The sequence below is a fragment of the Dietzia timorensis genome, assembly GCF_020742175.1.
GTDB lineage: Bacteria > Actinomycetota > Actinomycetes > Mycobacteriales > Mycobacteriaceae > Dietzia > Dietzia timorensis_A.
Genome location: NZ_DYXM01000228.1, coordinates 1 through 41631, shown reverse-complemented (window position 1 = coordinate 41631; position 41631 = coordinate 1). Strand labels below are relative to the sequence as shown.

The window sequence follows — 41631 nt, the reverse complement described above, 5'->3', positions numbered from 1 at the left end:
TTCTACCTGCAGTACAAGAACGTCAAGGCTGATTACGTCAACGCTGTGTGGGACGTATTCAACTGGGAGGACGTCGCCTCCCGTTACGCTGCGGCCAAGGCATAACCAGCCACAGCCACACAGGCATAACCGCCCCCGGCTAGCTGGCCCCACACGCCAGCTCACAGGCAATAAGCTCGCGGCCTCCGGCACCACAAAAGCCGGAGGGCGCAGCTGTATTAATGAGTACGCGCTACGCGTCCTGAACCAGGGCACGCGCCGCTTCGATGCCCACTACTGCGGGTTCGTCACGAAGATCTTCGCCTCGGGCTCCCACCAGCCCCACCGCTGCCGCGTGGTGGTATCGACCTCGGCGGGCACCGGCTGTCCGGCGTAGGTGCCGTACGGGGTGTACCGCTCTAGTGAGCCCCAGTCGCGATCCCAGCTGTGGTTGAGATACGTCGGGACGGACTCGGCCTCGAGCCCCATCGTCGCCCAGCCCAGCGGTCCGCCGGCCTTGTAGTCCTGCCAGGTGCCCGTCGCGGTCACCGCGAGCGGACGGTCGGGCAGGATGCGGAACTTGGGCACCTCGGCCACGCCGGCCGAATGGCCGAACGGGCGCTGGCACGGGAACTGCAGGCCGACCGCCCAGTCGAGGAGCACAGGGTCCTCGGAGCCGACGTAGTCCTGCAGCGTGTCGAGCTGCGCCATGCGCGGCGGGGTGATCGCGACCCACTGGTCGGGGTTGAGGTCGCCGTCGCGGATGGAGATCCGCACGCTGTCGGCGCCCTCGGGGAACTCCGAGCGCGGGACACGCAGGTTGCGCCACGACGGGTTCGGCCCGATGTCCTTGGGCAGGACGTCCTCGCCGACCGGGGTCACCGAGCCGTCCGGCTGGGTCTGTCCGAACTGGAAGACCAAATCCTGGCCGTAGGCGAAGGAACCGACGACGTCGAGATGTGCGACGCGTCCGGCCGCGGTGACGACGAGTAGCGGCGAATCGTCGTCCTCCGGGATCGAATACCAGCCGGTCTCGAGGTTCGCCTCCTGCTGCGGACCACTGCGGTACGAGCCGAGCACGGGGGTGGCGGCCGGGTCGAGGCCGAAGGGCAGGGCGACGGTCGAGCCGTTGATCCCCTCAGAGCCCTCGCCGCCGCTCGTACCGGCGCCCTGGCCCTTGTGCTCCTCGGGCCCGGAATCGGGGTCCTCGGTGGAACCGGCGGTGCCGACGCTGCCGGTGATCGAGTCCGCCGAGAGATCGGAGGCCACGCCGTCAGGATCGAAGCCGGTCGAGGTGCGGCCCTCCAGGGCCTCGGACGCCGACATGTTCGGGTCGACCGGGGCGAGCATGCCCGCGTTCGCGTCGGGTTCGACGAGGACCTGTTCGGCGAGCATGCACGGCTCGCCGGCAAGCGATTTCGCGTTGCCGAGGCCCACCGAATAGCCCGGGTACTGGGCCTGCGCGCCCTTGGCGAGCGAGGCGACGTTGAACACCACGAGCAGCCCGGCGATGACGGCGACGGGCGCCGCCGCGAAGGAGCGAAGGCGATTGCGGCCCGCGCTGGTCTGCGGGGTGGTCTGCCTGGTGTAGTCCGCGCGCAGGTGCTGGAACGCGGCGAGCGCGAACAGTGCGACCGACATGACCAGCAAAACCGTCGAGGCCTGGATGCCGCGGAATGACGGCGGCCGGTCCCACCACGGGATTCCGAAGCTCGAGACGTACCACCAGCCGTTGGTGCCCGCAGCGGCGACCGCGAGCACGAGCAGCGACACCGCGAGGAACAGCGTCCGGTTGCGGGAAGAGTTGAGCGCGACCCGGTAGATCGCCAACGAGGCGAGCGCGGCGATCGCGGCGCCGATGGACGCGTAAACGCCGAAGTGGTGCGTCCACTTGGTCGGCGAGAACATCATGAAGAACATCGTTCCCACGACGACGATGACCAAACGCGTGGTCGGCCCCTTGGCGGCGCCCGGAATGCGGCCGCGGCTGAGGACGAGACCGATGACCACCGCAAGGCACAGCAGTGTGAGCAGCATCGGCAGGCGTCGCGCCAGCGAACCGTCGACCGTCTGGATGAGCAGATAGTAGTACCGGATGAATTCCTGGTACCAGTGCAGGTTCGGGCCGATCTCGCCGCGCACGCGGATGGCCTCGCGCACGGAAGCGGCGGTCTGGTCGCCGAACACGGCGACGAGCACCATCGTGCCCGCCGCGAGGATCGGCAACACCAGCGGCAGCACGCCCCGGACGATCCCGCCGCCGAGGATGCGTGCGCGCACGACGATCGCGGCGATGACCGGGCGCGTGCCGGCGAGTAGCGCGGCGACCGCCATCAGCCCCGTCGGGCCGGCGGCTAGGGAGAATGCGGCGATGATGCAGGCGATCGCCGCCGGGAGCAGGCGTCTGGTCGCCACCGCCCTCTCGATCGAGCACCAGGTAAGAAGCGCACCGAAGGCGATGATCGGCTCCGGGCGCAGGCCGTTGTTGAAGGCGGTCCAGAAGGCGAGGAACACCGCGGCGGCCGTCCAGTGCACGACGGGCGTCGTGCGCGCGGCCCGTCCGAGGCGCGGGATCACTTCCTTCGACAACAACAGCCAGCACAGGATGCCCGCGATGAGAGCGGGCAGACGCATCCACAGCGAGTTCGTCGACACGTGCGAGATCAACGCGAGCATGTCGTAATAAGGCGAGCCGAATGGGGACTCGGGGACGCCGTACCAGCGGTAATAATTCGCCATGTAATCGGCGTCCGAGGCCACCCGCGCCATCGACAGGATGTAGCCGTCGTCTGAGGTGTTCGCGCCGATGAAGTGCCACACCACGAGGACGCCGGCAACCACGCCGTCAACAAGCCGGAAACGGAACAGCCGGGAGGGCAGGAAGCGACGGCTCGAGCGGCCGTCGAGCTTATCGAGCTGGTGGAGTGCCCACAGGGCGATGAGCGTGGCGAGCACGCCGACCGCCATGACCGTCCACTTGATCACCGACGGATTCGAGGTGAAGCGCGAATCGACGTCGACGTGCACCGACATCCCCTCGGGAGACGTGGACGTGGGCAGGTCGGTGTAGATGCCCACGAGCGTCGGGCGCAGGCCGAACGCGTCGTCGACGGTGCGCGACGCGTTGGGGGCGTCGGTCATTCCGACGAATTCACCGGTGATCGTGTCGGCGCGCACGGCGACCGTGATCTCCGAGCAGTCCCCGGCCTCGACGCGGTTACGCTCGGCGTTCGCGATGATGCGGCCGCGCGAGGTGATCTCGACGTTGTCTTCGGTGGCGCGGACGAACAGCGCGCGCAGCGAGGTGTTCTCGCCTTGACCGGGCGCGGTGGACACGAGGATCCCGCCTTCGTCGGGCAGATCGGAGACCAGCTCGCAGGGCATCGCGATGTCGATGGACTGCGGCGTGTAGCTCATCTGCGGCGCGATCACCGAGTTGACCTCGCCGTCCTGCGGCCAGTTGAGAGCGCTCTCCGTCTGCTGGACCGGGAGGAACGGGGTCACCAAGAAGCACAGGAAGCCGAGCAGGCCGGCCACCGCGGCGATTACGGCATGACGGCGGGCGCGCGTGGTGCGCGCAGCCGTCGCGGGCGCGCCCTGCGGGGTGGACTTCTCGCCCGACCGGTCGTGCTTGTGAGGTGAGGGCTCTGGAGAGGGGTTCTGCACGAGAAGTCATTTTAGGCCACGTACGCACCAAACATACGTTTTGCCGTGTACTTCATCGGGAGCCCGAATCGCTTGTACCCACAAAGTAACCATGATAAACAAAAGTGGAATCCAGATTCGGACTCCGAAGGAACGAGGCTCGGCCATGGCCCGACTCACCTCAGCTAGTGCCCTCGCGGTCGCCGTCGCTCTATTCGCTTCCACCGCCGTCGCCTCGGCGCCGCTCGCCACCGCGCAATCGGAACTGCCCGTCCCGCCGCAGGAATACGAGCAGCCGTGGCTCGGCGACCAGGCGCACATCGTCAAGACCGAGGACCTCGGAGGCAATTTCCACCGGGTGCATGTGTGGTCGCCGGCCAACCGCGAGATCGTGGTCAACGAGGTGATCTCGGCGCCGGGCGGCCAGGCCCGCCCCACCTTCTACCTGCTGCCGGGAATCAAGGGCAGCGCGATCCCCTCGGACTTCTCGTGGTCCAGGCACACCGACGTGCGCTCGTTCTTCGCGGACAAGAACGTCAACGTCGTCATGCCGATCGGCGGCCCGCACTCTGCGTGGACCGACTGGGACTTTCCGGATCCGGCTCTGGGCGTCAACAAATGGAACACCTACATGGAGTCCGAACTCCCGGGGCTTATCGACGGCGCCTTCCACGGCACCGGGCGCGACGCCATCGGCGGACTGTCCTCGACTGGCGGCGCTGCTCTCGACATCGCCGCCCACGCGCCCCAGCGTTTCCGCGCAGCCGCCTCCTATTCGGGCTGCCCGATCCGTTCCGGCGCCGCCGGGATCTTCTCGTCCGCGGCGATCATGGCCTCGGGCGGCGGGAACCCGTTCAATGCGTGGGGTCAGCCGTTCTCCCCGTCCTGGCCCGATCACGATCCGAACGCCGACCCTGGCCGGCTGCGCGACGTCAAGGTGTTCGTCTCCTCGGGATCCGGGGTGCCCGGACCGATCGACGAACCGCAGAACCAGCCGTATGACGGGCTCAACCTGTGGACCGGGCCCGCCGCGGTCGAGGCCGGCGTCAACGGGTGCACCGAGGTGTTCGCGAACAACGCACGCGCGGCGGGAGTGGACGTCAATCGCTACTACATGCCGCAGGGATCGCACTCGTTCCCGCTGTTCGCGCACTCGATGCGCACGAGCTGGGACCAGACGATCGCCGGGGCCATCGGCGCCTGATCTTTTTCGCACCTCCGCCGTCATGGGCGGATGGGGAGGTGGGGTCAGCCGACCATCTCGCCTGGTGACCACAGGCCGGAGCGCAGGCTCTGGCTGCGGTCGATCTGCGCGGGTACCGCCTCTGGATCGAGCGGGTCGAGCCGCTGCAGCGAGCCCCAGTCCCGTCCCCAATCGTGGTTGAGATAGGTCGGGATGGTGACCGGCTTGGTGGTCTGCTCGATCCACAGCAGCGGGCCGCCGGCCTTCGCCGACTGCCACCAGTTCGCCATGGTCGAGGACTCTCGGTCGGCGAGGATGCGGTAGCGCGGGATCTCGGCGATGCCGTCGTTGTGGACGAACGGGCGCTGGCACGGGAAGGCGAGCGCGACGATCCAGTCGGCGAGCACCGGGGTTTCGCTGCCGACGATGTCCTGCAGTGTCCGCAGCGTCGGGTTTCGCGGCGGCGTGACCGCCATCCACCAGTCGGGCGCGAGGTTGTTGTCGCGGGCGACGATGCGCACGACCTCGGCGTCGTCGGGGATCGACTCGAGCGGCACGCGCAGGTTGCGCCACGTCGGGGCCGGGCCGACGTCGATGAGCGGGAGCGACCCCTCGACCTCGAAGTTGGTCGGGCCCTCGGTGCCGACCTTGCCGGCGCGGCCGTACTGCACCTCGAGATCGCCGGCCGAGATCCATCCGGCGGCGGCGACGACGAGCAGCGGGCGAAGCGGCGTGCGCCCGGGGAGCTCGTACCAGCCGGACTGGAGCCTCGCCTGGGACTGCGGCCCGCGCCGGTAGGAGCCGAGGACGGGAGTCTCCGCCGGGTCGAGGTCGAACGGCAGCGACGCGGTGGAGCCGTTGATCGTCTCCTCGCCCTGACCGCCTGTCGTGCCCGCATCGACGCCGGGATCGCCGGTGGCGTCCGCTTCGAACCCGCCGAGCGTGGAGCTGGAATCGGATTCGGTGGTGTCCACGGGGATCTGCTCGGGGATGCCGTTGGGGGCGAAGCCCGTCCGCTCGCCTGCGCCCAGAGAATTGGCCACCGATGTGCCGACCGGCTGAAGTACGCCGTCGTTGGAGTTCTCCTCGACGAGCACGGCGTCGGCGAGGGAGCACGGGTTGCCGACGAGCGCCCGCGCGTTCGAGCGGCCCACGGTGTAGCCGGGTGAGCGGTCGAACACGGCGACAAGCGCGGAGGCGAGGTTCGTGGCGACCAGCAGGAACGCGATCGCCGTGAACGCCGTCGCGGGCATGCCCATCCGTCGCGGGTGCGAGCGCTCGAGCGCCTTCTTCTCTGCGGGCTTGCCTGTGGTGTCGGCGGTCTCGTCCGTTTCCGCGTCCTGCTTTCCGGCGGAGCCCTCCGGCACGACGACGCCGAACCATGCGGCGATCCGGTGCGCGAACCCGGGCAGGCGCACCCACGACGGCCGTCCCGTCGGGCGCATCCATGCGGGCCACGACTCCCTCGGCGGCAAGATCTCGGTGTGGGTGAGCAGCGCCATAAGCAGGCAGATCAGCGTCACGCCGAACGCGAGGTAATTGATCTGCACGCCGCCGATCGCGGGGAAAGACTCGCCGAACGGCATGCCGTAGTTCGAGACGTACCACCACACGTTGTCCGTGGCGGTGGCCAAAGCCGTGACGGCGGAGATCGCGGCACCCACGAGCCACGCGTTGCGCGGCCCGCCGACCACCTTCGGCCGCAGCGATAGCACGGCGGCAACGGCCACCGCCGCGCCGATGCCCGCGAATATGCCGAAGTGGTGTGTCCACTTGGTCGGGGTGAACGCGAGCATGCCGAGCGAGCCGAGGACGATGCCGACGAGGCGTCGCGCGGGCCCGGCGGCGACCTCGGGAATCCGGCGGTGGCGCAGGAGCGCGAGGGCGACGATGCCGACGGACAGCAGCATGAGCAGCATCGGGAAGCGCCGGGACATGCCTCCGTCCTCGCCCACCGAGAACAGCGATACCCAGCGTTCCTTTTCGCCGTACCAGGGAAGTGAGGGGCCGAGCTCGGTGCGGATTCGCGAGGCGGTCGCCACCGACGCGAGGGTTTGGTCGGCGAAGACCGTGAACAGCAGCAGGAACCCGGCGGCGAAGAACGGGCCGAGCACCGGCGCCCAGCCGAACGTCGCGGCGCGCTCGCGCATCGTCTTGAACACGATGCGGGTGCCCGCGAGAAGAATCGCGACACAGATGAGCGCCGTGGGGCCGGTGCCGATGGAGAACGCGGCGACGACCACCGCGAGATAGGCGGGCAGCAGGCGTCTGGTGGCGATCGACCTCTCGATGAGGATGAACGTGACGAGCGCGCCGAGCGCGATGACCGGCTCGGGGCGAAGACCGTTGTTGAACGCCATCCAGAACGCGAGGAACACCGCCGCGCCGGCCCACTCGGGAACCGGCCACGTTCGGGCCAGACGGCCCAAACGAGGGATCACCTCACGCGTGAGGATCCACCACGTCGCCAGGCCGCACAGCAGCGTGGGCAGCCGCATCCACACACTCGCGGTGGACACGTGGGTCATCAACTTGAGGATCTCGTAGTACCAACCGACCGGCGACTCGGGCGAGCCCAGCCAGCGGAAATAGTTGGCCATGTACCCGCTCGGACCGGCGCTTCGCGCCATGGTGAGCAGGTAGCCGTCGTCCGAGGTGTTCGCGCCGACGAGATGCCAGATGCCGAGCACGCCGGCGACGATTCCGTCGAGAGTGGTGATGCCGCGTCGCTGTCGCGGCATGATGCGCACGTGGTGGCGACCGTCTTTGAGGTCCAACTGGCGCAGGTAGTAGAGGGAACCGATCGTCGCGGCGACGCCCACGATCATCGCGAGCAGCTTGATGAAGGTGGGGGAGGACGAGTATCGCGAGTCGACGGTGACGTGCGCCGTCATACCCGATAGACCTTCGGGCGCGGTCGAGGGAGAGAGGTCGGTGAACAGGCCGACGACCTGCGGCCGCATGTCCCCGCCGAAGCTGCCCGTGATCGGCTCGCCCGCGGATTCGCCGGAGGTGAATGTGGCCTCGCCCGCGTCGCCGACGACGCCGTCGGGAGTCGCGGAGATGTGGATGGTGTCGCAGGCCTCCGAGCGCAGCGCATCGACGGGCACGGAGACCAGGGTGAGGTTGCGGACGATGACCTCGAGGCTGGATTCGCCGTCCGCGTTGCGGCCGCGCACGACCATGAGTCCGTCGGCGGACCGTCCCGGGGAGGACTCGGGCAGCGTGGAGAGCAGGACCGTGTCCTCGTCGGCTTCGGCGGCCGCATCGCAGGGGATGTTGATGTCGAGGTCGATCGCGCGGCCCGAGACGAGCGGCGCGGTGACGGAGGTGAAGTCCTCGCCCGGCGCCCAGTTGATCTCCGCGTTGTTCTGGTTCACCGGCAGCAGTCCCGAGATGAGCGCGAGGCCCGCACCGAGGAAACCGAGCACCGCCGCGAGAACGCGCGCGTTATGCCAGCGCCCGCGTGGTGCGGTGCTGGTGGAACGGGTTTCCGAGTCCTCGGAGCTGGCGGTGGAGCTCATTGGCAAAATCTATCTCACTTTGCTGCGCGGCCTGCCGTTTTGGGCAGCTAGTTCACTTCGATCACCGTAAACGGGCCGATATCGGTCGTGGTGAACTGGTCGCCGTCGACAGCATCGGCGTCGATGGTCACCGTAAAGAACTCTACGTTCGGATCGCTCGGGAAGACATCGCGCGAGAGCCGCAGGGTGTAGTTGTCGCCTTTGCGCTCGGCGACGAGCGCGTCCGGGGCGCGCCACTCGGTGTCCGTGATCGCCGCGTGCAGCTCCTCCGGAGTCTCGGCATCCGCCCACGATTCGATGACGGCGGAGCGCTCGCCGAAGTGAGCGAGCGGGTTGGCGTAGTGCGTCGTCACCGCCTGGTAGGCGAGATAATCGGTGACGGCGAAGAAGCCGGGCGCCCCCGTTTCGACGACGATGTCCTCGGGCGCGCGGCCGAGCTCGGTGCGCAGGAATTCGTCGATCTCGGGGTAGTAGCGAGCCTTGTCGGCTTCCTGACGGTCGCCGCGCTCGCCGTTGCCGTCGGTGTCCTCGTACGCGTGGGTGAGTTCGGGTTCGAGCTGGGTGGGAATGTGCTGGGCGTAGGAGACCGCGCCGAGCGCGGACACGGCGGCGAGCGCCGCCACGGCGCGGCTGCCCGCGGTGGAACCGATGCGGAGCTTCGCGAGCGCGCCGGCCAGCTCGAACGCGCCGAAGACGCCCGCCGCCGCGAGGAGCATCGAGATGATCAGGTCCATGCGGAAGCTGAGCAGCGTCGTCCCGACGACCGAGGCGAGCAGCGAGAGTCCGACCCACGCGTAAGCACCGGCGACGCCCAGCCCGAGAGCGGCGGCGCGCCGTGAGGTACCCGCGCGCAGCGCCAGCCACACGACGCCTGCCAGGCACAACAGGCCGACGGGGTCGGTGTCGAACATCGGCAGCGGGAACTGCGCGCCCTCGGGCGGCAGGTAGTGGTTCGCCAGGCCGGAGGCGGCCGTCGATCCGGTGAGCGCGGACCACAGATACGGCGCCCACGCGAGCAGCGCGACGATCATCGAGCCCACGCCGATGATGATCAGGCGCACGATGGGCAGGCCCGCGCCGTAGCCGCGCGAGGTCCGCCCCCACCGGGCGAGCCCGGCGCTGACGAGCGCCATGAGCACCACTGTGAGCGCGGCCCAACCGGTGTAGAGGGTGTAGAAGCATGCGGAGATGCCGAGGAACACGAGGGTTGCGGCAACCGCGAAGCGCCCCGCACCTCCGGCGTCATGGGTGGAGGGTTGTGCGCCGGAGGTGCTGCGCACGCCCCGCGTGGGCGCGACGGCATGCCAGGCGAGCAGGAGCATCGGAGGCGCGAGGAGCGCGACGACGGCGCCGTAGGGCTCGTGCGATCCGTGGGCGAGCATGACCAGCGTGGTCACGGTTGCTGCGGCGGCGCCGATGTCGGTGCGCAGCAACCGGGTCCACAGCACCATCGCGAGCGCCGCGATCGCCGCGAGCGAGACGATCGCCCACGGCTTGTACGCCTCCCAGCCATCCATGCCGAGCACGTTCGCGAAGCGCCCGCCGAGCCAGAACCAGCCCGAGGGGTAGAACGACGGCATGTCCGCGTACGCCATGTCGGGCAGCCCGGCGCTCGTCGCGGAGCGGCCGAGGAACTGCGAGCGGAACTCTTGGTCGACGCTCACGCCCATGAGATACAGGCGCGTCGCGGACAGCGGGATCGCGAGCGTCACCGTCACCAGGAGCGCATTGGCGGCGGGGAGAAGCAGCTTGCCCACTCTTGTTGACGTCGCTGGTCCCATCTTCCCGAGCGCCGCGCCTCTCTCGCCCCTGCGCGCGAGCCACGCGCCGGCCACGATCGTCGCGAGGGCCACGACCTGCGCGACGACGGTGATCGCGAACAGGACGTTGGAGCTCGTGAACGCGGGGAAATCGACGCGGCCGAACACGAAGATCACGGCGAGCGCGATGATCGCGGCGGCGACGACGGAGATCGCTGCGAGTGCGGCGGGAGCGAGGAGCCGACCTCGCGCAGCGGTCGTGCTCGCGGGCGTGGGGGCGGGAGTCTTGCGGGAAGTCACACAGTAGAACCTATCGCTTGGGGTAATGGATGCGCGCGAAGCGACGGCATCACGAGCGATTCGACGGGCCGGAGTTGCGCGTGGAGCGGCCCGCGACGGGATCTACGCCGGCTTGTTCGCAGCGAGGGTGCGCTCGGAGCCAGCTGCTTCGAGAAGGACGGCCGCTGCGTTCCGGGACTGCGCCACCGCCTCGGTGATATCGGAAATCGAGCGGAGGACCGTGGCTCCCTCGAGGAGGCACACCAGTTGAGTCGCTACGGCATCGGGCTGCCGGTGCCCCTCCGCTTCTGCGAGCTCGACGAACAGTCGCAGAAGCCAGCGCTTCTCCGCCCGGATGACCGCGTGCGCCGGATGATCGGGGACCGCGAGGAGCTCCCCGTGGGCATGCACGAATGCGCAGCCCTTGGGACTACGCGCCCGCATCCACGTGTCGAGCGCGTCGAACACCGCGAGGATTCTGTCCGTGCCCGTGTGTTTGTCGATCGCCTCACGCAGCCATGCGTAGTAGTCGAGGTCCCTTTCCGTCAGGTATTCGACGACGAGATTCGCCTTGGATCCGAACTGATCGTAGAGCGTCTTCTTCGTGACACCGGCCCGTTCGGCGATGGCTTCGACGCCCACGGCGTTGATGCCCTTCTCGTAAAACAACCACGCAGCGGCCTCGAGAACGGCCTGCGCGGCCGGAGTTCTGGAAGGGGCTTGATTTTTCCTAACCATACAGGTCAGTATAGAGGTGTAAACCGATCGGTTTACAAACTAGTTCATCAACTTTCCGAATCGGCTTGTCAGGAGCTTGTTCGGCTGGACCGCATCGCCGAAGCAGCGGCGGTGCGCAGGCGGACAGCCGGAGTGTCCCGGTTGTCATCCGGCGGGGCGCGGATTATCCGTCCCTCCGGGGTGCAGAAAGAGAGATCACGATGCTCAAGGCAATGTGGAACGTCATCATGGAAGCTGTCCGGGGAGTCGATATGGCTCACGCGATTTTTCACCGCGCCGAGGCCAGCCCGCGTACTTTCGAGGCGGTGCGCCTGCCCGAAGAAGGCGGTGCACAGCCCAAGGCGATGGTCTAGTTTCGCTTCCGAGGGGCGCGAAGAGATCGCGCCCCTAGGGGTTCGTTAGGTCCGAGTTCGATCCGGGTACGGCATCGACGTCGACCAGTCACTTCCGCGGCGATCGCAATTCACTGTGCCTGGGCGGAAAACCATAGGCATTCGGCAGGATCGGACAAAAGCGCACAGCCCGGAGGCCCGAGAATGGTGCCACATCGACTTTTCGAAATCCGCACCAGAAAGGCCCAGCCGTGATCATCGTTGCCGGCCACATCACCGTCGACCCTGCAGGTCGCGAGTCCTACCTCGCCGGCTGCGAGACAATTGTCGAGCAGGGCCGCGCCGCCGCGGGTTGCCTCGACTTCGCGCTCTCCGCCGACATCGTCGACCCCGCGCGCATCAACGTCTACGAACGTTGGGACAACTGGGACAACCTGCAGGCCTTCCGCGGCAACGGGCCCGAAGACAACCAAAGTCAACACATTCTGACGGCGGACGTCGCCGAATTCGAGACCGCCTAGGAGCGTGTCCGGCGTCGACGACATGCCTTCCGGAAGCCGCCGGAAACCGCGAAACCGATCAGCATGAAGATTGGGATTCCGACAATGCCCACCACGGTTCCGTACATGGCTCCCCAAAGTGCGGCCGAGGGTAGGGCGACAACCAGTTCGAGCAGAGCCTCTTCACCGATCATGTCGTTGGCGAACACGGCGACAAAACCGTAGATGCAGAGGTAGTACCAGATGAGTGGGCCGATGACCAGGGTCCACACGAGGGTCCGCGTTGAACTTGAGTGCTTCGGCCGTGCCGATTCCACCGCAGTCCGCCTCGCGAAACGAGCCCACAATTTCGACAGCACCAGACTCAACAGCGCGGCCGGCGGACCGTAGAAGATGGCGAACAATGTGCCGTTCGATAGCACCGCTTGGGAATCGCTCAAGCGTTCCCAAAACGAGATCGTATCCGGCAGAGATGTGAGGAGCAGAGCGTCTAATAATACGGACACGACCCACCACGCGCCGAGCCAGAAAATCTTGCCGATCCAGGCATACTCAGCGGCTCCGCGACCTCCTGGGGAAGGCGAACTCTGGGATACGACCACAAAGTTCTCAACCGGGCCATTCGTCATGCGCGTCTCCATGCCCCCTCCACGTTTCCCAATGGGCTTGCACCGCTAGGAGACGACAACACCCACCGAAGTTCCCTGCGCGGGAAATACGGTGGGTGCGGTGGGACGCGAGAAGCTTAAATCGGCAGCTTGTCGAAAATCGGGCGGGGGATCGAGCGCAGCGCCATCATCACGAGCTGGAAGGCCGGCGGCGCCCAAATCAGGTCCTTGCCCTTGTCGACGGCCTGCACGACCAGCCGCCCGACGTCTTCCTTGTTCACCGTCAGCGGGGCCTCGTCGACGCCGGCGGACATGCGCGTACGCACCTGCCCCGGACGCACGACGAGCACCTTCGCGCCGTACTCCTTGAGCGCCACACCGAGCTTGAGGTAAAAGCCGTCGAGACCGGCCTTCGTCGAGCCGTAGACGAAGTTCGAGCGCCGCACGCGCTCACCGGCCGCCGAGGACATGGCCACGATCTGGCCGTACCCCTGCGCCTTGAACTTCTGCCCGAGCAGCACGCCGACGGACACTGCCGCCGTGTAGTTGAGCTCGGCCGCCGTCACTGCGAGCTTCTGGTCCTGCCACAGCGTCTCGGCGTCGCCGAGCATGCCGAACGCGACGATCGCGACGTCGATGTCGCCGCCCACGCCCGCGGCAAAGCACTTATCGATGACGTCGGAGTGGCTGTCGAAATCCAGGGCGTCGAAGTCGACGAGCTCGACATCGGTGGCGCCGGCCGCCTTCATCTGGGCGACGGCGTCCTCGCGCAGCGGGTCGTTCGGCAGAGCGGCGAGCACGATCTTCATCGGGCCCTTCTGCAGGAATTCCTCGCAGATGGCGAGGCCGATCTCGGAGGTGCCACCGAGGACGAGGAGGGTTTGCGGGTTTCCGACGGCGTTGATCACGAAGCTTCACGTGCCTTTCGAATGGGGTGCGGGCGTGGGTGCAGGCGGTGCGGGACGGGCCCGCCGGTCAGACGAGCTCGAGTCGGCGGCCCATGTCCGACATGAACACGCCGTTCGGGTCCACGCGTCGACGGACCGAGATCCAGTTGTCGACCTCGGGGTACATCTGGTGGAAGGTGGCGGCGGGGACGCGCGAATCCTTCGCCGTGTACAGGCGTCCGCCCATGTCCATGACGCGGCGGTCGAGGTGGGTGACGAACTCGTTGAGCCGGGAGTTGATGGGGAAGTCGACGCACACGTTCCAGCCCTCCATCGGGAAGGACAGCGGCGCCTTGTTGCCCTTGCCGAAGAGCTTGAACACGTTGAGGAACGAGTAGTGCCCCGAGGACTGGATGTCGCGGATGATGTCCTTGAACCCGTCGACCTCGCCCGGCGGGACGATGAATTGGTACTGCAGGAACCCGTTGGATCCGTAGGCCCTGTTCCACTCCGAGAACAGGTCGAGCATGTGGTAGAACTGCGGCAGCGTTTTGATCTTGTTTCTGCTGGTCCCGCCCATGCGGTAGTAGACCTCGCCAATCGGGCCGAAGGTGTATTTGTTCGCCAGGCCGTTGGGGAAGATATCGGGGAAGGTGATGAGCGGCTTCGCATTCATCGCCAGCGGGTCCTTCGCGAGCTTCGGGGCGAACTCCTCGAGCTGCGCGAGCGTGGCGAGGTTGCCCCGGGAGATCGCGGCGCGACCGAGCTTCGGTGGGGCCGAGATCGCATCGAACCACGCCGAGGAGTAGGTGTAGCGGTCCTCGGAGCCGTCGGTATGCAGCGCGATGGTCTCGTCGAGCGTGTTCGTCTGGTCGTCGTCCGCGAGGAAGAACGCCGTCTCCGTGCGCGTCATCGCGATGGTCGCCTTGAGCACGATGCCGGTGAGGCCGTTGCCGCCGACCGTCGCCCAGAAAATCGAGCCGTCCGGATCGTCCGAGGTGCCCTCCGGCTCGAGGGTGAGCACCTTGCCCGACGCGGTGAGCAGCTCCATGCGCGTGACATGGTTGCCGAAGGAGCCCGCAGAGTGGTGGTTCTTGCCGTGGATATCGTGGCCGATGGCGCCGCCGACCGTCACCTGACGGGTGCCCGGAAGGACCGGAACCCACAGGCCCGAAGGGAGCGCGGCGCGCATCAGCTGGTCGAGGTTCACGCCCGCGTCCACGACGACCTCGGCGCGCTCGGCGTCAATTAGATGGATCTTGTTGAAGCGGCTGAGGTCGAGCACGACGCCGCCGGAATTCTGGGCGCTGTCGCCGTAGGAGCGCCCGAGCCCACGGGCGAGCACGCCGCGCGGGGCGTGGCTCAGCCCCGTCTCGCTTCCCGAGACCGCGTCGGCGACCCTCTCGACGACCGCAGCAATCTCTTCGGTGCTGCGCGGCGTGATTACGTCACTGCGGGCCGGGGATGTGCGCCCCCAGCCGGTGAGCCTGCGGAGTTCGCCGAGCAGAACTCCGTCGGAAGAACCCTGCGGAGCCTGGGCGTTCGAGTGGTGGGGCGTGTTCGTAGTCATCGCTGAGCGATTTTACGCCGAAATGCCCCTCAGGTCGCGGATCCCGCGCTAGTTACAGCTCGCCTCGAGAGGTAGATCACGCATCCGTGCATCGATCCACGCGAAGGCCGGGTCCGCTCCGGTGCCTGCCGAGACCAGGTGCTCTCCGGGCACGGGCTGGTACTGGGTCTGGACCCCGGCCTTGCACCAGTTCGACACCATGCGCTTGACCGCCCAGGTCGGAACCCAGTAATCGCCGATGGCGATGGAGGTGTTCGGCACGATCGGGGCATCGTCGTCGCCCTGCCACACCTGCATCGGCTGGGAGGGGATTTCCTTCGGGCGTTCAGGGTTCGGGCCGAGCGTGTTCTCCACGAGGATGCGGCGCACCTCCGGGTCGGCGAGCACGTGCCTGTCCGTCGTCAGGCTGTCGATCGGCAGCTGCGCTAGCCCCTGCCAGTGCAGCTCTTCCGAGCACGCGTTGCGCGAGGTGTAGGCGAACACGTCGCCCAGGGGGTTGAGGTGCTTGTAGAGGGCCGGGTACTCGCGGGCGACGCCGAGAACGGCGGCGCGGAAGATGCCGGCCGGCCCGTAGTAGCCGTCCATCGTCGTCATGAGTGCGCCGAAGTCTGCCGGTACGCCGCCGATGGACGTGCCGACGAACACGTCCTCGAGCTCCGGCGCGTAGGTCGGCTGGATCTGTGCGGCCCAGCCTGCGGCGATCGCTCCGCCGGAGAAGCCCAGCTGCGCGACCTTCGACTTGGCGAGCGGCGCCTCCTCGCTGCCCGGCGGCACGAAGGAGCGGGCGGCGCGGATCGAGTCGAGCACGACGTGCCCGGCCTGCCGCCCGGCCGCATACGCGGCCTTCGGGCCCTGGTGGTCCGGCACGACGAGGGCGTACCCCTGGTCGAGGAAGCGCTGGTCGAGCATGGCGTTCGGGGCGGTCGGCGCGATCCCCTTCGGCAGCGTCCGGCTCGGCTGGCAGGCCAGGCCGAGCGAATCTGTCGCGTAGCTGCTCGCGACCAGCGGCCGCGGCCCATCGCCGGACCATTCGGCCTTCGGCAACACGATCGTCGCCACCGCGATCTGTGCGTTCTCGTTGGTGTCGTTGCTGCGGATGAGCACCTGCCACGACGATTCGATGCGGTGTAGGCCCATCGACGGCAGCTGGACGGGGCGCGCATCGAGAATGGTTCCGGGGGCTGCGCTCTTGTCGAAGTCCAGGTCGCGGTCGTACCACGGGTCGCCCGACGGATCGGGAAGGTATCGCTCCGCAACGCGATCGGATTCGGCGGCCGGGGTAAACGCCTCGAGCGAGCCTTCTTCGGACGAGCCATGCCCGACGGAACCCTCTTGACCGGGCAGGTTGCTCATCCCGGGCAGGGCGTTGATCAGTGACTGTGCATTCGCAGTCGCCGGAACGGCGAGCGCGCCGACTGCGAGCACCGCTGCGGCGCCGATCGAGAACGCCGGTCGCGCCCACCTCCTGGCGCGGATGGACGCATTGACGAACCGATCAGACATACAAGCCCCTAGAACCCTGGCGAAGAAACGCGAAGAACGACCAGTACAGGCTAACGCACCTGAGCTGAGCCTGAAAAGTACGTATGTGTGAGCTCACGCCTCGCAAAGATCCGTGAGCAGCGCACCGGAGCGGACGCGCCGAGGGGACCCGCGCGGCGACCTGTGGCACTGTATTCAGCGTGAGTAGTACGAACGACACACCCGCCGAAGGCCGCCACTCGGAAATCCGCGAGATCCCGGTGCGCGAAGGCGAGCACATCCGCGCCGAGGACCTTCCCGCGCCGCTCGGCCTCAAGGACCAGCTCATCCGGTTCGTCCTCGTCGGTGGCGTCTCAGCGGTCGTCGACTACGGAATTTTCCAGTTACTCATGCATCTCGCCGGCCTGTCGTACCCAGTGGCCAAGGCGATCTCGTTTGTCTTCGGCACGCTCACCGCGTACGCACTCAATCGCCGGTACACATTCCGGGCAGAACCGTCGTGGCGTAAGTTCGCCGTGACCATGACGGTGTACGGCGTCATGTTCGTCGTTCAATGGGGTCTGGCGACCCTCATTACCAAGGTGCTTCTCGACCAGGAACTCTCGCTGTGGTGGGCGTCCACCATCGGTTTCGTCATCGGTCAGGGCGTCGCGACGGTCACGAACTTTATCGTGCAGCGCGCGTTCATCTTCCGCAGCTAGATCGGGCCTGCGTAGTAGCCTGTTCGTGCACGTAGACCATGAGCTTCGCGTGCCGCGGCGCCACTTCTCGGCCCCCGTGGCGTGGCACGGGCGGGCACGGAACGAGGAGTAGCGACTTAAGGTGCAGGACACAAAGGCACAGAACGAGACCGGCGCGGCGGCAGGTGCCGAGCGCGGCCCGCGGGACGTGCTTATCCAGCGCACGTTCTTCGCCGGAACGCGCTCCTGGGTCAACGACCAGCTCTACACCCGCGAACACGCCGGCCGAGTCCGCCGCACCCGCGACACCCTGCACCTCGGCGCCGGCGCACGCGTCGACACGAACACCTACTTCGGCCGCTTCGAGGCAAGCTACTGGCAGCGCTGGACCGAGCTCGATTCCGTCCGCGTCGAGGTCGCCATCGAGACCGAATCCGGCGGCGAGGTCGACGTTCTCGTGCGCGCCTCCGATATCGGATCCCACGTCCGCACCGTCGACTTCACCCGCCATATCGGCTCCGGCACCGCCTCGCTCACCGTTCCCGTCACCTCGTTTTATGACGGCGGAGGGATGTGGCTCGACCTGCGCGCCTTCGACCACGACGCGCGGATCACCAGCATCCGCTGGTACGCCACCACCACTCGCGAACGCCGCCAGACCGCGATCGCCATCTGCACCTTCAACCGCGCCGACGACTGCGCCGCCACCGTCTCCGCGCTCGCCGAAGATTCCGAGGTCGTCGACCTCGTCGGCACCGTCTACCTCACCGACCAGGGCACCGATCTCGTAGAGACCCGCGAGAACCTCCAGCAGGCAAAAGGCATTTTCGGCGACAAGCTGCGTTATATCCGCCAGGCCAACCTCGGCGGCGCAGGCGGCTTCTCCCGCGGCCTGTTCGAGGCGACGAGCACCGACTCCCTCGCCTCGGGCCCGGTCGACACCCTTCTCATGGACGACGACGTCCGCGTCGAACCAGAATCGGTCCTGCGCCTGTTCGCCTTCGCCCAGCTCACGCGCTCGCCGATCCTCGTCGGCGCGCAGATGCTCTACCTTTTCAACCCCGACTACCTTCTCGTCTCCGGCGAGCGCACGGACATGTCCCAGCTCAAGGCCGGCCTCGATTCGGACGACTGGGCGGTCCGCGACGAGTCGGTCATCGACAACATCCAGGAGCGCCGCATCGACGCGGAGTACAACGCCTGGTGGTCGTGCCTCGTGCCCAGCGAGGTCACAGAAGACATCGGCCTGCCGATGCCGTACTTCTTTCAGTGGGACGACATCGAGTACGGCATCCGCGCGCGCCAGGCCGGCTACCCGACCGCGACCCTGCAGGGCGCCGCGGTGTGGCACGCGGACTTCTACTGGAAGGACGCCGACGACTTCGGCCAGTTTTTCTACCAGCGCAATTCGCTCATCACGGCGACGATCCGCCACGGCATCACCCGCAAGCAGGCCATCGCCCGTCTGCGCCGCACGATCGGCCAGACCATCGCCTCGATGAGCTACGGCCTCGCCATCACGCGAATCCGCGGCATCGAGGCATTCCTCGAAGGGCCAAGCACGCTGGATGACGGCGGACAGCGCGCCCTCCAGTCCATCCGCGCCGAGCGCGAGCGGTACCCGGAAACCAAGAAGTTGCCGGTCGACGCCATGCCCGCCGGGGTCACCGTCGCGCGCCGCGAGGGGACTCCCGACGACAGCGCCGACGACAAGATCCTCGGCAAGCGCGCGGTGCAGGCGCTGCTCGGCCGCAAACGCCCGGGACCGGTGTCGATCCCGTTCGAGGACGCTAAATGGTGGCACGTCTCGCTGTTCGCGGAGGCCTACGTCACCGACGCCTCCCAGACCGGCGTGCGCCACCGCACCTTCGACAGGCAACGGGCGATCGCGATCACCAAGGAACTCGAGGCGGTGCTGCGCCGGCTGAACTCCGAGTTCGACGCGGCCGCGGAGCGTTGGCGCGCCGCGCAGCCCGAGCTCACCGGGCGCGAGAACTGGGAGCGTCTCTACAACAGCTGAGCACTGCGGGAGCGCGGCGCCGCGCCGGCACCCGGGAAGGACGGGCGATGGGCACGAACCGAAGATCCGAGATCGAGATGAGCCCGGGTGAGATCGACGAGTTCATCGCCTCCCGGCGCACCGCCACACTTGCCACGGTCGGCTCCGGCGGGCAGCCGCACCTGGTCGCCATGTGGTTCGGCTACCTCGATGGGCACCTGTGGTTCGAGACGAAGGAAAAATCACAGAAGGCCGTTAACCTGCGTCGGGATTCGCGTGTCAGCGTGCTCATCGAGGACGGCGACACCTACGACAGCCTGCGCGGCGTCGCCCTTGAGGGGCACGCGGAGATCACCACCGACCCCGACGCGCTCCAGCGGCTCGGCATCGATATCTGGGAGCGTTACTACGGCGACTACGACGCCGAGGCCGAACCCATGGTCGCCGCGATGCTCCACAAACGTATAGCCGTGCGGGTTGACGTCGCTCGGACGCGCTCGTGGGACCACCGCAAGCTCGGCCTCCCGCCGATGCCTGCGGGAGGCCGCACCGCGGGAGGCTAGTCGCCGGCTGGACCCTACTTCTTCCGCGGCGTGATCGTGCCGTACGAGATCCCGCCGTGGCAATACGTGGGTACGACCGGCCAGAAACGCTTCCACGGCGCGAGCTCGGTCGAGGGCAGGATCTGAAGCCAGCGCGGGTCGTCCTTGCACGGATCCGCCATGGTCTTTTCCTTGATCATGGAGTCGTACTGGTCGAGGGAATCCTCGAGCGTGTTGGCATTCGGGCAGATCTCGCGGCCGAACTCCTCGTGGTACTTGCGCACGCCCGGGATCTTCGACTGTTCCGGCTGCCAATTGTCGAGCGAGATGCCATTCTCGGAGGACACCCACACCCCGTCCGGAGTGTTGATCACGAGCGAGTGGTTGCCGTCGGTGTGCCCCGGCGTCCACAGGAGCGAGATGCCGGGGCCGAGCTCGATATCGCCCTCGAACAGCGCGAACTTGGACATGTCGACGCCCTCGAGGCCGTCTTCGACGTACCAGGCCCACTGCATGGGGTGCAGCGACTCGAGCGTGGCAAGCTCCTTGCGGTGCACGAGCATCTTCGCGTTCCCGAACAGCGGCTTGCGAGGCTCGGACTCGCCTTCGATCACGCTGGAGGAGCCGAGGATCATCCGCGGATCCTGGACGTGCAGGTGGTCGAAGGTGCAGAAATCGACATCCTCGGGCGTCAGACCGACCTTCGCAAGTGCCTCGTCCGGCTCGTAGTAGTACTTGAGAATAAAGTCGGTGACCCGCTTGCCGAACGGAATCGAGTTCGCCCACTTCTGCAGATTGTCGTAGAACGGCGCCTCTGCGGAGCCCTCGGGCATCGTCGGCTCGAAGACGAGAGTGCGGGCGGTCCCGTTCCAATCCTCGTACTGCACGACAACCATGCGGTTGATCATCGTGATCAGCGGGATGTACGGCGGGCGCACGGCATCGTTGAATGCATAGTTGACCGGGTACGGGGCGCCGGCGACATCCACCGACTTCACCGCGGTGACCTGCCCCTGCTCCTTGAAGCGGCGCTTGTACTTCTCCGCCGCCTCACGCACGGCGTCGAGTCGCTTGCCGCGCGGCCACACGTCGTGTACCCCCTCGAACTCGGGGATCGTGCGGGCGCCGATCGCGGCGAGCGCGTCATCGGTACTCGTTGCGGCGGTGGTCTTCTCGTCGGTCGTGGTGGGTTCGGTTGCCTGGGACACGCGGCGGCTCCTTCATCTGGCAGTTCGTTGCTTACCTCGACATTGCTCCCGGTTGCGGGGAAAAACTTGTTCTGTGACGACAAGTTTATGTGGCGTCCCCCCGGGTGTGGCCTGGTGTATACCCGGGACCGGCGCCAGGACCTCCATCGCGAAGCTCCCGCGGGGAGACTCCGTACCAGCGGCGGACGGCGTGGCTGAGCGCGGACTGTTCGCGGAAGCCGACGAGCGAGGCGATCTGGCCGAGTGGGAGGTCGGTTGTCGTGAGGTAGCGGTATGCGGTGTCCCGGCGAACCGAGTCGAGGATGACAGCGTAGCTCGTGTCCTCCTCGGCGAGCTGGCGCTGCAGGGTCCTCGGATGTTGGGTGAGGAGCTCGGCGATCGTGGACAGTGACGGGGCACCCGCGTGCAGGTGCTCGGCGATGGCCAGGCGCGTGCGGTGCGCGAACGACTGATTCGGGTTCGAATACCGCGCCGAGAGAAAGTCGACCGCGGCACTTCGGACGGTGTCGTCGGCCGAGGCAAAGGAGTTCTCCAGCACCCTGCGATCAACGCGCAGTGCCGCGGTCGGCCGGTTGAACTTCACGTCGGTGCCGAAGAACTCGGTGTAGCGCGATACCGGCGCAATCGGCGAATGCGGGATCTCCACGGAGCGGAACCCCGGGGCGCCTGCGAGCAGCGACGAACCCACGTGGAAGAAGACTCCGAGGCCGAGTTCGATGGCCTGCGGCGAGTACGGCGATTGCAAGATGTCCTTGCGATAGGTGAGCGCGACGACCCCACGCTCGTCCCACGGGTCAGGGGAGATCTCGATCGCGAGCGCCGGGCTGTGGACGAACATGAACTGCGCGGCGTAGCGAAGCGCCTCGGCGCCATTGGAGGATGCTGCGACGGCGACCGCGATGGGACCGAGGATATCGAGATCCTGGTGTTCGGCGAGGCGCAGACCGAGGTCCGGGCACCCGAGTTCCGCCGCGGCCGCGTCGAGCATGAGATCGTGCGCGGTGATGGACACGAGCCCGTCGTCGCGGTCGAGGGCGCGGCGGGGGATGCCGAACCGGGAGAGATACGCGCCGGGGTCCCCGCCGAGAGCCGTGATGAGCGGCGCGAAGCCGCGCAGGCTGGCGGAGCGAATCAGGGGTTCCAAGGCGGCGACCGTTCTTGCAGTGCGTCTGGTAGCTGGTCCCGGTGATTTTACCGTCGAGACGCGGAGAGGAGTGGCCCGCGCCGGAGAAATGTAGCGGCCCCACGGGCGGCGCCTGACGGGCGATGATCAGGGCATGGGTTACGAGTATCCGCGCGGTCCGGTGCTGGGCACGGACCTACGACGTCATATCCCCAGGTCCGCGGTCGACAAAAACTACCGGCAGTTATGGCCGGGCATGCACCTGCGGCGCGACGTGCGGCCGACCTTCGCGGTGCGCACGCGTGCGGTCGCCGTCCAATATCCGGACGCGGTCCTGGTCGGTTGGTCGGCCGCGCTGCTGTGGCATCACCCGTGGATACCGCGCGGTGCCGTGCCACACGTGGCGTCGGCGATGGCGCGGCGTTCGTTGCCCGGCCGCAGACACACGCGGCTGGTGCCCGCCGAAAAGCGAATTCGCGAGGTGGACGGTATGCGCGTCGCCGATCCGGTGGCGACCGCGGCGGAACTATGCCGCACGGCGTCGTTCGTCGAGGCGAGCATCGCTCTCGACGGACTCGAGCGCGTGCAGCCGGGCACGCGCGAAGAACTGGCCGAGTGCGTCGAGGAGTTTCCTCGGGCGCGGTTCATCCGGCGCGTCATCGCGGGTGTCGACGCGGCGAGCCCCACGAGAGAAGTGTCGTGGCTTCGGGCTCAGCTGGTGCAGGCCGGGATCGACGGGTTTCGCCCCGGCGAGCAGATACGTTTGTCGCCGCCAGGTGGGAGTCAGATCGTGTGGTCGCCGCTTCTGCTGCACAGGGCACTGCGCGCGGTGATCGTCGAGGGGCCCGCGCCGCGCGTGCCCGGATGGCGGGTGATCTCGGTGCCTCCGGGCTATGTGCGCTGCGAAGCGGCGGCGATTGTCGCGCGCGTGGACGAGGTGCTCTCCTCGGCATCGAGGCACCCGCGACGCGCCACGGGCGCCGGCGGGGCGATGGTGGGGAAAGACCCGCACCTCGCACCCGCCCTGGGCGGCCGCGCTACAACATTGGAGGCCAGCTTCTGGCTCGGATGAACCGGGCCGGTGCTGCTCTGAGTTGAGTCGGGCCTACGCCTCGGCTTCCTTCGGGTTTTCGCCGTACTTCATCCGGTACGCGACGTGATCCATGTACGTGCGGATCTCCTCTGTCTCCTCGCCCTGGTGGAGCTTGGCGTGGGCCTCCTTCATGAGCGACTCGTGCTTGTGCGCGGCGTCCTCGTCGTCCTCGTCGTGAAGGACTTCCTTGGCGTGCTTGAGCACCGAGTTCTGGCGCGTCTTGCGCTGGCCGACCGGGGTGTAGAGCGAGGTGATCACGACAATGATGATGACGACGACGATCACCGCGAGCGACAGTTCGGTCGGGACCTCCCACACGTTGACCGGTTCGCCGTCGTTGATGAATGGGAGGTTGTTCTCGTGCAGCGCGTGGAGCACGAGCTTGACGCCGATGAACGCGAGGATCGCCGACAGGCCGTAGGACAGGAACACGAGGCGATCGAGGAGACCGTCGAGGAGGAAGTACAGCTGGCGCAGACCCAGGAGCGAGAAGGTGACCGCGGTGAAGACGATGAATACGTCCTGGGTGATACCGAAGATCGCCGGGATCGAGTCGAAGGCGAACATCACGTCGGTGCCGCCGATGGCCACCATGACAAGCAACATCGGCGTCATGACGCGCTTGCCATTTTCGACGGTGAACAGCTTGTCGCCGTCGAAGTGGTCGGTCGAGGGGATGACCTTCTTCGCCACGCGGACCGCGATGTTGTCGGCGTCGTCGTCGCTGTCGTCGGTGATGAGCCGGCCCGCGGTCCAGATGAGGAAGAGGCCGAAGATGTAGAAGAGCACCGCGAAGCGCTCGAGTGCCGCGGCGCCGATGAAGATGAACGCCGTGCGCGCGATCAGGGAGAACACGATGCCGAAGAGCAAGACCTTCTGCTGGTCGGCCCGTGGAACCTTGAAACTGGCGATGACCAGTAGGAATACGAACAGGTTATCGACGCTGAGCGCCTTCTCCGTGAGATAGCCCGCGAAGTATTCGACGCCCATCTGTTGTCCGCCGAAGATCCACACGACCACGCCGAACAAGACGGCGATTCCGACGTAGATCGACGACCACACCGCCGCTTCCTTGATCGTGGGAATGTGCGCCTTGCGGACGTGGAAGAAGTAGTCGAAAAGGAGCAGCGCCACGATCAGCGCGACCGTCAAGATCCAAACTGTGGTCGACATCGAGTCCTCTCATACGAGTGAGGTCACATTTTATCGGAAAAGAGTTTCCTTTGGTGTGACGGCTAGGCCGCACGCCGTCGAGCAGGGCGCGAACGTGCGAATACATCGTCGAGCCGGTGAACTTCGCGGGGACAAAAGTCGTCGTGCCATAATGAATCGAATACGAACGCCCCGGATTTTGCGTTCACATCGATCCACCACGGGGGAGAGGACGTGGAATGAGCGAAGTTCAGCTGAGCGCTGCTCGTTCCCGCGCCGCCTCCACCGGCGGTGGGGACGGCGCAACGGAGACCGAATACGCCGGTTCCGGCTACGCCCATTCGAAGGCGATCCTGCTCGGGGAACATTCCGTCGTTTACGGTGCCCCCGCGATCGCGATCCCGGTCGAGGTCCTCGGTGTGCAGGCCTGGGTCAATCCGCGCGCCGAGGGGCTGTACCTCGAAAGCGACCTATACACCGGCGACCAGTGCCACACGGAGCACCAGACCGGGCCCGTGCGTGCGGCCGTCGCAGCGGCACTCGAGGCTACCGGTCAGCCCGGGGCGGGTGTGAGCGTGCGGCTGCATAGCACCATCCCGTTCGCCCGTGGGCTCGGTTCGAGCGCCGCCGTCGGCGCGGCGATCGGTCGAGCCATCGGCTCAATGGCCGGGCGCGAACTAGACCCGGAGCAGCTCAATACGATCATCCAGGCCGCCGAGACCGTGGCGCATGGCAAGCCGAGCGGGCTCGACGCGCGCACCGTGGTCGCCGATAGTCCGATCCGCTTCCAGCGCGGGGAGGTAACGGCGATCTCCGTCGGCGGCGAGTTCGATTTCGTCATCGCCGATACCGGGGTCACCGGCAGCACCGCGGAGGCCGTGGAGTCGGTCCGCGTGCAGCGCGAGGCCGAGCCCGGGCGGGTCGAGGGCATCCTCGCCGAGCTCGCCGAGCTCGCCGATGCCGCGGTCGGCGATCTCACCTCCGGTGCGAAGACGGTGCTGGGGGAGAAGATGTCCGCCGTGCACAGCCTCCTCGCGTCGATCCGGGTGAGCTCCCCGCTGCTCGATTCCCTCGTCGCCGAGGCGAACGCCGCCGGCGCGCTGGGGGCGAAGCTCACCGGCGGCGGGCTCGGCGGTTGCATCATGGCGCTCGCGCCCTCCGGTGCCCATGCGGAGAAGATCCGCGATGCCCTCTACCGGGCGGGCGCCGTTCACACGTGGCATACGAAGGTGGTTCCGTAGATGAGTAACGGCGTCGGCATCGCTCGCGCATATCCGAACATGGCCCTGGTTAAGTACTGGGGAAAGCGCGATGAGGCGATGATGCTGCCCGCGGCAGGCAGCATTTCGATGACCTTCGACACCTACGCGACCACCACGAGAGTCGAGCTCGACCCGTCCGCGGACTCGGACACGGTCGAGCTCAACGGGAAGCTCGCGAGCGGCGACGCGGCGGCGCGCGTCTCCGCGTTCCTCGACATCGTCCGCGAGATGGCCGGGTCCTCGGCCCGCGCTCATACCGTCACCGTCAACGAGGCACCGACCGCGGCGGGGCTGGCGTCCTCGGCATCCGGGTTCTCCGCGCTGGCCGTCGCTGCCTCGCGCGCCTTCGGCCTCGACCTCGACCAGGCAGCCCTGAGCCGCCTCGCGCGGCGCGGCTCGGGTTCGGCCGCCCGCTCGGTCGTCGACGGCATGGCCATCTGGCACGCCGGCGACACCGACGCCGAGTCCTTCGCCGAACCCATCGACGCCCCCGACATGCGGCTCGTCATCGTCACGGTGAACGCCGCGCAGAAGGCGGTATCGAGCCGCGAGGCGATGCGCCGCACCGCCGCGACCTCCCCGTTCTACGGCGAGTGGGTCACGTGCACCGAGGAGACCCTCGAGCAGATGGTCGCCGCGTGCGCCGCGGGCGAGATCGACGAGATCGGCCGCATCGCCGAGACCCACGCCCTGCGCATGCACGCGGTGATCCAGTCGTGCGATCCGCCGATTCGGTACCTGTCCCCGCGTAGCCACGAGATTTTCGACGCCGTCGCCGCGCTCCGCGACTCTGGCACCACCGCGTGGGCGACCGCCGATGCCGGACCCAATGTCGCCGTGCTCACGACCCCGGCCGAGTCCGACGCGGTCGCCGGCGCGCTTGCCGAGCTCGGCACGGTCCGCGTCGTCGGCCCTGGTCCCGGCGCGCATGGCGTCGACGAGGAGACCGCTCGCGCAGCCTTCGACGCCGCCCGAAGCGGGACATGAGCACCGGGACATGAGCACCTTCGCCGTCTCCGCGCCCGGCAAGCTCTACGTCGCCGGCGAGTACGCCGTCGTCGAGCCCGGCCACCCAGCGATCCTCGTGGCCGTCGACCGCTTCGTCACGGTCTCCGTGTCCCCCGCGGCGAGGCAACCGACACCCGGGCATGACGTCGGAGGTCGCATCTTCTCGGACCGCTACCCCTCCGGCGCGCGGGACTTCCGGCGCGCGTCCGGCCGCATCGTCCCGGCCGACGGCGAATTCGACTACGTGATCAGCGCGCTGGCCACGGTCGACGAACTCCGCGTGGCCGCCGGCCTGGAACCCCGAGCGTTCGATGTCCGCATCTCCAGCACGCTCGACGAGGCCGACGGCCGCAAGTTTGGCCTCGGCTCCTCGGGCGCCGTCGCGGTTGCGACGGTAGACGTTGCGGCGCAGGTGTACGGGCTGGAGCTGGACCGCCGGGACGTCTTCCGGGTCGCGCTGCTCGCGACGATCGCGGTGTCCCCGAATGCCTCGGGCGGCGATATCGCCGCGTCGACGTACGGCGGCTGGGTGCGGTACGTCTCGCCGGATCGGACCGCCCTACGTCAGCAAGCGGCCGAACACGGGGCGGCGTGGACGCTGCGCCATGGCGATTGGGGGAGCTGCGAGGTGCGCCCACTCGGCGCGCCCGCGTGGCTGGACCTGCATGTCGGCTGGACGGGCGCACCCGCGTCGACCAACGAACTCGTGGCCCGCGTGCGCCGCGGCGACGCAGACACAGACGCGGCGGCCGGATACGCACGGTTCCTCGCGGCGAACTCTACGTCTGTCGACAGGCTGACCGCCGCGTGGACCGACGACCCCGACCGCGTGCGCTCGGAGATCGGCGAGGTGCGTCGGCAGTTGGGGCGGCTCGGCGAAGCCGCCGACGTAGAGCTCGAGACCCCGCTGCTCGGGGAGCTGTGCAACGTCGCCGAGGCGCATGGGGCGGCGGCCAAATTCGCGGGCGCTGGCGGCGGCGACTGCGGGATCGCGCTCGCCGGTTCCGGCGTGGACGCGGACGCGATGCGCGCCGCATGGGAACGCGCCGGGGTGCGACCCCTCGACCTCCGGCCGGCAGAACCGACGACGACAGGTGGTGTGTAGGCGATGGCGGATCAACCCTCCGGCAAGCATCAGGTGGACGGGCCCGAGCCGCGGCGCGAGCGCAAGGACGATCACCTGCGCCTCGCCGCCGAGCAGTGGACCGGCCCCGGTTCCGGCGGCGCGCGGCGCAACGAGTTCGATGACCTCGAATTCGTCCATGACGCCCTGGGCGGCGTCTCCACCTCGGATGTGGACCTCGCTGCCCTCGTCGGCGCGTGGACCTGGGCCTCGCCGTTCTATATCAACGGCATGACCGGCGGCACCGACCGTTCGACGACGATCAACACCCAACTCGCGATCGCGGCACGCGAGACCGGGCTCACCATGGCGTGCGGTTCCATGTCGATCGCGCTCGAGGACGAGGAGGCCGCGCGCGGTTTCGAGGTGCTACGCCGCGAAAACCCGGACGGCTTCCTGCTCGCGAACATCGGCGCCGGGCGCAGCGCCGACGATGCCGCGCGCGTCGTCGACCTTATCTCCGCCGACGCGCTGCAGCTGCACGTCAACGCCGTGCAGGAGACCGTCATGCCCGAGGGCTCGCGCGATTTCTCCACGTGGCTGGACGGCGTCGCCGAGATCGTCCGGCGCAGCGAGGTGCCCGTCGTGGTCAAGGAGGTCGGGTTCGGGCTGTCGCGCCGGGCGTTGGCGCGGCTCGCCGAGGTCGGCGTGGAGATTGCTGACGTCGGAGGCCGCGGCGGCACGGACTTCCTCGCCATCGAGAACGCCAGACGATCCGCCCGCGACTACGCCTTCCTCACGGGCTTCGGGCAGTCGGCGGCCGCCTGTCTCCTCGACGCCGGGGTGGCCGGCGCCGCTACGGGCGTAGAGCCCGCTCGGCCGGCGACGGTGCTCGCGTCCGGGGGCGTGCGTAACCCGCTGGACGTCGCGAAGGCGCTGTCGCTGGGAGCGAGCGCCGTCGGCGTTGCCGGGGTCTTCCTCGACGCGATCTTGGAGGGCGGGGAGAATGCGCTCTCCGACGTCATAAAGCGGTGGCAATCCCAGCTGCGGGAGCTGTGCGGGCTGCTGGGTGCCTCCGACATCGCCGGTCTGCGCGAGGTGGACGTGCTCGTGCGCGGGCGCCTTCGGGAACACTGCGAGTTGCGCGGGGTGGATGCGACCGCGCTGGCGAGGCGCAGCGGGTAGCGCGGCGGCCCGGGGCAAAGCGCGGGCACGAACGGCGCGCATGAGGGAAAATGAGTTACCTGAATTTTCATTGGTTAACCGCAGTGGGACTATGGATCAGAGCGACAACCGAGCAGGAGTAGTTAGTGAGCACTGAGCGAGAAGTGTCTGTCACCGGCGTGCCCACCCAATGGGTCGGGCCTATCCGCGTGAGCGGCAACGCCGTGACGGGCGAAATCGAGGTGCCCTTGGCGACCTACGAATCGCCGCTCTGGCCGTCGGTCGGTCGCGGGGCGAAGATCTCTCGCATGGTCGAAGGTGGCATTTGCGCGACCGTGGTCGGCGAGCGCATGTCCCGCTCGGTGCTGTTCGTCGCGCGCGACGGCGCGGCTGCGCACACCGCCTCGCAGCAGATTCTCGCGCGGCTGGACGAGCTGCACGCGGTTGTCGGTTCCGGTAGTCGGCACGCGAAGCTCGTCGATGTGCACCCGGAAATCGTCGGCAACCTCCTGTACCTCCGTTTCGCCCTACAGACCGGCGACGCCTCCGGCCACAACATGGTGACCCATGCGGCCGACCAGCTGATGACCGAGATTCTCGGCTGGAACCTCGGCCTCGAATACGGCTCGATCTCGGGCAACTTCTGCACGGATAAGAAGGCCACCGGGGTCAACGGGATCCTAGGGCGCGGACGCAACGTCGTCGCCGACATCGTCGTCCCGCACGAGATCGTCCGGAACAACCTGCGCACCGACGCCGACGAGTTCGTCGACCTGGTGATGCGGAAGAATTACGTCGGCTCGACGATCGCCGGGGCGCTTCGCTCGGCGAACGCGCACTTTGCGAACATGCTGCTCGCCATCTACCTGGCCACCGGGCAGGACGCGGCCAATATCGTCGAGGGGTCCCAGGGTTTTGCCTACGCGGAGTCCCGGGACGAAGGACTATACTTCTCCTGTACGCTCCCGCATCTGATCGTCGGTACCGTTGGCAATGGCAAGGACCTCCCGGATGTGGAGAACGCGCTCCAGCGGCTCGGCTGCCGAGAGGAGCGCGAGCCCGGAGGCAACGCGCGTCGTTTAGCGTCGTTGGTGGCTGCCACGGTTCTTTGCGGTGAGCTTTCGTTGTTGGCTGCCCAGACGAATCAGGGTGAGCTGATGGCCACACACAGACAATTCGAACGCGCTAAGGGGCAGAACTGATGACGGCGATTGGCATTCACGACATCGAGTTGGCCACGGCTCATCACGTCGTCGACCTCGCGGATCTCGCCGAGGCGCGCGGCGTGGATCCGGCCAAGTTCCAGAAAGGCCTCGGGCAGGACGAATTCAGCTTCCCGGCGCCCGACGAAGATGTGGTGACGATGGGCGCAACCGCCGCGCACCGCCTCCTCGAGCGCACCGGCACCGAGGGCATCCGCACGCTGATGTTCGCCACCGAGACCGGTGTGGACCAGTCGAAGTCGACCGCCGTGTACGTGCACAAGCTCCTCGATCTGCCCGGCGAGGTGCGCTCCTTCGAGCTCAAGCAGGCCTGCTACTCGGGCACCGGCGCGCTGCAGGCGGCCATCGGCATCGTCGCCCGCAACCCCGAGGAGCGTGTTCTCGTTATCTCCGCCGATGTCGCGCGGTACGAGATGAACTCCCCGGGCGAGCCGACGCAGGGCGCGGGCGCGGTGGCGATGCTCATCGCGGCCGACCCGGCGCTCGTCGAGATCGACCCGGCCTCGGGCGTGTACTCCGAGGACGTCGACGATTTCTGGCGCCCGAACGACTCCACCACCGCCGTCGTCGACGGTGGGCTCTCGATCACCGCGTACCTCAAGTCGGTCGAGAAGGCGTGGAAGGATCTCGAGCAGCACGGCGGCCCGTCGATCTCGGACATTAAGGCGTTCGTCTACCACCAGCCGTTCACGAAGATGGCGCGCAAGGCGCAGGCACATCTCGCGCAGGTCACCGGAGCCGAACTCAACGACGGCGCGCTCGACACAGGCTCGGTGTACAACCGGCGCATGGGCAACTCGTACACGGCATCGCTCTACAGCGCGCTCACCTCGCTGCTGCACCACGAGGACGACCTCACCGGCAAGCGCGTCGGTCTCGTCTCTTACGGTTCGGGCAGCGTTGCAGAGATGATCACCGGCATCGTCAAGGCCGACGAGGACTCCCGCCGCCGCGTCCGCGACAAGGTTCTCGGCATGCTCGACGGTCGCGTTCGCCTCTCCGTCCCCGACTACGAGGGCCTGCACGAGAACTCGATGCCCAGCGCCGACGACACCGACACCCCGCGGGTGACCGGGAGCCCGTTCCGCTTCGCCGGCATCCGCGGCCGCGCGCGCCACTACGAGCGGGTCTAGTTCCGTAGCGCCTTTCGCGCGTCGGAGCGTGCGTCAGCTGTCTTTGTCCTCCGCCAAGGGGCCAGGGTCGGCCGACGTGTCGTTGCCGTCGTCGTCGACCTCGTCGTAGTTTTCGTTACCGTTGTCGGCGGAGAACGCCACGGCGAAGGCGATACCGAGCCCGACGCCGATGGCGATGCCCATGAGGATCTCGTCGAGAGCGACGCCTACAGCGATGCCGATGGCCAACCCGACTGCGAGCCCGAGTATCCACTTTTCGCGGCTCGGATAGTTGCGCGGCGACTGAGGAGACGGCGGCGGAGTCATGCCCTCACCTTAACGGCGGAAGTCCTCCGACGCGCCGCGCCGCTGCAGCCGCGCCCACTCGGCGAGGCCCTGCGGATCCTTGCGCGAGATGAGGAAATACCAGCCGAAACGCACGATCTCCTGCGGCAGCAACTTGCGCATCCCCGGCTGGCTGAGCAGGTAGCCGCGATTGCGGTAGGTGAAGAACCGTTTGCCCTCGTCGTCCGGGTACTGCGTGTGCATCCGCCCGCCGAGGATCGGCTTGAACTCGCCCGAGCCATTGGGGTGCAGGTACGCCGCCGTCAGACACGTGCCGAAGCGGACCCCGGAGCGCACGAGGCGCCGGTGGATCTCTACCTCGTCGCCGCGGATGAACAGCCGCAGGTCCGGCACGCCCACGCGGAACAGGCAGTCCGCGGTGAACAGCGCGCCGTTGAACAGCGAGGCGATGCCGGGAAGCAGGTCGGAGGAATCGACGTTGCCCTCGGTGTCCGGCTCGAACAGCTCCGAGCGCAGCCGCCTCCACACCAGCCCGCGGCGCAGCGGGAACGCCAGGCGATCGGGATCGTCGATGTCGGCGACCACCGGGGAGACCTCGTCGAGGCCATGCCGCGAGGCGCAATCGAGCAGCGTTTCCAGGACGGAGGTGTCTTCGGGACGTCCGTCGTCATCGGCACACCAGACGCGGTCGGCGCCGAGCGCGAGGGCCTGCAGCATGCCGAGCGCGAAGCCGCCGGCCCCGCCCAGGTTGTGGCCACTACCCACATAGGATGACGGCGCCGGCAGCGATTCCACGAGCTCGCGAACCTCGGGTTGGTCGGCATTGTCGACGACGATGACGTGGTCCACCGGGCGGGTCTGCGAACACACGAGTTCGAGCGAGCGGCGCAGCGGTTCGAGGCGCTTGTGGGTGACGACTACCGCGACGATCTTCTCGCCGGATGTGCTCGGGGCTCCGGAGGTCATCGGGCCTGGCCTCCTTCGGCGGCGTTCGCGGCTTCTTTTGCCTCGGCCGCGCGATCCTTCGCGAGGCGGTCGAGGGATTCGCGCACGGCCTTGCCGGCGTCCGGGCCCTCGTAGGAGGTGACGACCTCCTCGATCTCACCGGTCTGGCGGATCTCACCGTGATCGATCCACATCGCCGAGTCACAGAGCTGGGCGAGGAAGTCGTTGGAGTGGGACGCGAAGACGAGGATGCCCGAGCGCTCGACGAGTTTTTCGAGGCGGATGCGGGCCTTCTTCATGAACTCGGCGTCGACGGCGCCGATGCCCTCGTCGAGGAGGAGGATCTCGGGGTCGATGGAGGTGACCACGCCCATCGCCAGGCGCACGCGCATGCCGGTGGAGTAGGTGCGCAGCGGCATGGACAGGTAGTCGCCGAGCTCGGTGAAGTCGGCGATCTCGTCCATCTTCTGCTGCATCTGCTTGCGGGTCTGGCCGAGGAAGAGCCCGCGGATGATGATGTTCTCGTAGCCGGAGATCTCCGGGTCCATGCCGACTCCGAGGTCGAAGACCGGGGCGACGCGGCCACGGATCTGCGCGGCCCCGCGCGTGGGTTCGTAGATACCCGAGAGCAGCCGCAGTAGCGTCGATTTGCCGGCGCCGTTGTGGCCGACGAGGCCGATGCGGTCGCCTTCCTTGAGGTTGAGGTTGATGTTCTTGAGCGCCTCGACGACGACCACATTGGAGTCGGTCTTACCGATCGCGCCGCCGGCCGAACCGAGGACTGCCTTCTTCAGCGAACGGGACTTGGCGTCGAAGATCGGAAAGTCGACGCAGGCGTTCTCGCACGTGATCGAGACTTGGGAGCGAGCCATGGTGAGTGCGTTCCTTTCCTATACCCAATACGGGACGCGCGAGCGGTACTGGCGCATGATCAAGAGCGCGAGCAGCAGGCCCGCCGCGGTGCAGCCGAGGACGATCCACCAGTGGTAGGCGTCGATCGGCTCACCGATCATGGGCGCGCGTATGATCTCGAGGTAGTGGTAAAGCGGGTTGATCTGCGCGAGTTTGGCGCGTTCGGCGACGTCGCCGCCCTGCTGTTCTAGGGTGGCGGTCGTCCAGACGATCGGGGTCATGTAGAACGCGAGCTGCACGAGCGAATCCAGTAGCGGCGCAACATCGCGGAAGCGAGTGGCGATGATGCCGAAAAGCAGCGTGACCCACACACCGTTGACCACAAGCAGCGCGAGCGCGGGCAGTGCGAGCAGAAGCTCCCAACCGAGCGGTCGGGGGAACACGATCATCAGGATGACCCAGATGATGATGTTGTGTGCGAGGAAGAGAAGCTGCTTCCATACGAGCCGGTAGATATGTACCGATAGGGCGCTCGGCAGCTGCTTGATGAGGCCCTCGTTGTAGATGAAGACCTCGGAGCCTTCCTTGATACAGCCGGAGATGAAGTTCCAGATGATCAGGCCCACGGCGACGTGGGGGAGGAACTCGGCAAGGTCCATCTGGAACAGGACCGAATACAGCAGGCCCAGGGCCAGTGCCATCACGCCCGTGGCGACAGTGATCCAGATCGGGCCGAGCGTCGACCGGCGGTAGCGCTGCTTGATGTCCTGCCAGCCGAGCTGCAGCCACAGCTGGCGCTGGCCGAAGCCGCGGCTCAGATCTTCGAAGGCGCGCTTGAACGTGCGTGAGTCGCTGACCAGCGGAGCCGAGCGGGTCTGCGGCTCTGGCTGCGCGGTTTCGGTACTTGAATCGTTGCTCACGTGGGCAAACCTTACCCGCTGGGAATGAGAATGCCGTGTCGCGAGGGCGGGGGCGTCCGCAACGAGCTGACGGCCCGCGATTAGGCCGGGCGCGCAGCGCTGTCCACGCACCTGTCGGCGGTGAGGGAGATCGCCGGCGGATAGTCGGAGGCGTCGCCTACGGTGTGGGGCATGGGAAATCGCCACTCGCCGGAGGCGAGTTTGTCTGCCGACGAGGCGAGACGCATCGCGCTGCGCGCCCAGGGGTTTATCGGTGCCCCGGACCGCCGGGCCGGAGTGCGTGGAGTGCTGCGCAGCCTCGGGACGGTGCAGCTCGACACGATTTCCGTGCTCGCCCGTTCGCACGAGCTGGTGCCTTATGCGCGACTCGGCGCGGTGGGTCGCGAGCGAGTGGACCGCGCCTACTGGGCCGACTCGCATTCGTTTGAGTATTGGTCGCACGCCGCGTGCATCCTACCGATTGAGGAGTGGCCGCTGTTCGCGTTCCGTCGCCGCGCGCACCGCGAGCGGACGATGTGGGGCAAAGGAGTTTCCGAGCAGACCTACCGAGACATGCTCGCACAGCTGCGCGATCGCGGACCGCTCACCTCGACCGAGCTAGGCGGCGCGAAGAAGACCGCAGACTGGTGGGACTGGAGCGAGACGAAGATCGCCGTCGAGGCAGCGCTCGCCAAGGGGGACGTGGTGTGCACGACCCGCCGCGGCTGGAAGCGCGTGTACGACCTCGCCGAGCGAGCCGTTCCCGCCGAGCTTCGGGAGCAGGATCTCGCCGACGCCGAGTGCCATCGCCGGCTCGTCCGGCAGGCCGGCATCGCGATGGGCGTGGCCACGCGCTCCGATCTCGCCGACTACCACCGCATCCGCGGCACCGACGTCGACGCCGTCGTCGGAGATACCGGACTGGTTCGGGTTGACGTCGCCGGCTGGAAAGACCCGGCCTGGGCAGATCCCGCGGCGCTGGAACAGTTGCCGCGCGGCCGCCACCGCACCACTCTGCTTTCGCCATTCGATTCGCTGATCTGGCATCGCCCGCGCACCGACCGCATCTTCGACTTCACCCACCGCCTCGAGGCGTACGTGCCCAGGCCGAAGCGGGTTCACGGGTACTTCGCGATGCCTATTCTCGCGGGCGGGAAGCTCATCGGTCGGGTCGATCCTGGCCGCGACGGCGGGGCACTCGTGGCCCGGCAGTTTTCGTTGTTCGATGTCAGGAGTGCGCCGCAGGCAGCCGCTGCGCTGCGCGCGGCCGCGACGTGGGTGGGTGCTGAGGAGGTGCGGATCGACCGCTGCGACGACCCGGCGGTTGCCGATGCGCTGCGTTCGGAACTCTCGGCCGCAGATGCCGGCGCGACGTAGGGTGCGGGTATGACGACCTCGAATTTCGAAGGCGTTCGCGAGCTGTCCGCGACTGGCACGGTGAGGGATGTCGGACGGAGCTACGCGAGGAACGCGCTGCCGTGGTGCGGGCTCGCCGCAGCGATTTCCGCGCTGAGCGCCTTGGTTCCGCTGCTCGCGACGTTGTCGGAGTTCGTGGCCGAAAGTCCATCGGGCGCGGGGAACTCGGGCTCGTTCGTGCTCAGTATCGGTGTTGCGCTCGCGCTTCTGCTGATCGTCGTCTGCCTCCACAAGGTCACCGCGTATGCCCTGCTCTCCGCGGCCGCGTCCCTTTTCGCGTCCGCCTCGGAAGAAAAGGTGTCCGGCGTCGAGACGAAGCAGACGGTGAGGTACTTCGCCGAGGCCTTCATCTGCGCCGCTGTCGCGGTCCTTGCGGCGTTCGCCGCTCTGGTGTTCCTCACTTCAGTCGTACCTTCGGCGTTGGTCTATGCAGTTCTGATCCCGTTGGTTCCTGCGGCCTACTTCGTGGTGCTCGTAGCTACCGACACCAAGCAAGGGGTCATTCGCTCGTCGGCAAAGGCGTGGCAGACCGCTCGAAATGGCGTGGTGTTCGGACTCGAGTGTTTTGTGCCCGCCCTGGCGCTTGCCGCGATTGGCGCCTGGGTGATTATCGCTGTGGACCTGCATGCGGTGTGGACCCAGCCGGAGGTGCACATCGCTCTCCGCCTCGGCACCACCTTTGCCACGCTGTTCGTCGCGACGTTCTTGGCCGTGCAGCCGATCGCGCTGTTGAGCGCATTCGTTTACCGGCGGCTCGACTACGCCGAGCCGCGCCGGGCGTAGTCGCGAGGCGTGAGGAATTCCAACGACGAGCGTGGACATCACAAAAAGCTAGACACGAGAAAACAACACCCAACCATCGCGGCATTCCGTCGACGACGCCGGGCTCACCGGTCATTTCGTGCCGTCCGCCTTCGGGCGCGCGCCGAACTGCTCGAAATCGGGCGCGTGCCCGGGTTCTTCGGCGACTTGGCCGACGATATCGGCGAACCTGGGGCAGCGACTGATGTCGTGATTCCGGCAGCGCAGCGCGTGCTCGGTCATCGCGCGTGACAGCTCGATTTCGTGTGACAACTTATCGAGCTTGTCGAGGTGGGCCTCGAGGATCCGGTGCCGGTCGGCGTTGTCCATGTCGAGCATCGCCTTGATCTCCGGCAACGCCATCCCCGCGCGCTGATTGTGCTGGATCGCGAGGATCCGGATCAGATCGTCGAGCCGGTAGCGGCGGTATCCGGCCGGCGTCCGCTCGGGTCGCAGGAGCCCCTCGTCCTCCCAGTGGCGCAGTACGTGTGTCGCCACGCCGACGCGCGCGGCCATCTCGCCCACGGTCCACCTGTTCTCGTTCATTGAAGTGTCGTTCGCCGTGTTCTCCGTCATAATTTTCTCCCCGACGCTAGCCTTCAGGTTGACTTGAAGGTGAATGCTTCGAGTATGACTGAACAGCAGAAGCAAGAAAAGCCCGCCAACAACGCGCCCCACTATGACGCCGTCGTCATCGGCGGCGGTCCCGCCGGTTTGCAGGCCGCTCTCACCGCAGGCCGCGTGCATCGCACTGTGCTGCAGGTGGACTCCGGCGAATACCGCAACGCCACCGTCACCGAGATGCACAACCTCATCGGTCGGGATGGCACGGCGCCGTCGGATCTCCGCGCCGCGGCGCTTGAGGAGCTCGGGCGTTACGACACGATCACCAGCCGCCGGACATCCGTAGAGTCCATCGCGCGCGCGGCCGAGGTCGACGATCGTCCACGATTCGCCGTGCGCCTCGCAGACGGTGACGAGGTGAGCACCTCCGCCGTCATACTTGCCACCGGTATTCGCGACGAGCTCCCGGCTGTCGACGGGATCGCCGAGTCATGGGGCGGACGCATCGCGAACTGCCCGTTCTGCCACGGGCACGAATTCTCGGGGCAGCGCGTCGGGATTCTCGGGGTCATGCTGGCGACGCACCAGGCGCTCATGCTCGGGCCGATCGCGTCCGAGCTCGTGGTGTTCACGCAAGGGGAGGACGTGCCCGATTCGCTGCGCCGCGAGGGAATCGAGCTGGTGGATGGAGACGTCGAACGGGTTGCCGAGAATGGCGGCGGGCTCACGATCAGTTGCGCGGGTGGCCGAGACGTCGAGGTGTCCGGGCTCTTCGTCATGCCGCAAATGCACCAACGCGCCGCGTTCGTCGCCGACCTCGAACGCGACCTGGGGTTGGAGATTTCCGAGGGCGGGTTCGTGCGCGTCGACGAGCGTGGGCGTACCTCTGTGCCCGGTATCTACGCCGCCGGCGATATGGCCGTGGGGCCGAACCTGCCGATGCCGATGTTCAGCGTCGGCAACGCGATCGGCGGTGGCTTGGCGGCCGGCGCGACGAGCGTCGCGGACGCGATCATGCCGCGGTAAAGCCTCGGCGCACAAGTCATTTCGATCTGGCAACGAGCCGTGTAAGTCATGCAGAAATGTGGAAACATCGCGGGCGATGACCTCCGATGCTCGCCTGATCGACAGCTACCGCGTGGGGCTCTACGCCTTGCCCTTGCCCGCGTTCGCGTTGCTGGCAGTTGTGGTCTTCTGGTTAGTGGGGTTCCTCGCGGCCACGGCACTCACGGAGTGGGATCCGGGCATCGACTTCTCGTTGCGGGGGAGTTTCGTATATGCGGTAATTGTCGGCGCCGTCTTGGCGGGTGGAAGCATTGTGGGTGAGCACTCTCGTCGAAAGAAATTCGTTGACGCCCAGGACAGGGCGGAGTACCACCGCGCTGTGGACCACGAAGTCCTGCCTGACGACGGTGCGCCCATGCACTGGCGCGAGCGGATGCTCACCGAAATTGCCGAGCGTTCGCGGGCTTACTTAAGCGCTGTCATCCTCGTGGTTGCCATGGGATTGGTGACCGCCTCGATGATGGCTAGAGGCGGGGAGTGGCCGTTGCTGCTAGCAGCGGTCGGGCTGTGTGCAGCCCTGGGAGTCGGACTCTTCTTGCAGGTGCAGCGTTCGAAGAAGGCCAAAAGGCTGTATGCGGCGAGCAACCCGCGGATGACGGAGAGTGCAAGGTGAAGGCGTTGAACGCTTTGGAGCTGAGACTACGAAGCATCGTCTACCGAATGCCTGTGCCCGCGTACAGTGCGCTCGTCGCGCTGGCGGTCATCCTCTTCATGGCGGTTTACTTCGGGGTCGTCTCGGCGGCTGAAGACGAGCCAGGTTCGACGGGGCTTCCGGTCGTTCCGCTGGTCACCGCTGGCGCGATGACCGCGATTTTCGTGTGGTGGGGTGAGCGGAAGAATCGCGCGCAAATTCCCGATGTCGATGAACGACTCGGATTCGATGGTGTCGTGCTCGACCCTACTTCTGTAGGAGAGGGCGAATCCTTGCCTCCCGAATGGCGAAAGGGACTCCGCGATCTCGCCGACAGCAAGCTCATGGGCTTTATGCCCTTCATTCTTCTCGCTCCGTTCGCGCTGATCACCATCGCTGTGCCCGCGACCACCGGGGAAGCTATCTGGCCTTCGATTGTCTTTGTTGCAATGTTGTTCGCGTTTGTTGCGATTGCCGGAGCTGTCACCGCGCACCGCGGACGAAACGCCGAGCTCGCACTTGGCCGCACGCGCTAGACTTCGAGCAGCAGCTTCCCGCTCGACTCGCCCGACTGCAGACGCTGTAGCGCCTTCGCGGCATCCGCCAGTGCGAAGCGCTCGGATACCTGGGTCTTGATCCGGCCGGATTCGATGAGCGGCCACACGTGCTCGACGACCTGTCGGCAAATCTCGCCCTTGCCCGCGGGTCCTTCGACGGGGCGCTTTCGTAGGTTCGTCGCGATCACATGGCCACGTTTGCCGAGCAGCTCGGCGATGTTGAGTTCGCCTTTGACGCCGCCCTGCATGCCGAGGATCACCAGTCGACCGTCCTCGGCGAGCGCCGCCACGTTGCGCTCAAGGTACTTGGCGCCGATGACGTCAAGGATCACGTCTGCTCCGAAGTCGCCGGACTCGGCGGTGCGTTCGCGCAGCACGTCGACGAAATCTGATTCGCGGTAGTTGATCGCCAAATCGGCGCCGAGGTCGCGGCACGCGGCGACCTTTTCGGCCGAACCCGCCGTGGTCGCCACATCGATATCGAAGGCGGCGGCCAACTGGATCGCGAACGACCCGATACCGCCGCTGCCGCCATGGACGAGGAGGCGGGGGCGCCGCCCTGGGCGGTAAAGGTTCCCCAGGTCCGCCGTCATAAAGAGGTTTGACCACACGGTGCAGGCGACCTCCGGCAGGGACGCGGCCTCGGCCAGCGAGACGCCCGCAGGAATCGGCATGACCTGCGCGGCCGGCACCGCGACGCGCGTGGCGTAGCCGCCGCCGGCGAGCAGTGCGCACACCTCGGCGCCCGGGCGCAGGTGCTCGGCGGCCCACTCGGGACCGCCCTCCACATCGGAGCCGAGCTCGACGATCCGCCCGGAGCACTCCAGGCCGATCGTCTCCGACGCGCCGGGCGGCGGCGGATACAGTCCCTGCGACTGCATCAGATCGGCACGGTTGACGGCGGACGCCGCCACCTCGATGACGACCTCGTCCGGGCCGGGCACCGGATCCGGAGCCTCGGCGAGCGTGAGCGAGGAGGGGCCAACAGATTCGTCGTGCGTGATTGCCTGCATGGCCCCAACCTACGCCGCGCGCACCGGGTTAGCGGTCCTTCGCCGCGGAGGTGGCCGAGGCGCCGATCTTGGCGCCGCCCCCACCGGTGATCCGGCGGTAGAAGTCCCACTGAGCGGCACCTCCGCGGTCGGCGCAACGGCGGTAGCGCCGCGCGCCGGACAGCGCATATGCGCTGCGCGCGAGATTGATCGGCAGGCGCATCGCCGGATACCACGGCAACACGAGCGTGGGCAGCCCGAGCGCGCGCATCGTGCGCGGACCGAGAAACGTGGCGGCCACCGAAAGATGCTGCTGCCGCGCGAGGCGTCGGCGCAACGGCTCGAAAGCGCCAAACCGCCAGCGCAGCGGATCGCTCGCCATAGGCGCGGCAAGCAGCGCGCTCGTCTCGTCCGGTTCCGACTGCGCGGACACCAGGTGGCACAGCAGGCGGATGGCATCGCGGAAATCGAGTGGCAGAAACTCATCGCGCACGCCCATGAGCCAGCCGACGTAGCGGGTCAGATGTGCGATCGCATCGAGCTCGCGCGGGGTGCACACCACGCCCATCGTCAGCGCTCCGGCTCCGGGCGCGATGAGCGCACCGGCCAGCGTCGCGCCCATATCCGTCTGATTGATGGGCACGCCCCAGCGCGATTCGTCCCAATCGTCCATGGCGCGCACATGCCGCCGCACGAGCGAATGGATGAGCCGCACGTGCACCGTCGACGCGAAGCCTGCCGCCCACGGCTCGAGCCCACCGTCGCCCGTGACATCGAGCGCCCAGCGCATCGTCTCGGCGAAACGCTGGTTCGCGCCCTTCTCCAACGCGCCCGTCCGCACGAGCGTCTTGTTGAGGTCGGAGAACTGGTAGCCGCCCATGAGCGCGACATCCCGAGCGAAGTACATCCCGTCGCACCCGCCGCGACGCAACGCCCGCGCACCGTCGGCGAGAAGCCCGCGATCGACCCAGCGCGGGGTGTTCTCGACGGTCTCTACCGCGCGCTGCACCGCCTCGTGGCGTATGACGTCGGAGGTGTCCCCGCTCGCGAAGGCGCCGTGGATCTCGCCTCGCTCCGGACCGGTGGCCTCCGTCGCCATCCACTCGGCCAGGGCATCGAACTCGGGGTCGCCCGAATTCATGGAGGTTCCGATGAGGTCCCATTCCTCCGGCGTCGGTTCGTCCACCCGCCACACCATCGACATGGCCTTGAAGGAGCCCTTCGATCTGCCTGGTTGCGGCCGGAATCTGCTCGGCGGGGGAGCCGATCGTTCGTCGGGCATTGCTCACACGTCCCTTGGCGGCAGCGGCACTGCGACTAGTTGATGATGACCTATCTCACATATCGTGTCACATATATGATTGGGCGGCAATGGTGTGGCTCTGCGGGCTTGGCGGGATTTCGTGCGTCGTCGCGCGTTCCCGTTAGGATGGCAATGCGCACGTGGTTTTCACGTGCGGGGGAAGTGTGGCAGAGCGGCCGAATGC

At 67.3% G+C, this 41631-nt stretch carries 37 protein-coding genes; 19 read left to right on the top strand and 18 right to left on the bottom strand.

Features of this window, described 5'->3' with window-relative positions; all coding sequences use genetic code 11:
• Nucleotides 1-105: Fe-Mn family superoxide dismutase (locus K8V11_RS12030; RefSeq protein WP_303914568.1), on the top strand; the 105-nt coding region annotated here is incomplete at its 5' end.
• A 168-nt stretch (nt 106-273) separates the two neighbouring features.
• Here the strand turns inward: K8V11_RS12030 and K8V11_RS12025 are convergent.
• Nucleotides 274-3645, bottom strand: a complete 3372-nt coding sequence (locus tag K8V11_RS12025; RefSeq protein ID WP_303914558.1) for an arabinosyltransferase domain-containing protein — start codon at nt 3643-3645, stop codon at nt 274-276.
• 145 nt (nt 3646-3790) lie between these two features.
• On the opposite strand from K8V11_RS12025, the gene K8V11_RS12020 reads away from it, so the two are divergent.
• On the top strand, nt 3791-4828 hold the full coding sequence (locus tag K8V11_RS12020; RefSeq protein WP_303914555.1) for an alpha/beta hydrolase family protein: 1038 nt from the start codon (nt 3791-3793) through the stop codon (nt 4826-4828).
• Between the two features lie 44 nt (nt 4829-4872).
• On the opposite strand, the gene K8V11_RS12015 is transcribed toward K8V11_RS12020, so the two are convergent.
• The 3 genes from K8V11_RS12015 to K8V11_RS12005 form a co-directional block, all read right to left on the bottom strand.
• Nucleotides 4873-8331: an arabinosyltransferase domain-containing protein gene (locus K8V11_RS12015; RefSeq protein WP_303914552.1), complete on the bottom strand. Its 3459-nt coding sequence runs from the start codon at nt 8329-8331 to the stop codon at nt 4873-4875.
• Between the two features lie 47 nt (nt 8332-8378).
• On the bottom strand, nt 8379-10391 hold the full coding sequence (locus K8V11_RS12010; RefSeq protein ID WP_303914550.1) for an arabinofuranosyltransferase: 2013 nt from the start codon (nt 10389-10391) through the stop codon (nt 8379-8381).
• A 102-nt stretch (nt 10392-10493) separates the two neighbouring features.
• On the bottom strand, nt 10494-11108 hold the full coding sequence (locus K8V11_RS12005; RefSeq protein ID WP_303914546.1) for a TetR/AcrR family transcriptional regulator: 615 nt from the start codon (nt 11106-11108) through the stop codon (nt 10494-10496).
• Between the two features lie 200 nt (nt 11109-11308).
• Between K8V11_RS12005 and K8V11_RS12000 the strand changes: the two genes are divergently transcribed.
• The gene (locus tag K8V11_RS12000) at nt 11309-11461 is read left to right on the top strand and encodes a hypothetical protein (RefSeq protein ID WP_303914543.1); all 153 of its coding nucleotides are present in this window, start codon (nt 11309-11311) and stop codon (nt 11459-11461) included.
• 230 nt (nt 11462-11691) lie between these two features.
• Nucleotides 11692-11961: a putative quinol monooxygenase gene (locus tag K8V11_RS11995; protein WP_303914540.1), complete on the top strand. Its 270-nt coding sequence runs from the start codon at nt 11692-11694 to the stop codon at nt 11959-11961.
• Here K8V11_RS11995 and K8V11_RS11990 read toward each other — a convergent pair.
• The 4 genes from K8V11_RS11990 to K8V11_RS11975 all read right to left on the bottom strand — a co-directional run bounded on the left by K8V11_RS11990 (nt 11958) and on the right by K8V11_RS11975 (nt 16508).
• Nucleotides 11958-12569, bottom strand: a complete 612-nt coding sequence (locus K8V11_RS11990) for a hypothetical protein (protein WP_303914537.1) — start codon at nt 12567-12569, stop codon at nt 11958-11960. The two genes, K8V11_RS11995 and K8V11_RS11990, sit on opposite strands and share 4 nt — an antisense overlap.
• A 116-nt stretch (nt 12570-12685) precedes the next feature.
• Nucleotides 12686-13456 (bottom strand): decaprenylphospho-beta-D-erythro-pentofuranosid-2-ulose 2-reductase, encoded by a 771-nt coding sequence (locus tag K8V11_RS11985; protein WP_067471535.1) that lies wholly within the window; start codon nt 13454-13456, stop codon nt 12686-12688.
• A gap of 67 nt (nt 13457-13523) precedes the next feature.
• Nucleotides 13524-15005 (bottom strand): FAD-binding oxidoreductase, encoded by a 1482-nt coding sequence (locus tag K8V11_RS11980; RefSeq protein ID WP_303914532.1) that lies wholly within the window; start codon nt 15003-15005, stop codon nt 13524-13526.
• A gap of 48 nt (nt 15006-15053) precedes the next feature.
• On the bottom strand, nt 15054-16508 hold the full coding sequence (locus tag K8V11_RS11975) for a lipase family protein (RefSeq protein ID WP_303914529.1): 1455 nt from the start codon (nt 16506-16508) through the stop codon (nt 15054-15056).
• Between the two features lie 179 nt (nt 16509-16687).
• Here K8V11_RS11975 and K8V11_RS11970 point away from each other — a divergent pair, with 179 nt between their 5' ends.
• The 3 genes from K8V11_RS11970 (at nt 16688) to K8V11_RS11960 (ending at nt 19729) form a co-directional block, all read left to right on the top strand.
• On the top strand, nt 16688-17188 hold the full coding sequence (locus tag K8V11_RS11970; RefSeq protein ID WP_303914527.1) for a GtrA family protein: 501 nt from the start codon (nt 16688-16690) through the stop codon (nt 17186-17188).
• A gap of 121 nt (nt 17189-17309) precedes the next feature.
• Entirely contained in the window at nt 17310-19187 is a 1878-nt protein-coding gene (locus tag K8V11_RS11965; RefSeq protein ID WP_303914524.1) for a glycosyltransferase, read from the top strand.
• 47 nt (nt 19188-19234) lie between these two features.
• Entirely contained in the window at nt 19235-19729 is a 495-nt protein-coding gene (locus K8V11_RS11960; protein ID WP_303914520.1) for a pyridoxamine 5'-phosphate oxidase family protein, read from the top strand.
• 14 nt (nt 19730-19743) lie between these two features.
• On the opposite strand, the gene K8V11_RS11955 is transcribed toward K8V11_RS11960, so the two are convergent.
• Both K8V11_RS11955 and K8V11_RS11950 read right to left on the bottom strand, forming a co-directional pair.
• A complete protein-coding gene (locus K8V11_RS11955) occupies nt 19744-20916 on the bottom strand; it encodes a hypothetical protein (protein WP_303914517.1) in 1173 nt (390 codons plus the stop codon).
• A gap of 85 nt (nt 20917-21001) precedes the next feature.
• Nucleotides 21002-22060 (bottom strand): AraC family transcriptional regulator, encoded by a 1059-nt coding sequence (locus K8V11_RS11950; RefSeq protein ID WP_303914515.1) that lies wholly within the window; start codon nt 22058-22060, stop codon nt 21002-21004.
• Nucleotides 22061-22193: 133 nt separating this feature from the next.
• On the opposite strand from K8V11_RS11950, the gene K8V11_RS11945 reads away from it, so the two are divergent.
• Complete coding sequence (locus K8V11_RS11945; RefSeq protein WP_303914512.1) at nt 22194-23111, top strand: hypothetical protein; 918 nt, start codon at nt 22194-22196, stop codon at nt 23109-23111.
• 33 nt (nt 23112-23144) lie between these two features.
• On the opposite strand, the gene K8V11_RS11940 is transcribed toward K8V11_RS11945, so the two are convergent.
• Nucleotides 23145-24305: a TerC family protein gene (locus tag K8V11_RS11940; RefSeq protein WP_303914510.1), complete on the bottom strand. Its 1161-nt coding sequence runs from the start codon at nt 24303-24305 to the stop codon at nt 23145-23147.
• A 218-nt stretch (nt 24306-24523) separates the two neighbouring features.
• Between K8V11_RS11940 and mvk the strand changes: the two genes are divergently transcribed.
• The 6 genes from mvk to K8V11_RS11910 all read left to right on the top strand — a co-directional run bounded on the left by mvk (nt 24524) and on the right by K8V11_RS11910 (nt 31137).
• Nucleotides 24524-25525, top strand: a complete 1002-nt coding sequence (mvk, locus tag K8V11_RS11935) for a mevalonate kinase (protein WP_303914507.1) — start codon at nt 24524-24526, stop codon at nt 25523-25525.
• Entirely contained in the window at nt 25526-26533 is a 1008-nt protein-coding gene (mvaD, locus tag K8V11_RS11930) for a diphosphomevalonate decarboxylase (protein WP_303914505.1), read from the top strand.
• A 10-nt stretch (nt 26534-26543) separates the two neighbouring features.
• Nucleotides 26544-27659 carry a phosphomevalonate kinase gene (locus K8V11_RS11925; RefSeq protein WP_303914502.1) on the top strand — a complete coding sequence of 372 codons (1116 nt, stop codon included), beginning with the start codon at nt 26544-26546 and terminating at the stop codon, nt 27657-27659.
• A 3-nt stretch (nt 27660-27662) separates the two neighbouring features.
• Nucleotides 27663-28802 (top strand): type 2 isopentenyl-diphosphate Delta-isomerase, encoded by a 1140-nt coding sequence (fni, locus tag K8V11_RS11920; RefSeq protein WP_303914500.1) that lies wholly within the window; start codon nt 27663-27665, stop codon nt 28800-28802.
• 125 nt (nt 28803-28927) lie between these two features.
• The gene (locus K8V11_RS11915) at nt 28928-29983 is read left to right on the top strand and encodes a hydroxymethylglutaryl-CoA reductase (protein ID WP_303914498.1); all 1056 of its coding nucleotides are present in this window, start codon (nt 28928-28930) and stop codon (nt 29981-29983) included.
• Complete coding sequence (locus K8V11_RS11910) at nt 29983-31137, top strand: hydroxymethylglutaryl-CoA synthase (RefSeq protein WP_303914495.1); 1155 nt, start codon at nt 29983-29985, stop codon at nt 31135-31137. Before K8V11_RS11915 ends, K8V11_RS11910 begins: the two co-directional genes overlap by 1 nt.
• Nucleotides 31138-31170: 33 nt before the next feature.
• Here K8V11_RS11910 and K8V11_RS11905 read toward each other — a convergent pair whose 3' ends face one another.
• Genes K8V11_RS11905 through K8V11_RS11890 form a run of 4 tightly spaced genes read right to left on the bottom strand, consistent with a single transcriptional unit; the run spans nt 31171 to nt 34079 of the window.
• Nucleotides 31171-31443: a hypothetical protein gene (locus K8V11_RS11905; RefSeq protein WP_303914492.1), complete on the bottom strand. Its 273-nt coding sequence runs from the start codon at nt 31441-31443 to the stop codon at nt 31171-31173.
• A 9-nt stretch (nt 31444-31452) separates the two neighbouring features.
• Nucleotides 31453-32388: a glycosyltransferase gene (locus tag K8V11_RS11900; protein ID WP_303914491.1), complete on the bottom strand. Its 936-nt coding sequence runs from the start codon at nt 32386-32388 to the stop codon at nt 31453-31455.
• Nucleotides 32385-33239, bottom strand: coding sequence for an ABC transporter ATP-binding protein (locus tag K8V11_RS11895; RefSeq protein WP_303914488.1), 855 nt, complete (start codon nt 33237-33239; stop codon nt 32385-32387). The genes K8V11_RS11900 and K8V11_RS11895 overlap by 4 nt, the downstream gene beginning before the upstream one ends.
• 18 nt (nt 33240-33257) lie before the next feature.
• Nucleotides 33258-34079: an ABC transporter permease gene (locus K8V11_RS11890; protein ID WP_303914565.1), complete on the bottom strand. Its 822-nt coding sequence runs from the start codon at nt 34077-34079 to the stop codon at nt 33258-33260.
• A 231-nt stretch (nt 34080-34310) separates the two neighbouring features.
• On the opposite strand from K8V11_RS11890, the gene K8V11_RS11885 reads away from it, so the two are divergent.
• Both K8V11_RS11885 and K8V11_RS11880 read left to right on the top strand, forming a co-directional pair.
• Complete coding sequence (locus tag K8V11_RS11885) at nt 34311-35495, top strand: winged helix-turn-helix domain-containing protein (protein ID WP_303914485.1); 1185 nt, start codon at nt 34311-34313, stop codon at nt 35493-35495.
• A 9-nt stretch (nt 35496-35504) separates the two neighbouring features.
• Nucleotides 35505-36317, top strand: coding sequence for a hypothetical protein (locus K8V11_RS11880; protein ID WP_303914482.1), 813 nt, complete (start codon nt 35505-35507; stop codon nt 36315-36317).
• Nucleotides 36318-36428: 111 nt separating this feature from the next.
• On the opposite strand, the gene K8V11_RS11875 is transcribed toward K8V11_RS11880, so the two are convergent.
• Nucleotides 36429-36911, bottom strand: a complete 483-nt coding sequence (locus K8V11_RS11875; RefSeq protein ID WP_303914479.1) for a MerR family transcriptional regulator — start codon at nt 36909-36911, stop codon at nt 36429-36431.
• A gap of 54 nt (nt 36912-36965) precedes the next feature.
• On the opposite strand from K8V11_RS11875, the gene K8V11_RS11870 reads away from it, so the two are divergent.
• The 3 genes from K8V11_RS11870 to K8V11_RS11860 all read left to right on the top strand — a co-directional run bounded on the left by K8V11_RS11870 (nt 36966) and on the right by K8V11_RS11860 (nt 39131).
• Complete coding sequence (locus K8V11_RS11870; RefSeq protein WP_303914477.1) at nt 36966-37925, top strand: NAD(P)/FAD-dependent oxidoreductase; 960 nt, start codon at nt 36966-36968, stop codon at nt 37923-37925.
• A 76-nt stretch (nt 37926-38001) separates the two neighbouring features.
• Complete coding sequence (locus tag K8V11_RS11865) at nt 38002-38577, top strand: hypothetical protein (RefSeq protein WP_303914474.1); 576 nt, start codon at nt 38002-38004, stop codon at nt 38575-38577.
• Nucleotides 38578-38624: 47 nt separating this feature from the next.
• Nucleotides 38625-39131: a hypothetical protein gene (locus K8V11_RS11860; protein WP_303914473.1), complete on the top strand. Its 507-nt coding sequence runs from the start codon at nt 38625-38627 to the stop codon at nt 39129-39131.
• On the opposite strand, the gene K8V11_RS11855 is transcribed toward K8V11_RS11860, so the two are convergent.
• Both K8V11_RS11855 and K8V11_RS11850 read right to left on the bottom strand, forming a co-directional pair.
• Nucleotides 39128-40165 carry an NAD(P)H-quinone oxidoreductase gene (locus tag K8V11_RS11855; protein WP_303914470.1) on the bottom strand — a complete coding sequence of 346 codons (1038 nt, stop codon included), beginning with the start codon at nt 40163-40165 and terminating at the stop codon, nt 39128-39130. The two genes, K8V11_RS11860 and K8V11_RS11855, sit on opposite strands and share 4 nt — an antisense overlap.
• Before the next feature lie 28 nt (nt 40166-40193).
• Nucleotides 40194-41426: an oxygenase MpaB family protein gene (locus tag K8V11_RS11850; protein WP_303914467.1), complete on the bottom strand. Its 1233-nt coding sequence runs from the start codon at nt 41424-41426 to the stop codon at nt 40194-40196.
• Nucleotides 41427-41631: the final 205 nt, after the last annotated feature.

What these genes read in the sequence shown, in the direction of transcription:
- K8V11_RS12020 (WP_303914555.1), top strand. Translation starts at nt 3,791, where the DNA reads ATGGCCCGACTCACCTCAGCTAGTGCCCTCGCGGTCGCCGTCGCTCTA.
- K8V11_RS12015 (WP_303914552.1), bottom strand. Translation starts at nt 8,331, where the DNA reads ATGAGCTCCACCGCCAGCTCCGAGGACTCGGAAACCCGTTCCACCAGC.
- K8V11_RS12005 (WP_303914546.1), bottom strand. Translation starts at nt 11,108, where the DNA reads ATGGTTAGGAAAAATCAAGCCCCTTCCAGAACTCCGGCCGCGCAGGCC.
- K8V11_RS12000 (WP_303914543.1), top strand. Translation starts at nt 11,309, where the DNA reads ATGCTCAAGGCAATGTGGAACGTCATCATGGAAGCTGTCCGGGGAGTC.
- K8V11_RS11990 (WP_303914537.1), bottom strand. Translation starts at nt 12,569, where the DNA reads ATGACGAATGGCCCGGTTGAGAACTTTGTGGTCGTATCCCAGAGTTCG.
- K8V11_RS11980 (WP_303914532.1), bottom strand. Translation starts at nt 15,005, where the DNA reads ATGACTACGAACACGCCCCACCACTCGAACGCCCAGGCTCCGCAGGGT.
- K8V11_RS11975 (WP_303914529.1), bottom strand. Translation starts at nt 16,508, where the DNA reads ATGTCTGATCGGTTCGTCAATGCGTCCATCCGCGCCAGGAGGTGGGCG.
- K8V11_RS11960 (WP_303914520.1), top strand. Translation starts at nt 19,235, where the DNA reads ATGGGCACGAACCGAAGATCCGAGATCGAGATGAGCCCGGGTGAGATC.
- K8V11_RS11945 (WP_303914512.1), top strand. Translation starts at nt 22,194, where the DNA reads ATGGGTTACGAGTATCCGCGCGGTCCGGTGCTGGGCACGGACCTACGA.
- K8V11_RS11940 (WP_303914510.1), bottom strand. Translation starts at nt 24,305, where the DNA reads ATGTCGACCACAGTTTGGATCTTGACGGTCGCGCTGATCGTGGCGCTG.
- mvk (WP_303914507.1), top strand. Translation starts at nt 24,524, where the DNA reads ATGAGCGAAGTTCAGCTGAGCGCTGCTCGTTCCCGCGCCGCCTCCACC.
- mvaD (WP_303914505.1), top strand. Translation starts at nt 25,526, where the DNA reads ATGAGTAACGGCGTCGGCATCGCTCGCGCATATCCGAACATGGCCCTG.
- K8V11_RS11925 (WP_303914502.1), top strand. Translation starts at nt 26,544, where the DNA reads ATGAGCACCTTCGCCGTCTCCGCGCCCGGCAAGCTCTACGTCGCCGGC.
- fni (WP_303914500.1), top strand. Translation starts at nt 27,663, where the DNA reads ATGGCGGATCAACCCTCCGGCAAGCATCAGGTGGACGGGCCCGAGCCG.
- K8V11_RS11910 (WP_303914495.1), top strand. Translation starts at nt 29,983, where the DNA reads ATGACGGCGATTGGCATTCACGACATCGAGTTGGCCACGGCTCATCAC.
- K8V11_RS11905 (WP_303914492.1), bottom strand. Translation starts at nt 31,443, where the DNA reads ATGACTCCGCCGCCGTCTCCTCAGTCGCCGCGCAACTATCCGAGCCGC.
- K8V11_RS11900 (WP_303914491.1), bottom strand. Translation starts at nt 32,388, where the DNA reads ATGACCTCCGGAGCCCCGAGCACATCCGGCGAGAAGATCGTCGCGGTA.
- K8V11_RS11895 (WP_303914488.1), bottom strand. Translation starts at nt 33,239, where the DNA reads ATGGCTCGCTCCCAAGTCTCGATCACGTGCGAGAACGCCTGCGTCGAC.
- K8V11_RS11885 (WP_303914485.1), top strand. Translation starts at nt 34,311, where the DNA reads ATGGGAAATCGCCACTCGCCGGAGGCGAGTTTGTCTGCCGACGAGGCG.
- K8V11_RS11880 (WP_303914482.1), top strand. Translation starts at nt 35,505, where the DNA reads ATGACGACCTCGAATTTCGAAGGCGTTCGCGAGCTGTCCGCGACTGGC.
- K8V11_RS11875 (WP_303914479.1), bottom strand. Translation starts at nt 36,911, where the DNA reads ATGACGGAGAACACGGCGAACGACACTTCAATGAACGAGAACAGGTGG.
- K8V11_RS11870 (WP_303914477.1), top strand. Translation starts at nt 36,966, where the DNA reads ATGACTGAACAGCAGAAGCAAGAAAAGCCCGCCAACAACGCGCCCCAC.
- K8V11_RS11865 (WP_303914474.1), top strand. Translation starts at nt 38,002, where the DNA reads ATGACCTCCGATGCTCGCCTGATCGACAGCTACCGCGTGGGGCTCTAC.
- K8V11_RS11860 (WP_303914473.1), top strand. Translation starts at nt 38,625, where the DNA reads ATGCCTGTGCCCGCGTACAGTGCGCTCGTCGCGCTGGCGGTCATCCTC.
- K8V11_RS11855 (WP_303914470.1), bottom strand. Translation starts at nt 40,165, where the DNA reads ATGCAGGCAATCACGCACGACGAATCTGTTGGCCCCTCCTCGCTCACG.
- K8V11_RS11850 (WP_303914467.1), bottom strand. Translation starts at nt 41,426, where the DNA reads ATGCCCGACGAACGATCGGCTCCCCCGCCGAGCAGATTCCGGCCGCAA.